The 57,671-nt window shown below is 58.6% G+C and carries 47 protein-coding genes and 2 pseudogenes (1 of these 49 running past the window's edge); 8 read left to right on the forward strand and 41 right to left on the reverse strand.

Annotation, left to right across the window (positions count from 1 at the left end; translation table 11 throughout):
* Window positions 1–367: 367 nt before the first annotated feature.
* The 3 genes and pseudogenes from F591_RS33560 to F591_RS0113805 all read right to left on the reverse strand — a co-directional run.
* Window positions 368–656, reverse strand: a pseudogene (locus tag F591_RS33560) (transposase); the annotation flags it as partial.
* 760 nt (window positions 657–1,416) lie between these two features.
* Window positions 1,417–2,292, reverse strand: a complete 876-nt coding sequence (locus F591_RS0113795) for a CgeB family protein (protein WP_019535200.1) — start codon at window positions 2,290–2,292, stop codon at window positions 1,417–1,419.
* Window positions 2,293–2,965: 673 nt separating this feature from the next.
* Window positions 2,966–5,638 (reverse strand): Tn3 family transposase, encoded by a 2,673-nt coding sequence (locus tag F591_RS0113805; RefSeq protein ID WP_245581046.1) that lies wholly within the window; start codon window positions 5,636–5,638, stop codon window positions 2,966–2,968.
* Between the two features lie 907 nt (window positions 5,639–6,545).
* Here F591_RS0113805 and ilvB point away from each other — a divergent pair.
* Complete coding sequence (gene ilvB, locus F591_RS0113810) at window positions 6,546–8,279, forward strand: biosynthetic-type acetolactate synthase large subunit (protein WP_019535202.1); 1,734 nt, start codon at window positions 6,546–6,548, stop codon at window positions 8,277–8,279.
* A gap of 237 nt (window positions 8,280–8,516) precedes the next feature.
* Here ilvB and F591_RS0113815 read toward each other — a convergent pair whose 3' ends face one another.
* The 3 genes from F591_RS0113815 to F591_RS29615 all read right to left on the reverse strand — a co-directional run bounded on the left by F591_RS0113815 (window position 8,517) and on the right by F591_RS29615 (window position 11,224).
* Window positions 8,517–9,551 (reverse strand): FecCD family ABC transporter permease, encoded by a 1,035-nt coding sequence (locus F591_RS0113815; protein WP_019535203.1) that lies wholly within the window; start codon window positions 9,549–9,551, stop codon window positions 8,517–8,519.
* Window positions 9,552–10,589 (reverse strand): FecCD family ABC transporter permease, encoded by a 1,038-nt coding sequence (locus F591_RS0113820; protein WP_156829570.1) that lies wholly within the window; start codon window positions 10,587–10,589, stop codon window positions 9,552–9,554. It abuts the gene before it with no gap.
* A gap of 293 nt (window positions 10,590–10,882) precedes the next feature.
* The gene (locus F591_RS29615; protein WP_156829564.1) at window positions 10,883–11,224 is read right to left on the reverse strand and encodes an ABC transporter substrate-binding protein; all 342 of its coding nucleotides are present in this window, start codon (window positions 11,222–11,224) and stop codon (window positions 10,883–10,885) included.
* 202 nt (window positions 11,225–11,426) lie between these two features.
* Between F591_RS29615 and F591_RS31450 the strand changes: the two genes are divergently transcribed.
* Window positions 11,427–11,588: a hypothetical protein gene (locus tag F591_RS31450; protein ID WP_019535206.1), complete on the forward strand. Its 162-nt coding sequence runs from the start codon at window positions 11,427–11,429 to the stop codon at window positions 11,586–11,588.
* 375 nt (window positions 11,589–11,963) lie between these two features.
* Here the strand turns inward: F591_RS31450 and F591_RS0113835 are convergent, their stop codons facing one another.
* The 10 genes from F591_RS0113835 to F591_RS0113885 all read right to left on the reverse strand — a co-directional run bounded on the left by F591_RS0113835 (window position 11,964) and on the right by F591_RS0113885 (window position 26,818).
* On the reverse strand, window positions 11,964–12,908 hold the full coding sequence (locus F591_RS0113835; RefSeq protein ID WP_019535207.1) for an ABC transporter substrate-binding protein: 945 nt from the start codon (window positions 12,906–12,908) through the stop codon (window positions 11,964–11,966).
* Between the two features lie 234 nt (window positions 12,909–13,142).
* Window positions 13,143–13,589 (reverse strand): flavodoxin, encoded by a 447-nt coding sequence (locus tag F591_RS0113845; RefSeq protein WP_019535208.1) that lies wholly within the window; start codon window positions 13,587–13,589, stop codon window positions 13,143–13,145.
* Between the two features lie 847 nt (window positions 13,590–14,436).
* Window positions 14,437–15,630, reverse strand: coding sequence for an MFS transporter (locus F591_RS0113850; protein ID WP_019535210.1), 1,194 nt, complete (start codon window positions 15,628–15,630; stop codon window positions 14,437–14,439).
* A gap of 204 nt (window positions 15,631–15,834) precedes the next feature.
* Window positions 15,835–16,818, reverse strand: coding sequence for a helix-turn-helix transcriptional regulator (locus F591_RS0113855; RefSeq protein WP_019535211.1), 984 nt, complete (start codon window positions 16,816–16,818; stop codon window positions 15,835–15,837).
* A 228-nt stretch (window positions 16,819–17,046) separates the two neighbouring features.
* Window positions 17,047–19,941 (reverse strand): glycoside hydrolase family 78 protein, encoded by a 2,895-nt coding sequence (locus F591_RS0113860; protein ID WP_019535212.1) that lies wholly within the window; start codon window positions 19,939–19,941, stop codon window positions 17,047–17,049.
* 104 nt (window positions 19,942–20,045) lie between these two features.
* Complete coding sequence (locus tag F591_RS0113865; RefSeq protein ID WP_019535213.1) at window positions 20,046–20,873, reverse strand: carbohydrate ABC transporter permease; 828 nt, start codon at window positions 20,871–20,873, stop codon at window positions 20,046–20,048.
* Window positions 20,870–21,736 carry a carbohydrate ABC transporter permease gene (locus tag F591_RS0113870; RefSeq protein ID WP_019535214.1) on the reverse strand — a complete coding sequence of 289 codons (867 nt, stop codon included), beginning with the start codon at window positions 21,734–21,736 and terminating at the stop codon, window positions 20,870–20,872. The genes F591_RS0113865 and F591_RS0113870 overlap by 4 nt, the downstream gene beginning before the upstream one ends.
* Window positions 21,737–21,912: 176 nt before the next feature.
* The gene (locus tag F591_RS0113875) at window positions 21,913–23,262 is read right to left on the reverse strand and encodes an ABC transporter substrate-binding protein (protein WP_019535215.1); all 1,350 of its coding nucleotides are present in this window, start codon (window positions 23,260–23,262) and stop codon (window positions 21,913–21,915) included.
* Between the two features lie 279 nt (window positions 23,263–23,541).
* The gene (locus F591_RS0113880; RefSeq protein ID WP_019535216.1) at window positions 23,542–25,311 is read right to left on the reverse strand and encodes a sensor histidine kinase; all 1,770 of its coding nucleotides are present in this window, start codon (window positions 25,309–25,311) and stop codon (window positions 23,542–23,544) included.
* 13 nt (window positions 25,312–25,324) lie between these two features.
* Entirely contained in the window at window positions 25,325–26,818 is a 1,494-nt protein-coding gene (locus F591_RS0113885) for a response regulator transcription factor (RefSeq protein WP_019535217.1), read from the reverse strand.
* A 480-nt stretch (window positions 26,819–27,298) separates the two neighbouring features.
* On the opposite strand from F591_RS0113885, the gene F591_RS30395 reads away from it, so the two are divergent.
* A complete protein-coding gene (locus F591_RS30395) occupies window positions 27,299–27,412 on the forward strand; it encodes a hypothetical protein (RefSeq protein ID WP_019535218.1) in 114 nt (37 codons plus the stop codon).
* A gap of 94 nt (window positions 27,413–27,506) precedes the next feature.
* On the opposite strand, the pseudogene F591_RS31455 reads toward F591_RS30395, so the two are convergent.
* From F591_RS31455 to F591_RS0113925, 6 genes and pseudogenes are all read right to left on the reverse strand, one after another.
* A pseudogene (locus F591_RS31455) lies at window positions 27,507–27,722 on the reverse strand (P-loop NTPase family protein); the annotation flags it as partial.
* Between the two features lie 384 nt (window positions 27,723–28,106).
* Window positions 28,107–29,099 carry a biotin synthase BioB gene (gene bioB, locus F591_RS0113905; RefSeq protein ID WP_019535221.1) on the reverse strand — a complete coding sequence of 331 codons (993 nt, stop codon included), beginning with the start codon at window positions 29,097–29,099 and terminating at the stop codon, window positions 28,107–28,109.
* Window positions 29,100–29,266: 167 nt separating this feature from the next.
* The gene (locus tag F591_RS0113910) at window positions 29,267–30,070 is read right to left on the reverse strand and encodes a formate/nitrite transporter family protein (RefSeq protein WP_019535222.1); all 804 of its coding nucleotides are present in this window, start codon (window positions 30,068–30,070) and stop codon (window positions 29,267–29,269) included.
* Window positions 30,071–30,147: 77 nt separating this feature from the next.
* Window positions 30,148–30,471 (reverse strand): nitrite reductase small subunit NirD, encoded by a 324-nt coding sequence (gene nirD, locus F591_RS0113915; RefSeq protein WP_019535223.1) that lies wholly within the window; start codon window positions 30,469–30,471, stop codon window positions 30,148–30,150.
* Between the two features lie 167 nt (window positions 30,472–30,638).
* Entirely contained in the window at window positions 30,639–33,068 is a 2,430-nt protein-coding gene (nirB, locus tag F591_RS0113920; RefSeq protein WP_019535224.1) for a nitrite reductase large subunit NirB, read from the reverse strand.
* Window positions 33,069–33,654: 586 nt separating this feature from the next.
* Complete coding sequence (locus tag F591_RS0113925) at window positions 33,655–34,317, reverse strand: RQC-minor-1 family DNA-binding protein (RefSeq protein WP_211217587.1); 663 nt, start codon at window positions 34,315–34,317, stop codon at window positions 33,655–33,657.
* A gap of 111 nt (window positions 34,318–34,428) precedes the next feature.
* On the opposite strand from F591_RS0113925, the gene F591_RS32015 reads away from it, so the two are divergent.
* The 3 genes from F591_RS32015 to F591_RS0113935 all read left to right on the forward strand — a co-directional run bounded on the left by F591_RS32015 (window position 34,429) and on the right by F591_RS0113935 (window position 36,739).
* Window positions 34,429–34,734, forward strand: a complete 306-nt coding sequence (locus F591_RS32015; protein ID WP_169445853.1) for a hypothetical protein — start codon at window positions 34,429–34,431, stop codon at window positions 34,732–34,734.
* 40 nt (window positions 34,735–34,774) lie between these two features.
* Window positions 34,775–35,605, forward strand: a complete 831-nt coding sequence (locus tag F591_RS0113930) for an SEC-C metal-binding domain-containing protein (protein WP_169445854.1) — start codon at window positions 34,775–34,777, stop codon at window positions 35,603–35,605.
* A gap of 126 nt (window positions 35,606–35,731) precedes the next feature.
* Window positions 35,732–36,739: an ABC transporter substrate-binding protein gene (locus tag F591_RS0113935; protein WP_019535228.1), complete on the forward strand. Its 1,008-nt coding sequence runs from the start codon at window positions 35,732–35,734 to the stop codon at window positions 36,737–36,739.
* Between the two features lie 434 nt (window positions 36,740–37,173).
* Here F591_RS0113935 and cntE read toward each other — a convergent pair whose 3' ends face one another.
* The 9 genes from cntE to F591_RS0113980 are packed head-to-tail and all read right to left on the reverse strand — an operon-like array spanning window position 37,174 to window position 46,426.
* On the reverse strand, window positions 37,174–38,361 hold the full coding sequence (cntE, locus tag F591_RS0113940; RefSeq protein ID WP_019535229.1) for a staphylopine family metallophore export MFS transporter CntE: 1,188 nt from the start codon (window positions 38,359–38,361) through the stop codon (window positions 37,174–37,176).
* A 50-nt stretch (window positions 38,362–38,411) separates the two neighbouring features.
* The gene (locus F591_RS0113945) at window positions 38,412–39,155 is read right to left on the reverse strand and encodes an ABC transporter ATP-binding protein (RefSeq protein WP_019535230.1); all 744 of its coding nucleotides are present in this window, start codon (window positions 39,153–39,155) and stop codon (window positions 38,412–38,414) included.
* On the reverse strand, window positions 39,142–39,972 hold the full coding sequence (cntD, locus tag F591_RS0113950) for a staphylopine uptake ABC transporter ATP-binding protein CntD (protein WP_019535231.1): 831 nt from the start codon (window positions 39,970–39,972) through the stop codon (window positions 39,142–39,144). Before cntD ends, F591_RS0113945 begins: the two co-directional genes overlap by 14 nt.
* 24 nt (window positions 39,973–39,996) lie before the next feature.
* Window positions 39,997–40,875, reverse strand: a complete 879-nt coding sequence (cntC, locus tag F591_RS0113955; protein WP_019535232.1) for a staphylopine uptake ABC transporter permease subunit CntC — start codon at window positions 40,873–40,875, stop codon at window positions 39,997–39,999.
* Complete coding sequence (opp1B, locus tag F591_RS0113960) at window positions 40,876–41,808, reverse strand: nickel/cobalt ABC transporter permease (RefSeq protein ID WP_019535233.1); 933 nt, start codon at window positions 41,806–41,808, stop codon at window positions 40,876–40,878. It abuts the gene before it with no gap.
* A gap of 24 nt (window positions 41,809–41,832) precedes the next feature.
* Window positions 41,833–43,437 (reverse strand): staphylopine-dependent metal ABC transporter substrate-binding lipoprotein, encoded by a 1,605-nt coding sequence (cntA, locus tag F591_RS0113965; RefSeq protein ID WP_026326609.1) that lies wholly within the window; start codon window positions 43,435–43,437, stop codon window positions 41,833–41,835.
* Window positions 43,434–44,747, reverse strand: a complete 1,314-nt coding sequence (locus F591_RS0113970; RefSeq protein WP_019535235.1) for an opine metallophore biosynthesis dehydrogenase — start codon at window positions 44,745–44,747, stop codon at window positions 43,434–43,436. Before F591_RS0113970 ends, cntA begins: the two co-directional genes overlap by 4 nt.
* Before the next feature lie 25 nt (window positions 44,748–44,772).
* Window positions 44,773–45,573 carry a class I SAM-dependent methyltransferase gene (locus tag F591_RS0113975; protein WP_040741729.1) on the reverse strand — a complete coding sequence of 267 codons (801 nt, stop codon included), beginning with the start codon at window positions 45,571–45,573 and terminating at the stop codon, window positions 44,773–44,775.
* 19 nt (window positions 45,574–45,592) lie between these two features.
* Window positions 45,593–46,426, reverse strand: a complete 834-nt coding sequence (locus F591_RS0113980; protein WP_026326611.1) for a histidine racemase CntK family protein — start codon at window positions 46,424–46,426, stop codon at window positions 45,593–45,595.
* A gap of 342 nt (window positions 46,427–46,768) precedes the next feature.
* Between F591_RS0113980 and F591_RS0113985 the strand changes: the two genes are divergently transcribed.
* Window positions 46,769–47,623, forward strand: a complete 855-nt coding sequence (locus F591_RS0113985) for a cytochrome c oxidase assembly protein (protein WP_019535238.1) — start codon at window positions 46,769–46,771, stop codon at window positions 47,621–47,623.
* Between the two features lie 52 nt (window positions 47,624–47,675).
* On the opposite strand, the gene F591_RS0113990 is transcribed toward F591_RS0113985, so the two are convergent.
* From F591_RS0113990 to F591_RS0114025, 8 genes are all read right to left on the reverse strand, one after another.
* On the reverse strand, window positions 47,676–48,329 hold the full coding sequence (locus tag F591_RS0113990) for a response regulator (RefSeq protein WP_019535239.1): 654 nt from the start codon (window positions 48,327–48,329) through the stop codon (window positions 47,676–47,678).
* Window positions 48,298–49,155 carry a sensor histidine kinase gene (locus F591_RS0113995; protein ID WP_019535240.1) on the reverse strand — a complete coding sequence of 286 codons (858 nt, stop codon included), beginning with the start codon at window positions 49,153–49,155 and terminating at the stop codon, window positions 48,298–48,300. Before F591_RS0113995 ends, F591_RS0113990 begins: the two co-directional genes overlap by 32 nt.
* Before the next feature lie 242 nt (window positions 49,156–49,397).
* Window positions 49,398–49,913, reverse strand: a complete 516-nt coding sequence (locus F591_RS0114000) for a redoxin domain-containing protein (RefSeq protein ID WP_019535242.1) — start codon at window positions 49,911–49,913, stop codon at window positions 49,398–49,400.
* Window positions 49,914–50,007: 94 nt separating this feature from the next.
* On the reverse strand, window positions 50,008–50,754 hold the full coding sequence (gene ccmA, locus F591_RS0114005) for a heme ABC exporter ATP-binding protein CcmA (RefSeq protein ID WP_019535243.1): 747 nt from the start codon (window positions 50,752–50,754) through the stop codon (window positions 50,008–50,010).
* Window positions 50,747–51,568 (reverse strand): ABC transporter permease, encoded by an 822-nt coding sequence (locus tag F591_RS0114010; protein ID WP_019535244.1) that lies wholly within the window; start codon window positions 51,566–51,568, stop codon window positions 50,747–50,749. The genes ccmA and F591_RS0114010 overlap by 8 nt, the downstream gene beginning before the upstream one ends.
* Window positions 51,565–52,131: a nitrous oxide reductase accessory protein NosL gene (locus F591_RS0114015; protein ID WP_019535245.1), complete on the reverse strand. Its 567-nt coding sequence runs from the start codon at window positions 52,129–52,131 to the stop codon at window positions 51,565–51,567. Before F591_RS0114015 ends, F591_RS0114010 begins: the two co-directional genes overlap by 4 nt.
* Window positions 52,128–53,459: a right-handed parallel beta-helix repeat-containing protein gene (locus F591_RS0114020; protein WP_019535246.1), complete on the reverse strand. Its 1,332-nt coding sequence runs from the start codon at window positions 53,457–53,459 to the stop codon at window positions 52,128–52,130. Before F591_RS0114020 ends, F591_RS0114015 begins: the two co-directional genes overlap by 4 nt.
* Window positions 53,456–53,830 carry a hypothetical protein gene (locus F591_RS0114025; protein ID WP_019535247.1) on the reverse strand — a complete coding sequence of 125 codons (375 nt, stop codon included), beginning with the start codon at window positions 53,828–53,830 and terminating at the stop codon, window positions 53,456–53,458. The genes F591_RS0114020 and F591_RS0114025 overlap by 4 nt, the downstream gene beginning before the upstream one ends.
* Before the next feature lie 219 nt (window positions 53,831–54,049).
* Between F591_RS0114025 and F591_RS0114030 the strand changes: the two genes are divergently transcribed.
* Window positions 54,050–54,682 (forward strand): SCO family protein, encoded by a 633-nt coding sequence (locus F591_RS0114030; protein ID WP_019535248.1) that lies wholly within the window; start codon window positions 54,050–54,052, stop codon window positions 54,680–54,682.
* A gap of 180 nt (window positions 54,683–54,862) precedes the next feature.
* Here F591_RS0114030 and cydC read toward each other — a convergent pair whose 3' ends face one another.
* Together cydC and cydD are read right to left on the reverse strand one after the other, a co-directional pair.
* Window positions 54,863–56,659, reverse strand: a complete 1,797-nt coding sequence (gene cydC / locus F591_RS0114035) for a thiol reductant ABC exporter subunit CydC (protein ID WP_019535249.1) — start codon at window positions 56,657–56,659, stop codon at window positions 54,863–54,865.
* A gap of 33 nt (window positions 56,660–56,692) precedes the next feature.
* Window positions 56,693–57,671: the 3' end of a thiol reductant ABC exporter subunit CydD gene (cydD, locus tag F591_RS0114040; RefSeq protein ID WP_019535250.1), read on the reverse strand. The gene runs 1,079 nt beyond the window's last position; only the last 979 of its 2,058 coding nucleotides appear in the window; its start codon lies beyond the right edge, outside the window; its stop codon occupies window positions 56,693–56,695.

Consider the following 57,671-nt stretch of genomic DNA (forward strand, 5'->3'; position numbering starts at 1 on the left):
CGAGTGGCGCAGTTAGAATGATGATAGCAAAATTTTACATGGAAATAAGGACTGCCTCTTCATTGGGGAGGGGGAAAGACCATCCGCCGCAAGCTTCCGTCTCCACCAGGCATGGGAAACTCCTACATTTTTACATCTTAAGTCGCCATTGCTTTAGCATCTTGCATTGATCTTATGCGCTTTCGAAATTCAGGTTTAAGTTATTCCCCAATCACGTAGTCACCGTTTAACGGGTGGTTTGATATCGAGGCTGTCCCAAAAGTAAACTCTGGAACACCTTCAGCAGCAAAATAGGATGACATACGGAATAAACCAAGGAGCTAAGCGGCCTATTCTCGCTTAGTTCCTTGGCTTTTGGCGTCCACCGCTTCTTGAGCAGATTGTGGGCAAGCGAAAGCCATCCGACCTCCAGACTTACTTTGGGTAAGCCTTGAAGCAGGAACCTTTTAAAGCTTCGGTTGTTCTTCATATCGCCAAACACAGGCTCCGGCTCGATCATGCGCCTTACGGCCAGGCCATACCCTTTTTCACTGCGGAGCTTTTCCCTGGCCTGTTTCTTTAGCCGCCAATACTTTCATGCTCACTTTGATCTCGCGATCACCTTGGGCTTTGGTACACTGCGGCTTTAGCGGGCAGTCCTCACAGCCGACGCATCGCGCAGAACCCCATTCATTTTCACATAATCAAGGTAATTCCGCTACCGCTTCCTACCAACTGATCATTTAAAAGCGGCGCAATGAGTCCTTAGCGAAATAACGCAATCTTCTCCCGTATTGCTTCATCCATTGGTTAGTAGCCTCCTTATGAATCGGAAGGCCAGCCGGCTAACCTTTGCCTCCATTATACTGACCCGTGCACGATGAGGCTAGGAAAAAGGTATGTGGAAACGTTAATCTGTTTTCGCGACCCGTGCGCCGTGGTACAATGAATGTGCCATAAAACGGTTGATTCGATGACCCCACCACCTTCTTACGAAGGTTGCTTTCCCCAAAGCTTGGATCATCCGAAGCAATTTTATGGCTTTTTCTTTTGGATCCTTCGGCAATACTTGATGGTCTCCTTCTTCCCGAAAAAATAACGTCCATTCGGTTTGCTTTCCGTGAGCGCATCTTCCATAGAACCGCCGCAACTGACGTGTACATAAGCAAGATTGAGTAAGCCAAAATGCGAGCAACTACCGATGACAAAGGAATCGCTCGTTGTCGGCGTCTATTTGAACGTTACAGAAAGTTTAACTTCGCTAAGCATTCAGGAAGTGCGACTTTCTGTACCAAGAAAAAGTACCTCTAAATCGCGGTCGCTCATCCTTGTATGGACTTCGATAGATGTTTTTTTATGATAAACATCATGCCTCTACATTTTCTGCACATTGGCATAGAATCGGACACTGCTGCTGAATGTATGCGGCCCATACCGCTAACTGATCGCTGCGATAATATTGGCGATTTCGCGGGCTCGATGGCGGTACGTATGGGCGCTGAGCAGATGCCGATAACCGGCAGCCGCGATGCGCTGGGCTTCATCCGGATGCTTCAAATAATAATCGGCCCGCTCCAGCATTTCATCGCGCGTTCGGAATATGGCCAGATGCATCCGATCCTCGAATAAATGCTCCATGCCCGGCGCATACTCCGACAAAACCAATGCCCCGCAGCCCATGCCTTCAAAAATGCGCGTGCCGATGCTGCTGCCCCCATTGGTGCTGACATTGATCACGAGCTTCGAGTTGCCGTACGTCGGAGCCGCCTGATGAAGCTCGGCGTTCGGCCGGAGCGCCAGCCGATGCTTGGCGCCGAAGCGGATTTTCAGCAAGCTTAGCGGTATAGTGCAGCTGTCGATGGTCGTATCCGAGCTTTTGATGAACGAAATATCCGTGCTGCGCCGGCTGAGCGGTTCGGTACAGTTAAACAGGTCTTCCGCCATCGCGAACGGAAAGAAGTGCACCGGAGCGGAGAAGCGGTGCGCCAAATGAAGCGAATGCGCCATCAGCACCATATCCGGCCGATAGGCCCGGTCGAGCAGCAGACTGATCTCCAGACGGTGCTCCCCATGAGTGATCCACAGCAGCTTCGGAATCTTCACGCGCTCGATGCCGTTCACTCTGACCGGCGGTCTTGCGGGATTGTCCACGAACAGAACCGCTGCGTACGGAGTCATATCCAGCCGTTCAAAATCGACGGCTTCCGGCTCGTGATCGATGTGCCAGCCGATCCTGCGCAATCCGTCCTCCAAGTATCGTCCTGGCGTATAGCACGTTTTTCCGTAGCACATCAGAAGCCTGTTCTTCCTCACGTTGCCGGGCCCTCCTGTGGTCGATTCTATGCTGGTTGAGATTTCTTTGCAATAACATCATTTCGTCCTGATTTCCGTCGTTCTGTCCGAAGTGCGATTGGCATAACGCATTGCCTGCGCCGAATCACCAGGCCATCGGGCCGGCACTTGCAGGTTTGATTGTTGTGCTCGTACGCCCGTTCCCGCGCCGGCCGGCTCTTGGTTATGTAGATATCTCCGATTTTACACGAAACCCCGGGTCAAGGAACATTGCAATTCATGGTCATGACCATGCATTAAATAGTTACGATACCGGTAATCGCACCCTCGCCGCAAATATCCTTCGCACTTCTCAGGCATTGACGCAGCATAGCTTTCTCGTTCTTCCCAATCATGCCAAAGCTGAACATCGCCATCCATTGTCGCCGACAGACTTAAGCGTGTGAGACTTCACAAAGTCTCGTCCCATTTTATAGATATGCTCGATTATACAAAAATGATAAGCTGATAGAATACAACATTTATAAATTATCGTACGTTAGATGAAAGCGCCTCTGCAATAAGCATGAGCATCTACGGCGCGATCTTAGCCAGATGGGGCCCGCGCTTGCTTGATTCCATGCCAAGACAAAAAAGACCGCCTCCGATCATCCAGCAAAATGACTCAGGAGGCGGCCTCTTGGGCGAGGTCCGGTTACAGGGCGATATGCCCCCCATACAAGGGGGATACGTGCTTCAACCATTCTTCGTCAACGCTCGCGCTTTCCTTCCATATGCGAATCGACCGCTCCAGCTGAACCGTATTCCATACGACAATGGCATTGACCAGCAGACTGTTCGCCTGCAGGAAACGGGCCTGGTCTTCCGCATGCTTTCCTTGCAGGCTCCCTCCGCCGCCGGGCGTCAAGAGGCGGATCAGCGCGTACAACTCCTTCCACCGCTGCGCATCCCGGGCCATTGCTTGATGCAGGGAACGGCTGCGGATGAACTCGGTATAAAACAGCGTTTTTTCGATCCGGCCGATTTCCCGCAGTGCTGCGTTCAAGCTGTCCCGGGACCGCACCTTCGCAAACATGCGGCTTGCCGATACCGTTCCCGAGCGTATCGCTTGCACAAGTTGCCGCAGCTCGGCGGCCGCTTCGCGGATGATCGCGACGTCGATATCCCCCGGCTTCACGAACGGCGATGTCGGTATCCGGCCGATTCGATACAGCCGTGTATTGTGAAACCGGCGCAAACGGGGGAACAAGCGGGTGCCGAGCAGCCGGGACAATCCGAACAGCCGGTCGGCGAAGCCGGAAGCATGACAGTAATGCAGGCTGTACGGTGTATCCGGACTCGCCGCTCCGTTCAGCAGCGGGCCGAGATCGCCAAACGGGGCTGCCTCGGTATGCACGATCAGGAATTGATCGTTCATCCAGCGATATTGATAGCAGCGCCCCGCCTTTTCTCCGCGCAAGGTTCGCGCCGTGCTACGGACGACCGGAACCGCCTGCACATCCGAGGAAATGCCGCCCGACTCGCTCCAATGAACGGCGAGAGGCAGGCCTCGCTGATATTCGATCAGCGCCTTGTTCGCCTGCTCGATCGTCTCCTCGTTTACGCGCCACTGCAGCGTGTTCATCAACTGCCGGTAGGACGCTGCCGAAGCCGCCCCGTCCCCGGCAGCGTTCTTCAGGCCGTTCGCCGTCCCGAGCGCGACGAGAACGGTCCAGAGCTTATGCTTTTCCGCTTCGTCAGGCTCGCGCAAGGTAGAAGAATGGACAAACCGGTCGGTGAAGCCGGTCCAGGCATCCACTTCCCGCAGCAGATCCATTAGACGAATGCCGGGAAGCCGCTTGTAAAGGGAATGGTTCAGCCTTGTCCACCTGCCGCTGCCCTCGCCTGCATCCCGGGGCAAGTAAGCCGCCGACATGCCGGTGCTGTGCGAAACGAGCGGCAGCTGTTCCGCCAACCTCCGCCGGCTGTCCGCCAAATATTCCTCCAGCCAACGCTCGTCCTGCGGCTCGGCCCGCCGTCCGCCGTCCCCGCCGCTCGGCAATAAATATTGTCCGAAAGGCCGGTGCGCCTCGCTGCCGGCAACCCACAGGTTGCCGGCTCGCAGCTGATTGCGAATCTCGACCATCACCGCCATCTCGAATACATAGCCGTACATTGCCCCGCGGTCGTCCGCCATCAGCAATCTTGCCCGCCTCGGAACCAAATTCAGCATATGTTCGGAGACAGCGATATGGCGTTTGCCGCTTCGGTTCATCTGACGCAATACTTCGATGGCTTCAAGCAGAGGGGAGCTTGCGTCATTGCCGCGAAAATCGAACAATTCCAGCATGACGGGGGTATACTTCCGGAAGCGGAAATACCGTTTCTTGAACGGCGTGCGGAGCGAAGGAGGAAGCGCCGCAGCGCCGTCAGGCACAGATGCGTCGCCGTGCTGGCGGCGACAGGCGGCCATGTCCGAAATAAACCGGGTAATCAGGCAATCATGAATGTATACGGCGCGGTCCACAAGCATCGCAGCTAACGTTTGAAGATGCAGCCCGAGCAGTCCATACTTCTTGTCCGGCCTCAACCGCTTATACAAGTGAGGCTCGTATGCAGCGGAAATGCGAATCAATTTGCGCAGCCTTGCGGGGGCAATCGCCCCGGCATCCACCCGCAGCTCCATCTGCCGCAAATAGCCGAGCCGTTCCGCGACCTTCAGAAACCCTTCGGGCGAATGAAGATCGGTCCGGTCCCTGACCCAGGCCAACGTTCTCGAGGATTCCTGCCCCTCCAGCATGGCGTCCATGCGCCGTCTCTGCTCCTCCGTAATCGAGGCGTCCAGAATGGAATACATTTTTTTGTCCGCCCGGTGCATGGCTTCCCATACAACCCGTTCGATGGTGGATATGGCCGGCAAAATAATTTTGTTCTCCCGCAGCCAGCGTACGGCAATATCCATCAGCTCCACAGCATTGTCGTTCTCCCACGCCTCGGCATACAGCAGCCGCACCAGGGATTTGTACCGCTGAGCCGAAAAATTATCGTAGCCGAATGTTCGGCGGATTTCCTCCAGATGCTCCCTTCGGGTCGGTTCCCGCTTGGCATATTGAGCCATGACATCCGGCGAAACATGGATTTGATCCGCAATATAAGTTAATGTAGATGGCGGAATCGACTCGTAGTGCGGGAGCGGCCAGCCGGGATATTGAACCAGCGCCAGCTGCACGGCAAAGCCCAGCCGATTGTGGTCACGGCGCCGCATCAGAATGCAGTCCCGCTGCGCTTGGGTAAACGTAAAATACTGCTGCGCGCTCTGTTCGCCGGCTTCCGGAATTCGCTTGAAGCGTCTCCGCTGTTCTTCCGTCAATACTTCCTTGGCATTCACCAAAACCCCACTCTCCTGTCCGCAGTCAACCTCATTCTCCTTCAGCCATGCATCCGAGCCGATCAGTCCGTCAGGTTCGCTGCTTACGTCGACGCTTGTCCCGACATAACAACCATCGCTGTCCGCATCAAGATCAGCCTCACGATCGATACGACACCTGCATTTCATTTGCTCATGCATATATAAACGGTTACCTGTGATGAATTTTACAGCCCGCAATATCGCTTTATTGTATCCTGAGTATGCGATCGCGTGATTCTGCTGTTCAAGCAGCTATCCCGAGAACGTTGCCCGGCACGAGCCGCTTCCGGGAAAAATCCGATGGCGCTCCCGCGATAGGTTGTAACACTAATTTACAGAAATGTAAATGTTAAGCTATTCATTTTTTCATTTTAAAACTTAGCTCCATTGAAGTCCAGTAAAAATTTTTTAACGCAGCGGTCAATGGAAAGATCGCCGGTCATCGGCGCTAAAGCTTCCATCGACTCCAAAATCATGGAAAAGCCGATGGCCCCATGCAATGATCTATGATCATCAATGACATGAACGGCAATGAAGAGAAGAAAATGATGGAGGCTCTTATGTCCAGAGAGCGAAGGAATTGGCTGAGACCTTTGCCGTAATCCTCCGCCAGATGTCGTCTCGGAGCTTTTGGACTGAAAGTCGGCGGCAAGGCCGCTTTTTGACAAGTAGGCTCAAGCGGAGTGGCGCCCGTTACCCGCGCTGCAGGTAAGGCTTCCCTTACCTCATGAGGCCGATCATCGCGAGGTGTTCGGCGAATTAGGGTGGTACCGCGAATGTTCCCCTTTCGTCCCTTTAGGCATGGCAAATCGATGCTGCCTGAAGGGGGAAGGGGTTTATTTTATTTTGAGGAGGATGTATTGCCATGAAACCATCACCTGTGTCGATGTCGCCCCTGTCGAAGTCCCCGTCGCAACCGCATGCGCAAGAAGAGCGGATCACCGGATCGGAGGTTCTGCTGCGTTGCCTGCTGCAGGAAGGTACGGAATGCGTGTTCGGATACCCCGGAGGCAGCGTGCTGTACATTTACGATGCGATGGCCGGCAATCCGGATTTCAAGCACATCCTGACCCGGCACGAACAAGGGGCGATTCACGCAGCGGACGGCTACGCCCGCTCGACGGGCAAAGTCGGCGTCTGCCTCGCCACCTCCGGCCCCGGAGCGACCAATCTGGTCACCGGCATCGCGACGGCCTATATGGACTCCGTTCCCCTGGTGGTCATTACCGGCAACGTGCCGACCGCCGTCATGGGGACGGATGCTTTTCAGGAAGCGGATATCGTCAGCATCACGATGCCGATTACCAAGCACAATTACTTGGTGCGCGACGTCCATGAGCTGCCGCGCATCATCCGCGAAGCCTTCTATCTGGCCCGCACAGGCAGGAAAGGGCCGGTGTTGATCGACATTCCGAAAGACATCTCGAATCAAACGATGCTGTACCGCCCCGCTGGCGGCCCTATTGAGGTGCGGGGATACGATGCCGCGCCGGCTCCCGATCCGGCGTCGATCGACCGGCTGCTTGAGGCGATCGCCGAGGCGGAGAGGCCTGTCATTATCGCCGGCGGCGGGGTCGTGTATGCCGACGCCTCCGAGGAGCTCGTCACCTTCGTCAACAGGACCCGCATTCCGGTGACGACGACCTTGCTCGGCTTGGGCGGCTTCCCCAGCGGGCACGAGCTGTGGTTAGGCATGCCGGGCCATCATGGCTTGTATGCGGCCAATATGGCTATTCAGCAGGCGGATCTGCTCATCTCGATCGGCTCGCGGTTCGATGACCGGGTTACGATGAAGCTGGACGGCTTTGCCCCGAATGCGAGACAGGTCGCCCACATCGATATCGACCCAGCCGAAATCAACAAAAATATACGGACAGACATCGCCTGCATCGGCGATATCAAGGAGGTTCTGGGATATGCGAACGCGCGGGCCGTCCCTTCCCGCTCAAGCCGCTGGCTTCAGACTATCAAGGAATACCAGGCGCGGTATCCGCTGCGGTACAAAGATTCCGACACAGAGTTGAAGCCGCAGTATGTTCTGGAGATGATCCACGAAACGACGCAGGGCAACGCCATCATTACGACAGACGTAGGCCAGCACCAAATGTGGGCGGCGCAATTTTACCCATTTCAACACCCCCGTTCGCTCATCACCTCCGGCGGCTTCGGAACGATGGGCTTCGGTCTCCCCTCCGCCATCGGCGCGCAGGTCGGCAATCCGGACCGCCTCGTCATTTCGGTCAACGGCGACGGGGGGATGCAGATGTGCGCCCAGGAGCTGGCCGTCTGCGCCGTTCAGCAGATTCCGATCAAAATCGTCGTCATCAACAACGAGGTGCTCGGCATGGTCAGACAGCATCAAGAGTTGATGTACAACCGGCGGTACAGCCAGATCGATCTGGCGGGCAGCCCTGACTTCGTCAAGCTGGCCGAAGCGTACGGCGTCCCCGGATTCCGGGCCCGCACCAAGCAGGAAGCAAGGCGGGTCTGGCAGCAAGCCCTCGACATTCCCGGGCCGGTGCTGGTGGATTTCATAGTGCCCAAAGACGAAAATGTATATCCGATGGTGCTCGGCGGGAAGACGCTGGATCAGATGGTTTTGGGGGATCTTGAGGTTTAGACGGTTAACCGGCAAAATCAAAGGCCGATGACGAACGAATCGTTCGTCATCGACCTTAACCTTCGGCGACTGAGCATTGGCTGACCATCCTTACAGCATTGACGGCAGACCGGACGGAAGAGGACTAACGGACGTATACGCTTTTCTTTGCCTGAAAAGATGCTGGTTTGATTTTATCGAGGACAAGAGAGCGGGACCGGCGGCCTGCCGCAAGCGGCCAAAACACGCCGCTGGCCGTTACGCTCTGGATCTCGACAGCAAATACAGAAAATACGGAGCGCCGATGATCGCCACGACGATGCCGGTCGGAATTTCCGACGGCTGCAATATCCAGCGGCCGATCGTATCGGCCGTGATCACGAGCAGCGCGCCGAGCACGGCCGAGCAGGGCAGCAGCAGCTGGTGCTTCGCCCCAACCAGGCGCCGCGCCAGATGCGGACCGATCAGCCCGACGAAACCGATGCCTCCGCTGACGGAGACGCTGGATGCGGCCAGGCCGACGGCTGCCGCCAGCAGCTTGAACTGCTCCCTGGAGACCGCGGTGCCAAGCCCGATCGCCATCGGCTCGCCAAGCTGAAGCACGTTCATGACCTGCGCCTTATAGAAGACGTAAGGCAGCAGCACGACAATCCACGGCAGCAGCGCGAGCACGAATTTCCAGTTCGCTCCCCAGATGCTGCCGGCCAGCCAGGTCGCCACAAACTGATATTTCTCCGGAGACAGCCGCAGCGTCAGCACGATCATCGCCGCGCTGATGGCAGCCGCGACGCCGACCCCTGTCAGCAGCAATCTCGTCGGAGACAAGCCTTGGTGGCGCTTGTAGGCAAGCGAATAAATAAGCGCAGCGGTCAAGCCCGAGCCGACAAGCGCCAGCACCGGCAGCAGAAAGACCGGCGCCGCCATCGTCGTCGGGAAGTAAGCCACGAACAGCATCACCATGATCCCGGCGCCGGCATTGATCCCGAGGATGCCGGGGTCCGCCAGCGCATTGCGCGAGATGCCCTGCATAATGCAGCCGGACACGGCAAGCCCTGCGCCGATCAGCAGCGAGATGACGATCCGCGGCAGGCGGAATTCGAACAGGATCAGCTCCTGCTTCTCCGTCCCCATGCCAAACAGCGTGCGCAGCACATCCCACGGCGACAGGCGGATATGCCCCGTGTTCATGCTGATCAGAAAAACAAGAACGACAAGAAGGCCGATGACAGAGATGACGACAATGCCCCGTTTCCTTCTTCGTTGCTCCGAAAATGAAATCGTTGCAGCGTCCATCTACAGCTCCCGCCTTTCTTTACGCGCCAAATACAGGAAGAAGGGAACGCCGATCAATGCGATCAGCGCCCCGAGCGGCGTTTCGTAAGGCGGCCGCACCATCCTTGCCGCCAGATCGGCGTACACGACGAGCAGACTGCCGAGCACCGCGGAGCACGGGATAATCCAGCGGTAATCGACCCCGACCAATTTGCGCGCCAAGTGCGGAATAATGAGTCCGACAAAACCGACTGCGCCGACGACCGAAACCGCCGATCCGGCCAAAACCAGCACAATGACTGCCCCCGCCAGCTTGACCAGATTCGTCCGCTGTCCGAGCCCGCGGGCGACCTCTTCGCCCAGGCTCAGCATCGTAATTGAACGGGACAGGGCAATAGCCCCGGCAATCGCGGCGGCTACCCAGGGCAGCATGATTTTTAGCTGATACCATTTGGTGCCCGCCACCCCGCCGGCATACCAGAACGCCAAGTCCTGACCGACTTGAAAATACAGCGCGATCCCTTCGCTCAGCGCGCTGAACAGGGCGCTGAGCGCCGCGCCGGCCAATACGAGGCGCACCGGCGTCAGTCCGCCTTGGGCGAGCGAGCCGATTCCGTATACGAGCCCCGCGCCGACGCCCGCCCCGATGAAGGAAAACATAATCAAGTGCATGAAGGGCAGCCCGGGATAAAGAGCGAAGCAAATCGCCAGCGCCAGTCCCGCCCCGGCGTTGAGTCCGAGCAAGCCGGAATCCGCCAGCGGATTGCGCGTCATCCCCTGCATGATCGCCCCCGCCACGGCGAAGGAGGCGCCGACCATCGCCCCTCCGAGCACTCGCGGCAGCCTGAGCTCCTGAATAATTTGATGCTGCGTCACATCGGGGTTAAAGTGGAAGATCGCCTCCCACACGACGGGAAAGCTGATATCGGCAGCCCCGAAAGAAACCGACAGCCCGACGCTCAGCGCCAGAGCGGCCAGCCCGAAGGTTAGAATGAAGGTTGCCGCCCACGGCCGGCTTCTGACCGCGGCCGCCGCTGCCGGCAGCGGCTCCCTCGGCATCGGCTCCCTTTGCAGCGGCATCCTTTTATGTTGGATCACTTTCGTCTCTTGAGTCATAAGCTCCACCTTTGCTTGCATTCCGTACTCGCACACGCTGCATCGTGAGCGTTATTTCGATAATAGACGCCTATGACCAGCGATTCCTGTCGTCATCGGTCGTCACCTGCGGTGTTGAAAATTCGCCGAAGGGTTTCGTCAAATTTTCAAGATAGACGCCTATGACCAGCGATTCCTTCGTCATCGGTCGCCACCTGCGGTACCTGAAATTTCAGCGTGCGGATATCGCAAAATTTTCAAGAAAGAATTCCGTAAGCATGTTCAATGGATGCTCGAGCGCGATGATGTCCTGAAAATAGCTGAAACTGCTTAAGCCGCTGCTGCGCCTCGGCTTCTTGGTTAAGCAGCTTGCCGATTTCCAGCAGCCGCTCCTTGTAATCGTATTTTCCGTACGGGATCAGGATGGTCGGAGCGATTTTGGACAAGTTGTCGTAAGCATCCTCCTGATAAGTCAGAATGAGATCGGGATTAAGGCTCGTGATTCGCTCCAGCGACACGGCATCGTCCGCGCTGATGCTCTCCACCCCGTGCAGAAACTCCTTGTAATAAGGAGCATCGAAAATCATCGAATTGGGCACGCCGACAGGCTTCACTTCACGCCGGCAGCGATGACATCCCCCGCATAATCCCGCACCGCGACAGCGACTCTTGCAGGATTGCCGGGAATCTCAACGTCCCGCTTCTCGCTCGAGTAAATCCTGGTAATGTGGCTAGCTTCCTTCCCGCTGTCCGCTTGCTTCTCCTGATCGGAGAAGCATTCGTTGCGTTAGGCGGATTCGCTTGGCAAGCGCCGGGCAGCACGGCGACGACCAGCAGGAAGCAACCGGCGAGCGCAAAACGCTTCCTTCGGTGCAACGTTCCAACCCCCATCTCGCACTGAAAAAGTTTATGATAATGATTCTCATTTTCGAGGTTTATTATGGCATTAATTGCGCCGCTTGACAAGGGTTAAATTGATTTTGTTTGAATTGTGACAAAATAAAGCGCGGCTGCGGCTGGACGCTCGAGGGGGCAAGCAAGGGGAGAGCAAGCGGGGCGAAGGCGTGTGGCGGATTAATCCACAGCCAAACAGCCCGGCCGAGCAGCAGCAAGCAATGCCGGAATTCCAGCGCACAGCGCTTCCGATCATTCGTGGCCATCGGCTTAACGAACGTCAGCCCCTTCTTTGCAAGCATGCGGACGAGCCGAAAAAGGCCAATGAACGACTGTTCACGAAGATGGTGCTACCAGACGCTAAATTAACGGCAAGCGCAAGACCGCAGCCCTTAACGACTGCGGTCTTCTTATCGCCGCCTGATGGCGCGGCATTCTGCGCTTTCATTGCAGCACGCTGCCCAGCACGTCGTCGATTATCCGGCCGCTCGCGATCGGCCCCGAATACAACCAGCTGGAGCTGCGGTCAAAGGCGTACACCTGATTGTTCTTGACGGCCGGAATGCCGGCCCAGACCGGGTCCTGCAACAGCTGCTCCTTGGACACGCCCTTGCTGTTGACGACGAACAAATAATCCGCGTCCATCTCGGCCAGCTTCTCCAGCGAAAGCTGAATCCAGTTGTTGTCGCTTGACCGGGAAGCTTCGCGCACCGCATCCGGCGGAGTCAGCCCCAGGTCCTTATACAGCACATCGCCGCTGGACAGCTTCTCGTTGACGACGTAGACGCTGCTGGCGGTTACCCACAGCGCTGCCGCCTTCTTGCCCTGGGCCGCCTGCTTCAGCTTCTCCCGCGCCTCGGTCGCCTTCGCTTCATAAGCTGCCAATACGTTTTTCGCTTCCTCGCTTTTGCCGAGCACTTCGCCGACCTTCAGCAGCACTTGCCGCCAGTCGTTATTTTTTTCCGTGCCTACCGTGTAGGTCGGGGCGATTTTGGCATATTGATCGTACTTATCTCCGGCGACCATGTCCGCGCTGCCCATAATGATCAGATCCGGGCTGAAGCTCATGACCGCTTCGTACGGCAGATCGGACGGAATCGGCGGGATGCCGGCGAGCTCACCCTGCAAATAGGCCTGCACCGATTGGCCGCCAACCGACCATTGGGCGACAGGCCTCACGCCAAGCGCGACCAGATGGTCTTCCAGGTAAGAGGCGATAATGCGCTGCGGCTGGGCGGGAACCTTCACTTCGTGGCCGAGTGCATCGGTTAAGACTCGCTCCGGGGCGGTTTTTTCGGTGTCGGTTGTCGTCCCGCTGCACGCATTCAGCATCATCGCGGCGCAGAACAGGATGCTGAGCACGACGGGGCGCTTGAGACGTTTGAACATGATTGACGACCTCCACGGCAAGTTGATAATGATTCTCATCTCACATTACTATACCAACCCGCTCCTTGGCTTGCAAGAAATAATATGGAGGCTCAGCTGAGACGAAAAAAAGGCGCATGAGCCATTTTCTCAACGCCGCAGAAAGCCAGACGTTTTTCTCATCCGCCATTTATTCAAACAAGCTTTTCCATATGTAAAATGCAAAGCGGTTCCCTGCAGGACGTTCGCGTGCCTCTACTCCTTCAGTAGCCGGACAAACTGCTTGCCGAACTGCCGGCACGCTTCCTTATCCTCCTCGGACGGGGACAATTCGACCTTCAGCCCCGGCAGCACGACTTCTGCTCCGAGCTCGGTCAGCTTCTCGATCAAGGTGTCTACCGCTGCCCCGTAAGAAGAATATGCGGAGTCGCAGGAGCCGAAAACAGCCGCCTTTTTACCGTCCAGCTGCAGCGATTCCATATCGTCGTAAAAATCGAGAAACTCGTCGGGCAGCTCACCGTCTCCCCATGTATAAGCGCCGAGCAGAATGCCGTCATATTGTTCCAGTATGCTCCCGTCCGCGTCCAGAACCGATTTCATGACGAGCTCCCCGCCTTCCTCCTGCACCCCTTCCGCAATCGCTTCGGCCATCTCCTCCGTGTTCCCCGTCATGCTGGCGTATACCATTACGATGCTTGCCATTCCTGCACTCTCCCTCGAACTTGAATTCATGCAAGGCTGCACTCCCGCGAACGGGATCTTTTGTATGATTTATGACCATGATCTGAAGCCATGCGCGCGCACATTTATTAGAATAATTGATAATGATTATCATTGTCAATATTGTTTTAGCCTTTTTCGGGCTAATCTGCACTTTGCTGCGAGCGGAGAAGCAAGCTTAGCCGGCGGCCGCCGAACTTCACGTCGGGCTCGAAGTCCGCGTCAGCGTGCCAACTCCGCGTCGGGATCGAGGTCCGCATTACCGAGCTAACTCCGTGTCGGGGTCGAAGTCCGCATTACCGAGACTCCGCGTTACCGTGCGAACCCCGTGTTGACGTTTCGGGCATCACGTAAGCGTGCGAAGTCTGCGTTAATGCTGCCCCTCCCGCGGGCACACCCAGGCACATGAGGCGGTCCGCTCCCCCGATCATCAGGTTGTGCGCCCCTCCCCAAGCACATGAGACGATGAATTCTGCAAAAAATGCAACATTTTCCGCATCCTTCGCACTTGTGGAAGAGGCGAACTCTCTTGATTCTTTTGCGGAATCCGAATCCGTTTCGTACCCGGCACGATGCTTTTGGCGCCTGTTCGATTCCCCGCCGGGAGCCCGCGGGAACGGCTCCGGCTCGAATTGGAGCCCGTAGGATCGGCGCGAAAATGCCAAGCGGGTCAGGAGCACGGGAACAGCCGTAGCACGGAGCCAGCCTGACGCGCGGAACCTAGCCTGGGGCACGGGCACCAGACTGACGCGCGGAACCTAGCCGTGGCACGGCACCAGCCCTATTTCGCGCTGGATGCCTATTGCAAGCGATAAGGCCGCTTCCTTTTTCACTGCGTTTCGGTGATGCTGTTCTGCCGGCGAAGCGTTACAGCCAGCAGCGTCCCGGACAAGGCGAGCATCAAGACGGCAGCGAGGCCGTACGGCAGATGGACGTCGATGCGGTACAAGCCGGTGCTCAGCAATGGAGCCACGACAGCAGCGAGGCCTTGCACCATGCCGACGAGGCCGGCGATACCGCCTTGCTGGTCTGACGATACGGCCAGCGAAGCGCCGGTCATAAAACCGGTCATCATCAGCCCTGAGCCGATGCCGAAGAACAAGTAGGCCGCATAGAAGACAGTCAGCTTGGCAAAAAGCAGCATGAGCGCAAAGCTCCATACAAGCAGCAGCGCCCCCCACAGCATCGTCCGCCGGGGATCGCGCTGCGGCCGCTTCATCAACAGTCCCTGCGTGGCAATCATCGCAATGCCGCAGATCATGAGCCCGAAGGATACGAAGCGGGCGGTCTCCTTCGTTGTCAGCGACAGCAGGTCCTGAAAGTAAAAGCCGCCGACGACCTGCAGAGAGACGATGCACAGCATAACCGCCATGCCCGACAGCAGGTAGATTCGCAAGCCATGCTGCAGCGGATGGATGCGGGGCGAACGGACGATTGCGGCAGCCTTGCGGTTCGGCACGGCAAGCAGCACCGCCGCAATGGCGATGAGAGGCAGCAGCGCGCCGGCATACAGCGGCCAGATCAAGCCGATCAGCGCCAATACTCCCGCGATGGCGGGCCCGAGCACCAGCCCGAGCCCGTTGGCGGCGCCGATCAGCGCCATGCCCGCCGACCGGTCGCGCTCATCCGTAACGTCGGCCATATAAGCTTGCGCGGAGGAAGGCACCGCCGGAATAAACACGCCGATCAGCGTTCTGGCCGCAAGAAGCAGCGCCAGGAGAAGGCCGCCGCTCAACACGTCTTGAAGCCCCGCATACGCTACGCCAGTGAAAAATACATAGCTGACAAACATCCCGACGAACCCGGCGACGATGACCGGCCTTCTGCCGTACCGGTCGCTCCACCGGCCCCATAGCGGCGACATGACCGCCATCGCGACCGAGCCCAGCGAGATAATCAACCCCGAGTGGATTTCGCTTAGCCCCAGCTCCCGCACGAGCGGAGGCATCACGGGCGCGATAATCATCAGCCCGACCATGGCGATGAACACGCTAAAAAACAAACCAAAACGAATCGTTCCCATTAATGTCTGCACCTCCGGCATTTCCGGCGGCGAGCGGCGCTTTCGGATACCGGTACAGGGCCGGCTTTCCGGTTCTTCACGATTATGATTATCATTCTCAATCATGGATAAACAGCACCGCTTGACGCCTTTCATGCTTCCATTGTACAGAACGGGATGCGAGCCTGCCGCTCCCGGACGGATCGTCTTTGACGGCCGGCGGATTTATCGATGCGTGAGCAGCGGCCCTCTGTCTCCCCGCAGGCATTCACTCGGATTGTATCCGAACGTCTGGCGGTATGCGGACGCAAAATGGCTTAAATTCCGGTATCCGACACTGACGGCCGCTTGACTGACATTGACTTCGCCCTCCTCCAGCAAACGGCGGGCTTCGCTCATCCGCAAATGGCGGATATAGCCGAAGACGGTCGTGCCGAACAGCTCTTTGAAGCCCCGCTTCAGCTTGAAATCGTTGAGGCCGACCGACCGGGCTAATGCCAGCAGGCTGGGGGGCTTCCGAAAGCTGTCATGGAGCAGCTCGCGGGCGCGGTGCAGGCAGCGAATATCGTCCGATGACAGCTTGAGGCGGGCGCGCCCGGCAGCTTCGCCTGTTCCCGCTTGAGCGAGATGGCTGGCGAGCAGCTCGTAGCATTTGCCCTCGAGATACAACGGGCGCAGCGGACCGGTATACGGGCAGTCCCTCAGCTGCTCGAACAGCTTGGCGACCTGCGGTTGAGCGGCCAGCTGGCGAGCGTACATTCCGCCGCCGGACAAGCGCCGCAACTCCTCGCCCAGCGTCTCGTAACGGCGCAGATCGATGCGAACCTCCATATGGGACAGCGGAGCGGCCGAACTCAGCTCCGCATCCACGCGGCACTTCTCCAGGTACAAAAGCGTCGATACGCCAGGGGCCATTTCGCAGCGTGCCGCGCCGTCTCCCGACCACGTTCCGTAACCGGATATCGTGTAGGAGATTTCCAGATGAGGGTACTCCGTCTGGATTCGCATCGCCAGCGGCTTGGTCAGGACGCCCTCGTACCGGCTGATCTCGAGCCCGCTGCGCAGGCAGGCGCGCGTCGCTTCGGCGGAACCGCAGGGGAGCGGCAGCGCATATGAACGCTCGCTTTTGGCCTGATCCTCCGCAAGCGGCCGGATGTGCGGATGATCGTACATAGAGTCCAGATTATGCGTAGTCAATCGAAAATTCACCCGATGTCCCCCCTTTCGTATCTACTCCGAATAATAACAGGCTTGCAAGCCTGTTTCCATACCTCCCTGTCAGCCGCGTCGAACAATTCCGCTCATGCGGCGGTTGGCCGCCACCATGCGGTTGGCCGCCGCCATGCGGCTAACCGCCCGCTGAGAGTCGCGCGCGGGACGGATCCTCGCCGCCATACCAAAAGGAACCGGGCGACACGCCACCCGGTTCCATCCTTGTCAATTCAGCGCGGCCAGCTCCTCGAGGAGCCGCTCGATCGTTTCGCCGGATACGCGCAGCATAGCGTTCTCGCGAAGCTGCTGCAGCGTAAGAGGCCTGGCGATGCTTAGCAGCGCCCCGCCGAGCAGGTGCGGTGCATGGCGTCGGACCGCCTCGGCCGCCTGCTCATCCATCAGCAGCTCGCTCAGCCGCGTCTTCTCGCTGTACGTTGCGCGGAACAGCCCTGCAGCCTCGTACGCAAAGCGGTATGTTCCGGAGCCGACGGCGACGCGCAGCCCTTCCGGCACCGGTTCCACGGCCAGAATGCCGTCCGCCTCCCGCAGCGGAACGCCGCTTTCGGTGACGCGATCTGCCGTCGCGCCGCGCAGGATCACCTCGGCCGTCGCGTTCGCGGGAACGGTCGCGGCGACTTCCAGCCGGGAGTCGGCGACCCGCCAGGCCGACTCGATTCGGCCGTACATGGAGCGATACGCCGCGCGGGCGTGCGTCAGCAGCGTGGAGCCGAACAGCGGGGCGATCCGGATGCGCTTGTATGCGGGCGCGGAAGGGTCCATATCAAGGCCGGCGACCTTGCGGTACATCCAGTCCCCGATCGCGCCGTACGCGTAATGGTTGAACGAGTTCATGTCGTCGCTCCAGAACGAGCCGTCCGGCTTGATACTGTCCCAATGCTCCCAGATCGTCGTCGCGCCCTTCGAGACGGAATACAGCCAGCCGGGATAGCTTTCCTGCAGCAGCAGGCGCACGGCCGTCGTATGATAGCCGCTGTTCGACAAGGCGAAGCACAGATGCGGCGTACCGACGAAGCCTGTCGTCAGATGATAGTCGTTCTCGACGATCATGCTGTTCAGATCCTCCGCCACCCGCGCCTTCACTTCATCTCCGACGAGATCGAAGGCGAGCGCCAGCACATGCGCCGTCTGGGTCGGCGAAGCGATGCGCCCGTTCTTCGTGACGAATTCGTCGCGGAACGCCTGCACGATCCGCCGGTGCAGCTCGCCGTACCGCTCGGCATCTTCGCCTTGGCCGAGCACGCGAGCCGCATCGCGCACAATGCGCGTGGAATGCGCATAGTAAGCCGTCGCGATCAGCGCGGTCGGCGTCGCCCCGACATAGCTGTTCTCCTTGGCGTCGAGCGCCAGCCAGTCGCCGAAGTGGAAGCCGGTGTCCCACATCTCCTCCCGCTCCCCCTGGGCGCGGATATATTCGACCCAGCGCTTCATGCTCTCGTACTGCTCGGCGAGAAGGCGCAAATCGCCGTAATATTGATACACGGTCCACGGGCAGATGACCGCGGCGTCGCCCCAGGCCGCCGAGTTCGCGCCGCCGACGATGTCGGGCACGACGAACGGCACGCCGCCGTCCTCGTGCTGCTCGGCCTTCAGGTCGCGCAGCCATTTCGTGAAGAACGGCGCGCCGTGGTAGTTGAACAGCGCTGTGGCGATGAACACCTGCGCGTCGCCGGTCCAGCCGAGCCGCTCGTCGCGCTGCGGACAGTCGGTCGGCACGTCGAGGAAGTTGCCGCGCTGCCCCCAGCGGATGTTGCGCTGCAGCTGGTTCACCCGTTCGTCGGAGCATTCGAATTCGCCGGTCGGGGGCATGTCGGAATGCATCACTTCGCCCTGGAATGCGTCCAGCGGCAAGCCGTTCTCCTGCCCCGGGAAGCCTGTGACCTTCACGTAGCGGAAGCCCATGAACGTGAAGTGCGGCGCGTACGATTCCTCGCCCTCGCCCTTGGCGATGTATGTCACCGTCTGCCTGGCCGGGCGCAGATTGCCGAAGTAGATGTTGCCGTCCTTGTCAAGCACCTCCGCATGGCGCAGCTCGATGCGCGTGCCCGCAGGCGCGCGGACGGTCATCCGCACGCGGCCGACCATATTTTGCCCCATATCGAGCACATGGTCTCCGGCCGGCGTCACGAAAGCCGCGATCGGGCGGATAGTCTCCGTCACTTTCACCGGCCAGTTCTCCTGGGGAACCAGATGATCGTAGGGAAAACCGACCTCCTGCACGTCTGCCCATGCCCCGTCATCGAACCCCCCTCCGCTCCAGCCCTTCTGCTCGAGCCGGGCGTCGTACGACTCGCCGTGATAAATGTTCGCGTACTGCACCGGACTGAGCGCCGCCTTCCAGAGGCGGTCAGTGGCAATGATCTCCTCGCTCCCGTCCTCGTAGCGGACATACAGCTCGGCGAGCGCCGCCCTGCATTCGCCGTACATGTAGTTGCGTCCTTCGAAGCCGAGCCCGCCGCGGTACCAGCCGTCGCCGAGCAGGATGCCGATGCCGTTGCTGCCCTCCCGCAGCAGCCCGGTCACATCATACGTCTGATACTGCAAGCGGCGGCGATAGCTGGTCCAGCCGGGAGCGAGCAGGTCGCCCGATACTTTCGCACCGTTCAGATACAGCTCGTATACGCCTGCCGCCGTCGCGTAGACGCGCGCGAAGGCGATGCCCGGGCGAAGGCTGAAGCTGCGCCGCAGCAGGAACGCCGGCTCGGCGTCCGCCGGAATCGCCCTTTGGTCCGGCGTGATCCACTTGGCGCGCCAGGCGGACGCGCCGCAGATCCCAAGCTCGAGCGTGCCTTCCTCGCTCCAGCCCGACGCGTTGCCCGCCTCATCCCAGGCCATGACGCGGTAGCGGTAAGGCGTCCGCGCCGCCAGCTTCGGACCGCCGTATTCCACATGGACGGACCGGTCCGATTCAACCCGTCCGCTGTCCCAGAGCGGTTCCCCGAAGCCTTCGGGCGCGGCGACCTGAATGCGGTAGGCCGCCTGGCGGACGCCTCTGCGCTGACCGGCATCGAGCACCCAGCTGAAGCGCGGAACGGCCGTTTCGACGCCGATCAGCCGGGTGCGGTATTCGCAACAAATCGATTGGATATTCAGCTCGGACATGTCTCCCATTTCCCCTTTGCTCAAAGTCGGATGCTTGTTGCTCAATTTGTATGCTTGCAACTAATCCGCAGGTGCTGCGAACAAACATGCGGATGCCGCTGGCCTCATCCCTTGACAGAGCCTGCCGTCATACCGGCCACGATGCGCCGGTTAAAGAACAGGAACAGAATAAGCGGCGGAATCGTAATCAGCAAAATGTTCATAAACAGCAGATTATACTGCGTTACGTACTGGCTCTGGAAATTGTACAGCGTCAGCTGGACCGTCGCGTTCTTCGAGCCCGGGAGGAAATACAGCGGATTCGTAAAATCGTTGAAAATCGAGACCGACGACAGCACGATAATCGTCGCCGTCACCGGCTGCAGCAGCGGCAAAATAATGCGAAAAAACAGGCGAAAGCCGCCGCAGCCGTCGATCACCGCCGCCTCGTCGATCTCGCGCGGCAGCGCCGCCATAAAGCCTCGATACAGCAGCACCGAGAACGGAAAGCCCAGCGCCACCTCCACCAGAATGAGCCCGAAGAGCGTCTTGAACAGCCCCAGACCGTCCAGCACCCAGATCGTCGGCACAATGGCCGGCGGAATTATCAGACCCGCGAGAATCAAAAAGTTAAGCAGCGGCGTTGCCCGGCTGGTGCGCCGCTGCAGCACGAAGCCGGCCATGGCGCACAGCAGAACGAGCAGCGCGATGGACGCCACGGTCAGCACAGTGCTGTTGAAAAAGGCGCGCAGCAGCATGTAATCCCTCGCCACCACTACCGTTTTGATATTTTCCCAAAATTGCGGCGCCGTCGGCCAGCTCAGGTTCAGCATAGCCGCTTCCTTCTCATCCTTGCCCGCATTGACAATGATGAAATAGAACGGAATCCAGAAGGCGACGATCGTAAGCGCGATGCCGAGCAATTCGATAACGAACTGTCTGACGCTTCTCACAGGTCCACCTCCTTGCGGTTGAGATACGTATAGAGCGGAAAGGCAAGGGCGGTGACGACGAGAAACAGAATGACGTTGCCCGCCGTGGCGAGGCCGTAGAAGCCGCCTTGATACTGCTTGTAAATAATCGATGCAATGAGGTCGGTTGTAAATCCCGGCCCGCCCTTCGTCATCGCCCAGATCAGGTCGAACGAGCGAAGGCCGCCGATAAAGGACAGAATAATGACGGAGTTCATGGCAGGCCGGCTGAGCGGCACGATGATGTTCCAAAATTTGTTCCAGCTGCTGCCCCCGTCGATCTGCAACGCTTCATAATATTCGTGCGGGATCGACATAATGCCTGCGATATAGATGACGGTGGCGATGCCGACGCCCTTCCAGACGTCGACCAGGGCGACCGACATCAGCGCCAGCTTCGGATTGCCGAGCCAGTCGGGGCCTTCGATGCCGACGGCGGCCAGCGCCGTATTGATGATGCCCTGCGTCGGGTGCATCATCATGCTGAAGGTAATGCCGACGGCGATCGTGCTGACCAGCGTAGGAAAAAAGATCACCGAGCGCAAATAATCGCGGGTGCGCAGCTTCGTGGTCAGCAGCACGCCGAGCAGCAGGCCGAGAACGACCTTGAGCGAGCATGTGACGACGGCGTAAATAAGCGTATTCTTGAAGCCGATGCTGAGCGATTGCTCGCGAAAAAACATCACGAAGTTTTCCAGACCGATGAACTCCCACTCCGACAAGTTCCAGCGCGTCAGGCTGAAGAAGAACGACATGACGGTCGGGAGGATGAAAATGATGAAATAGATGACGGCCGCAGGCACCAGAAACCAGTGCGAATACGTCCGTTTCATGACGCTGTTCATGCGCTTCTCTCCTAAGCTTCCGGAGCCCGGGCCAGCCCAGCGGTCCGCGCTATCGGGCTGGGCTCCTGATGTATGGGCGGCGGGGCGGGGATGCCAGTGGAGCGGCGCCCACCCCGAGATTCACCGCGATGACGGCAGCAGCAGTGGACGGCTTGATGCCGGGCAGACGGCCGGGCTTACCAGCCGCTCAGTCCCAGCTGCTTCGCCTGCTTCTCGACGTCCCTGTCGTACGCTTCCGCGCCTTCCTTCGCCTTCTTGATGCCTGTGCCGACTTCAACGGTAATCTGCTCGAGGCTCGGGCCTTTGACAGGAGAGACGAATTCCAGCGCGGGCGCCGTCTTGCCGCTGTCGAAATACGGCAGCATATCCTTGACGAGCGCCGGCACGTCGTCCGGCATCGACGCCCCTTTGATCAGATAAGGGCCTGTCGGCATCGACACCGATGCGGACGCCTTGACGCCCTCGACGGAGGCGACAAAAGCCAGAAACTGCTTGGCTTCCTCGATATGCTTGCTTTCCTTATAGATGTAACCGCCTCCGGGCATCCAGATCGTCAGGCCGTTCTGCTCCGCAGCGTCCCCCGGCTGGGCGAAGAAGCCGATGTCGTCCATCTGGTCGGGGAAATTTTGGAGCAGCGTCGGCGTCGCGGACGACAGCATCGGATAGTGCGCCCCGCTGCCCTCGGCCAGCATCTTCAGACCGGCGTCGTAGGTCGTCGCCAGAAGATCCTTATTCAACAGGCCTCGGTCGTTAAGCTCCTGCAGCTTCTCGAACGCGCGGAGCATCGCCGGCGTATTCGCGTTCGTCGCCTTATGGGCCGTGAAATCGTCGGCGAACGACGGCACCTGCGCCTGCACGTTGTAGAAGTCGGCCAGCACGACGACCTGGGACGTCCACGTATCCTTGTAGGTGCCGATGATCGGCGTTATGCCGACCGCCTTGATTTTTTCGCTGTTCGCCATTAATTCCGCCCATGTCGTCGGCACCTTCAGGCCGAGATCGGCGTAGATCTTTTTGTTGTAGAACCAGCCTCCGGCCGTCGTCGAGCCAATCGGCACGCCGTAGATTTTGCCGTTATAGGTCACCGTCGGCTTGAATGAGTCGAGCACATCGGCCTGGAACGGCTCGTTCGTCAAATCGAGCAAATTTTTTTCCGGAGACAGCGCCTGCATGAGCGAGCCGGAATTGTAGAAGAAGACGTCTGTCATATCTCCCGTCGCCAGCCGCGTTTTGACGATATTATCCCCTTCGGAGCCGCCCGGGCGGGTCTCCAGCTCGATTGTAATGTTCGGGTTGACCTGCTTGAACGCCTCGATGTAGGCATTGGCGGAATTCACGGTTTCCTGCGCATTGTCCACGAGAAGCGAAATGGTCACCTTCTTGCCTTGTCCTTGAGCCCCGCCGGAGCCTTCGCTTGCTCCCGCATCGCCGTCGCTGCAGGCGGCAAGCGGAAGGGCGAGCAGCAGCGTGCACAGCGAGACGGCGAACGGCTTGATCGCCGCCGTCTTCATGCCCTTTGTTTTCATGGTCAACTCCCCCTTGGTGCGTGTTCCGTCCGTAAAGACGGTTTTCTTTTCGTTCAATGATTATTGTATAGTCCGAAGACCCGAACTGTAAGCGCTTCATTATTTGGGTGAACGTCCGATTTTTTTAGATCAGCACCTATGACTCGCGATTCCTTCCGTCATCGGTCGCCACCTGCGGGATTGAAAATTCAGCGTGTGGTTGCCGCTGCATTTTCAAGATTTGGCACCTATGACTTGTGATTCCTTCCGTCATCGGTTGACACCTGCGGGATTGAAAATTCAGCGTGTGGTTGCCGCTGCATTTTCAAGATGGGGATACGGCTTGAACCGCAGCGTCACGCTCGTCCCTTCGCCCGGCCTGCTCCTTACCTTAAGAGAGCTGTCCTCCCCATAATACAGCTTGAGCCGTTCCCGCACGTTGCGCAGCCCGTACCCCTGCTCCGTCCGGGCCGGATCGTCCATGCCGACGCCGTCGTCCTCCACCGTAAAAATAAGATAGGAGCCGTCCCTTGCGCCGGTGAGCCGGATCGTCCCGCTTCCGAGCTTCGGCTCGAGCCCGTGGTAGATGGCGTTCTCGACGAGCGGCTGCAGCAGCAGCTTCAAAATATCCATGGCCAAAATCGACTCCTCGACCTGCTCCACATACCGGAACCGATGATGAAAGCGGATGTTCTGGATGCGCAAATAATGCTCGATATGCTTCAGCTCGTTGTATACCGGAATCGTCTCCCGGCCTTTGTTCAGGCTCAGCTTGAAGCTCTCCGACAGCGACTCCGCCATCTGGGCGATCGGTTCGCTTCGGTGCAGCACCGCCATCCAGTAGATCGAATCGAGCGTATTGTACAAAAAATGCGGCTTGATCTGCGATTGCAGCGCGCGCAGCTCAGCCTCCCTTTCCTTGAGCTTGGACCTCATGAGCTTCGCATTCAGCTCGTCGTTCTCGCAGGCGACCCTGCGGAATGTCTCGGCGATCACGCCGACCTCGTCCTTGTCGAAGCTGCCACCCAAATCTTTTATGCCCATCGTCCAGTCCAGCATCATTTTCTTCAAGCGCAGGAGCGGCCTGGTGACGGTCCCGGAGATCAAATAGGACAGCGCGAGCGCAATGACCGCGAATCCCGCGGCGATCGCCATGGTGGCCCAGCGAATGTTTTGCGACTGCTTAAGCAGCTCCTTTGCCCGCACCAGATGAAGGAACGTCCAGCCTGTCGTCTGATTGTACACCGGATTGATCAGGTAGCCCTCGTTCTGAAGGCGGCCGATCGCTTCCTGAACGCTTCCGCTGCCGTCTGCTGCCGCTGCGGTCGCCGATTCGCCGTACACCGCCTGGACAGACCCGTGACTGTCGTCGATGACCATATACGAGCCGTAATCGTCGGCTGTGCCGAACACTTGGCCGAAGATCGCCTTCGAGACGTTCACGATCAGGATGCCGATCGGCTGCCCTTCCGTATCTCCGGAATGTCTGAACAGCTTGACGGTCGAGAACGCCTCGTCCGTTTCCCCGAACAGATCCTTCGGATAATACACGACTTTGCCCTTGCTCGCGTATGCGCTCCGGTACCAATCGGCGCTAACCATGCGGCCCATTTTGCCCGGCCCTTCATAGACTCCCGCATCGTCCGAGCGGCCCGAGCAGTAGGCATTCAATTGCAGATCAAGCAGACAGATCGATTTGACGTAACGGGTATCGGAATAGGTGGCGCTGATCAGCCGCTGCAGCCGCGTAGATAACCGGACGCCTCCGCTGTCCGGCTGAATCATCGGGTCGCTGCCCCTGCTCAGCTGCTCGCGAATCGCTTCATTGACGACGATCGAATAATGCAGGTTATTGATGCTGCGCAGCAGCAGGTCGGCCATGTCGCTGGAGGTTCGCAGCCGCTCCCGGTTCGTCTTTTCGTTCAGATCCATCAGCGCGTTGTTCGCAACATTGAAGGAAATATAGCCGACCAGCATGATCGAGGGGATGGACAGCGCAATCATCGCAGCCAGGAAACGGTGGCGGATTTTGCCAAAACGAAACCGCTTTCCAATCTTCGCACTCAGCATCGTTGCATCATCCTTATTTTCCGGTCCGATGGGCGTCCCGATATTGTCCTGGCGTCGTGCCGACCGTTTTTTTGAACAGCTCCGTAAAATGCCGGTAATTTTGATAACCGACCCGCTCGCTCACCTCGTTCACGCGCATGCCGCTGCGCAGCATCGCTTTGGCGCGCTCCATTCGCAGACCGGTTAGATGCTTGATATAGGAGATGCCCATCTGCTCCTTGAACAGCAGGCTGAAGTAAGCGGGATTGAGGCCGACGTGCTCGGCCAGCTCCTGCAGCGAGACGTCCTGCCCGTACCGCTCGTCCAGATAGCGGAGCGCTTTCTCGATGGCGGCATGCCTGCATGCGCGCCTCACCCCTGCCGCCCAGGTTAGCGCGGCCTCCAGCTTGTCGCGCAGCCAGCGGAACATCTCTTCCCGGGCGCGCATCTCATGCAGCTCGCGATGGTCCACTGCGCCGAGCTCGCGCAGATCGCACCCCGTTTCTTTGGCGACCTCGAGGCCGAGATAGGCGAGCTTCAATAGCTCCTGCTCCACCCGTTCAGGGGGCAGCTTTTGCTCCATCGTCCAGGCCGCGAAATCGTCCAATGCGCGGGACAATCCTTGCCGATCGCCCGTCCTTAAGGAGACGATCGCCGCCTCCTCGTGCCGCGTCAAACCCGGAGGAAGCTGTTCGTCCCTGCCTTCGACATCCTCGATCCGCGTCCAGCCGCTTTCCTCCAGAAATTGGCCGTACCGCAGCGCCCGCAGCGCTTCCCGGTAACTGCGCGAGGCGCCGCCAAGCGATGCGTACGTCCGGCCTGACCCGAACGCGGACCGGGCCGAGCCGGACGCTTCGATCAGCGCATCATGCAGCGCCTCGGGCGGCAGCTCCCGATGAAGCGCGACCGCCAGCCGTTCATTCCCGTTCGTCACGCCGATGATGCGGTAAGAAGGATGTTCGGGCAGGGCCGGACGTTCCTCTGAAAACGCGAGCACGGTGACGCCCGCCACGTTCGCCCAGTCCTCGCCGTATACGTCCTTCCATTTGCCTTCCGCCCGTTCTCCGGCCAGAAGCAGGTCAAGCGTCGCTTTCTCCAGCAGATCGCTTCGGCTCGCTTCTAATTTTTTCTTCATCTCGCCGAATGCCTGCTCCTTGCCGATCCGGTTCATTGTCCTGCGCAGCGCCGCTTCGATCTTGGATACGGTCACCGGCTTCTCCAAATAGTCGATGACGCCGAGTCCGATGGCACGGCGCACGTACTCGAATTCGTTGAAGCCGCTGAATACGATGAACATCGTCTCCGGCGACTCGGCCGCCGCCGTCTCGATCAGCTGCAGCCCGTCCATCCCGGGCATCCGGATGTCCGTCAGCACAATATCCGGTTTACACGCCCGCAGCAGCTGCAGTGCCGACACGCCGTCCTCCGCCGTGCCGGCCAGCTCAACCCCATACCGACTCCAATCGATCATCTGCCGAAGACCTTGGAGCACGATATATTCGTCGTCAAATATAACCGCTTTCAACATGATCGTCTCCCCCCTGCTCGCAGCGTTGCCTACATTATAACGTTGATCGAAGCGATCGGATATGTCCTGTAAAGGCGCGCTGTCCCGTAGGTATGGGACTCGCTTCCGGCGGGCGAATTCCTGGCCGGCCCCGGACCTGCGCTAACCGTATGCATGAAGCCCGCCCTTCTACCAGCATAATCAAGGAGCGGCGGCGCGCCTATGGCGGATATTTTTGGGACGATGTCCGGATTTTTTGGAATGTGGCGGCCTGGGAACCGGCCCCCTGCATTCAACGGGAACCGGCTTCCTATAGCCGCGGCAGCGCCCCCTCCTCCTGGAGCTATTGCGCCGCATACGGCTCGGGCGAGCGTCTCATGTCAATCGCGGGCAGGCGGCTTTTTTCGAATAACCCGATATCCATCCGTGTCATTCGTCCAATCCAAATCACTGCGCGCTCATATATTGTTTTTGTAGTCAATGCAAAGGAGGTGGCAAACGATGAGCGCATACGGTGGTGGCTTCAATTGCGGAGGCTTCGGCTTTACGAGCGTCGGCGTGATCCTCGTCCTCTTTATCCTGTTGGTTATCGTTTTGAGAGGTTTTGTTATCTGATTCACGGCATGGCCGTGCTTCAGGCGCATTCTCCCCTGCGATCAACACGCCGAGAGAAAGACGTCCCTTGCCCAGGGACGTCTTTCTTTGGCATTTACGCCGGCTCCAGTCTGACGATGCGATCAGCCCAATCCTTGTAGAAGCTCGCCTCGTGGGAGACGAGCAGCACGCTCCCCGCAAATTGCGCCAGCGCATCCCGCAACGCGCTTTTCGCCGCAGCATCCAAATGATTCGTCGGTTCGTCCAAAATCAGCACATTGCAAGGGGCCAGCAGCAGCCGGCACAATTTCACCTTCGACTGCTCGCCACCGTAAAATTCAATTTGGGCAGCAAGGGCGCGCGGTATCCGACCTCCAGGTCGCAAACCGAAAGAGCCGCTTGCGCCGATAGCGGCAATTCGCGAAAACGAATCGGCGGCGATTTTGCCTATCCGGCTTGCGAACGCTTTTTCAAAAAGACGATTCAGACGATGAATCCGGGAAGCTTCACGCTCCCCGATTAAGCTCCGTACAACCCTTCATCGGATGCAGCTGTACGGAGCGGACTTTTCGCACGAGTTTCACATACAGAATATAAAGCACGTTCAACCACCTTCCTTATTCTGATGAAACAGTAACAAAAACCCTTTATAGGGGTCAACATCGGGAGGGGCCAAGTGATTGTCCCGTCCATGAAACAACCGGATTTTCCCGGCTTAAAGCGCGCACGTTTCGATCTCGAATCCCAAATCTTCAATCATCTGATGGTCGCTTGCCGCTTCCTGTCCCGGCGTCGTCAAATAATCGCCGACGAATATCGAATTGGCCGCATAGAGCGACAACGGCTGCAGCGAGCGAAGGCTCCCTTCGCGTCCGCCGGATAGGCGAATTTCTTTGCTCGGACAGATGAAGCGGAAGAGGGCGAGCACTTTGAGCGCCTTCAGCGCCGGCGTCCGAGACGAATTCCCCAGCGGCGTTCCCGGAATGGGGATGAGGAAGTTGACCGGCACCGAGTCCGCATCGAGCTCGCGCAAAGCATAAGCCACCTCTACTATGTCCCGATCGGTCTCTCCCATTCCGATAATGACGCCGGAGCAGGGCGACATGCCGGACGCTTTGATGGTCTTCACCGTCTCTACCCGCTGATCGTATGTATGCGTCGTTGTAATCGAAGAATAGTTCTCCCTGCTCGTATTCAGGTTGTGATTGTATCGATGAACGCCGGCTTCGGCCAGCTTCTCCGCTTGCCCGTCCCTCAGAATGCCGAGGCAGGCGCAAATCTTGAGCGGCATCGTCTCGCGAATTTCCCGGACGGCTTCGATCACCTGGTCGAGCTCCTTGTCCGTCGGTCCCGTGCCGGCCGCGACGATGCAGTATGTGCCGGCCTTGCGCTCCATCGCTTCGCGCGCGCCCGCCAGCAGCGTCTCCTTGTCGAGTAGGGAATACTTCTTGACCGGCGCCGTCGAGACGATCGATTGCGAGCAGTAGCCGCAATCTTCGGGACATAGGCCGCTCTTGGCATTGATGATCATATTGAGCTTTACTTTCTTGCCGTAGTAGTGCTTCCGTACCTCGAAGGCGGCGTGCAGCATCGGCAGCACCTCGTCATCGGGCGCCGCCAGCACGCCAAGCGCTTCTTCCTGCGTCAGCCGCTCCCCGTTCAACGCCTTTTGCGCCAGTTTCATCCAATCGGTTACGTGTTGTCCCATCGCTTTAACCTCTCCCCTCGCATCAATTGTCAACCCATAATATTTATTTATGGTTAACAATTAAACACGATTATTCTAGCAGACGCGATATTGTCTGTAAAGGTTACCGGGGAACATCGTCCGAAATGTTGCACAAAGTGCAACATTGAGCCGCAAGTCCGGTATACTCATTGGGATAAATGGGATGAGCCGGGCCGCCGCCGGACAGGCGAAATAAACCAGTAAGCCATGCCGACGAAGACCGCGCCGCCGACGATGTTGCCCAAAGTAACGGGGATCATATTATGCAGCCAGCCTGCCAGCGTGATCGTCTCCGGATGGCCCGGAAGCAGCCAGGACAGCGACAGCAGCGTCATATTGGCGACGCTGTGCTCGTAGCCGCTGGCGATAAACGCGTACAGGCACCACCAGATCAGCACGAGCTTGGCGATGTCCTCCTTGGTCCGCGAGGCCGTCCAGATGGCGAGGCAGACGAGCCAATTGCACAAGATGCCGCGGAAAAACAGCTCGGCGGCCGGAGCGGACATTTTTTTGGCGGATACGACGAACAGCAGATGGTCGGGCGCCGCTCCCTTGAACAAGCCGCTGCCCGTGACAAGCAGCGAGAGCAGGACGGCGCCGAGCAGATTGCCGGCGAACACAAGCCCCCAGTTCATCAGCGTTTCCTTGACCGTAGTGCGGCCGGCGAGCGTGCTCATCGTAAAAAACATATTGTTGCCGGTGAACAGCTCCGACCCTGCGAATATGACGAGCGTGAGGGCAATCCCGAACGACATGCCCATGACCATCGATTGCAGCGGCGACCCCGCAGCCATGAGCGGCGCGCCGACGCTGAAGATGAGAATGATCCCAAAGCCTACGTATGCGCCCGCCAGCATGGCCGCTGCCACATATCGCGGCAGGCTTGCGTTCATTTTCTCCTTTTTCTTGACGGCGGTTTCGATGATTCCTTCCACGTTCGGTGTATACATACCCGTTCCCCCTATCTCCTCGTTGCTGCTCATCAGGCCGGCGAGCCGGGGGGCCGGAATGCCCTGCCCCCGTTCCGCTAGATGGCGACCAGAACCGTTCCGTTGTCCAGCTTCACGGGATATGTGCTCACTTGTCCGGTGTCCGGGGCTTGCACAAGCCCTGTCTCCAGATCGATTTTCCAGTCGTACAGCGGGTCGAACAAAATATGCCCGGATACGATGCCTTCCGCGAGCGGACCGCCTTTCGGATGCGGATGGCGATTCTCGACAGCATAAATTTGCCCGTCGGAAGTGCGGAATACGGCAAGCTCCCGCCCTTCGACCTGCACCACCCTGCCGAGCTGCGGCGGAAAATCTTCGAGCCGCCCGACGGCGCAGTAAGTTCCGGATATCGTCTTCATGAAAGTCGCTCCTTTCGAGATGGGTTGGCACACCAGCCGGCGATGGGGCGGGTGCGCCATTTTCCAGGCACGCCCTGGCGGGCGCGCCGCTGCTGCGTGCTTGCGCGGGGCAGTCAGGTGCATTTGTTCCGGTTCGGATTCGCCGATTTGCACGCTGCGCCGCTCGCTTACGTGCGAGCCGATACCTCAAGCTTGCCGAACAAGCGGTCGCGGCTCTCGTCGTCGTTCAGCAGCTTTTTCCAGGGGTCCTCGACATACTGCAGCGCGAATTCGATCCGCTCCACGAGCCGCCGGCGCTCTTCCACGTCGTCCACGACCGCGGCTTTGATCGCATCCAGCCCGAGCCGTTCCACCCATTCGGAAGTCCGCTCCAAATAATTGCCGGTCTCCCGGTAATATTGGATGACCGCGCCGCATATTTCGATCAGCTCGTCATCCGTCTTGACCTTGCACAGCAGGTCCGCCAGTCTCGCCTTGACGCCGCCGTTGCCGCCGATGTAAATCTCCCAGCCTCCGTCGTTGCCGACGATTCCGATGTCTTTCGTGCAAGATTCGGCGCAGTTGCGCGGACAGCCGTTGACGGCCATTTTGAGCTTGGCGGGCAGATCGAGCCGCTCGAACTTGCGCTCCAGCAAGGCGCCCATGGCCATGGAGTCCTGCGTGCCGAAGCGGCAAAATGTCGAGCCGACGCATGTCTTGACGGTGCGCAGCGATTTGGCGTACGCATAGCCTGCCGGCATGTCCAGCTCTCCCCATACGCTCGGCAGGTCTTCCTTGGCTACCCCGATCAGATCGAGCCGCTGGCCGCCGGTTACTTTGACCGCCTTGACGTTATATTTGACCGCGACGTCGGCGATCCGCTTGAGCTGCTCCGGCGTCGTGACGCCGCCGTACATGCGCGGCACGACCGTGTATGTGCCGTCCTTCTGAATATTGGCGGCGAGCCGCTCGTTCACGAAGCGCGACTCCTGCTCGTCCTCATACGTATCCGGGTACAGCATGCGGAGATAGTAGTTGATCGCCGGGCGGCACTTCGAGCAGCCTTCCGGCCGGGCCCAGCCCAGCACGTTCATGACCTCCTTGGTCGATTGCAGGCCTTTGCGGCGAATTTCTGCGACGATCTCGTCCCGGCCCAGCGTCGTACAGCGGCATATGCCCCGCTTCGCCCCGGCGGTGAAGCCATCGCCAAGCACATGGCGCAAAATTTGCTCCACGACCGGCTTGCAGCCGCCGCACGAGCGCGTCGCTCCGGTGCACGCCCTGATCTCATCGACGCTCGTCAGCCCTTGATCGGCAATCGCGCTGACGATCGCGCCCTTGGTCACGCCGTTGCAGCCGCACACAATTTCGTCGTCGGGCATCGCTTCGATCGCTGCGGTCTTGGCATGCCCGCCGCAGCCGGCGCCTGTGAGCGACGCATACAGCTCGTCGGTCATCGCAGCGCCATTGCGGACGAGCCGCTGCAGTTCGGCGGCATCCGCGACGTCCCCGAACAGGACGGCGCCGACGATGCGGTTATCCTCGAGCAAAATTTTCTTGTACGTCCGCTTCCAGTCGTCTTTGCGGACGATCACCGCATGCTCCGGCCCTTCCATGAATTGCCCCGCGGAGAACACATCGACGCCCGATATTTTGAGCTTGGTCGCCACGACGGAGCCTTCATACGGCTGCGTTTGCACGCCGCTGATATGCCTTGCCAGCACGGCCCCCTGCTCGAACAGCGGCGCGACGAGTCCGTAGCAGACGCCGCGGTGCTCGGCGCATTCGCCGACCGCGTATACATCGGCCAGCGAGGTCCGCATGTAGTCGTCGACGAGGATGCCGCGGTTCACGGCGATGCCGCTGCCCACAGCCACCGCCGTATTCGGCCTGATTCCGGCGGCCATGACGACGAGCTCGGCGGCGAGCTCGGACCCGTCCGCCAGGCGCAGCCCCCGCACGCGCTCGTCCCCGTACAGCTCGGTCGTCTGCGCTTCCAGCCGGAAGCGGATGCCCTGGCGCTCCAGCTCCGCCTTCAGCATTGCGGCCGCCGGACCGTCCAGCTGGCGCTCCATCAGACGGTCCATCAGGTGGACGACCGTCACCTCCATGCCCAGCTGCGCGAGACCTTTGGCCGCTTCCAGCCCGAGCAGCCCGCCGCCGATCACCGCCGCCCGGCGATATTGCCCAGCGGCCTCGATCATCCGGCTGCAATCGGCGATATCCCGGAAGCCCACGACCCCCTGCTTGTCGATGCCGGGAATCGGCAGCATAATCGGGCTCGAGCCCGTCGCTATAATGACCTTGTCGTACGGCACGCGCGTCCCGTCTTCGGCGACCACCTCGCGGGCGGCGGCATCGATGCGCGCAACCGCCTTTCCGGCGTGCAGGACGATTCCATTATCAGCGTACCACCCCCAGTCGTTCAGCACGATGTCGTCCAGTGTTTTGCTGCCGTCCAGCACGTAGGACAGCATAATGCGGTTATAATTGGGGTGCGGCTCCGCGCCGAACACCGTAATGTCGAAGTGCGAGGACAGCTTCATAATCTGTTCGACCGTGCCGATCCCCGCCATGCCGTTGCCGATGACAACGAGCCTCTCTTTGTTCACACTCATCTTCTAGCGCCTCCTTCATGGTGGTGCAGTTGATAGGTTCAGTTTAGCGTTGGAAAGGCAGAAAGTATGTGATTATTTTCACATACTTTCGCATACTTTGCCGAGATTTGCGTGAACAATTCGTGACTTCTCCCCTTCGTACTGCACGATCACCAGCGGATGCTCAAACCAAATGCCCGGCAATGCTCAAAACGGTATGTCTGGGACGGGCACCGGTGCCGTGATGTTCTGCAGCGATTTCCTATGACCAACTACAAAATATCCGCGCGGCTGGAACCTCAGCCCCTGAGTCGAAACAGCTGAATGCTAACGCCGACGACAGATGCTATTTTTATGATTTCAACGCTTTTAAAAAAGTAAAGAAACTGAGAAACGCTATTTTGCCAGAAAGCCCGATTTTGTTCGCAAAAAATATGAAATAAGGTTCCTTATAAGCGTTACAATCCCAAATCGATCGTTTCGATCGGTTTAAGCTTTGTCACAAGCGTTAGCGCGGAGTTTCGACCGGTTTTGCCCCCTTGGCATTTCGATCGGTTTAAGCTTTGTGACATGCGTCCCTCCCTCGGCATAACGCTCTGTTAAGCGATCAGCACGGCATACTAGCGGCTGAGCATTTAAGCCGTTCGCTTTTTCGTTCCTCGATCAACGGTCTATCTGCCAGTTCCACGACCGGAGCGCCTTCCAGAATGAAGCGTTCGCCCGCACCGTTGTTCAAGTGGGCGATCACTTCGCGGATCGCTTGCCGCACTTTCTTGTAATCGACAAGCTCCCACTGCTGCAGCAAAGGAATGTACCTGGCGTCCCCCGAATTCGCAACCTTCTGAAGAAACAGCAGAATCATACCCTGATTGCGATCCTTGAGATAAGTCATATCCGTAACGGGAACCCCGGCCTCTACCCATGCCCTCCACTGCGCCAGCAGCAGGTCCGCCATCTGCTCCCGCTGGATTTCCCATCCCCGCTCCGTAAACACCAGCACCGGCATGTCCCCGTCCCGGCTGATTGCCAGATAATCGTGTTTAATCATCCAATCCACGCGCTCGGTAATGTTCGCCATCGTCAGCGGCCTGTAGTATCCGTACTCTGCACTGTCATCCAGTCCCAACGCCAACAGTTTTTTGTCGCGGGAGCCTTTCAATATTTTGACCAGCATCGTTCTTCCCGCGCGCCCGACAATGTTGTCGGCGGCATGAAGAATGCTGCGCACTTCCTCCTCCTTCAACGCAAGCTTGGCAGATGCCTCGTTCATTTCCATCCCACTTCCCATACGTATCATCTATCAATCTCTACTATTCAATCGCCTGTTAGCTATTATAGACTATACTATAGCTAGTTTATTAATGATAAGGAGAATTTTTCGATGCTGACTCCAGAGCTAATAAAACCGTATATCGTTCACCCTGAAGCCGCCGTGAGCCGCGCAGCCCTCGTTTATTTCGCAGAGAGCAATCTGTACGAGAACGATCCGACGCTTATGCCGCTTGTCCTTGAGAAGCTTCAACAAAGCAATAAGGAGGATCACCTTTCTTTATTTGGCGTACCGCTTCCCGCAATCCGCCGAAACAATCGAACAGATCATGGAGCTTTTGAAAAATCCGCGTCTGGATTCAAACACGGGGTTTCATCTCGCACAGATCCTGCTCCACAGCGACCTGTCTCTGCTTGAACCTTATAGGAGCGAGCTGGAGCAGCAGCAGTTATTCACGTTGAAGCACCAGCAGCGTATTGACATCCGCAGTATGCCGAACGATCAACTCTTCCAGGAGTTCGAGCGATATCTTAAAGAGTCGTACGGAAAATATTACAACGAAATCGACACGTTTTACGGCGATCAATTGGTCCGAGAGCTTGGCAGGCGCGCCTGCTTGGATGAAGCTTATATTTTGCACGAGTTGGATTCGTATAATCCCGATAACGATTTCGGCTACGATTACATCTATTATTCGCAGCTGGCCGGCGAGATGCGGCTGGAATCGGCCATCCCTTTCCTATGCGGCTTCCTCGGTTCGGATGATGACCTGCTCCCCGCCAAGGCGGCGGACGCATTGGTGCGTATCGGCACAGAAGCCGTCGTATCTGCGGTGTCCGAGCAATATGTGCGGAATCGTTCGCATGAGTACTTCGGTCTGTACGCTTCCGACATATTCGGCAAAATCAAATTGCCTTCTTCCGAAGCCGCTTTGCTTGCGCTGCTGCCGGAGGAGGACGATCTCACGAATGCTACAAACTTGGCAAACGGCCTCTGCGAGATCGGTTCCATCCAAGGCATTCCGTTGGTTCGGCAGCTGGTGGAATCCGGTTACGATGCCATGCACATGGATCTGAAAGAGTCGCTTTACGCCCACTGCATCATCGCGGGGCAACAGCTGCCTGAATTGGAATCGTGGAAGAGCGACCTGGAAGAGAAGCGGCAGAAGCGGCGAACAGTGCCACTCACCCTCGCTCCGCTGGTCCATTCTGACAAAATCGGCCGCAACGATCCTTGCCCGTGCGGCAGCGGCAAGAAATACAAGAAATGCTGCGGGAGCAATGCGTAATCCCATCCCCGCCATTCCCGGATGGCGGGGGACTCTTCGTTTACGGCGCAAAGGTTGTCTAATTGTCCATCTCTGTATATAATGACAATGATAATCATTATCGATTTAGATGGAGGATTAAGCACCATGAAGGCTATCAACCACCGCTTTCTCATTGTGGCGACGATGCTGCTGATGACTGTCATGTTGGCTGCTTGCGGCGCCCACAACGGGAACCAGACGACAGATACGGCGAACAAGGCGGCCGGCAACAACGGCAATGCGGAAGAACAGGCGCAGACGAGAATATATAAAGATTTTAATGGCGAGGAAGTGGAAATTCCGATCCATCCGCAGCGGATCGTCTCCATCACGCATTTGGGCGATTTGACGGCCCTCGGCGTGAAGCCGATTGGCGCCGGCTCGGTCGCTTTGGAAAATTCCGTTCCTTTGAAGAAGGAGCTGGAGGGCGTCGAGAATGTCGGGGACGTATCCGTCGAGAAGGTGCTGGAGCTTGCGCCCGACCTGATTATCGTTCCTACGTACCTGCCGGCGGAGACGGTTCTTCAGCTGAAAAAAATCGCTCCTGTCGTCACGCTCGCTACTGCTGGCTGGGAAGGCATCGATCCGCTGGACGAGGTGAGAACGGTCGGCGAATTGCTGGGCCGCGAGCAGCAGGCGGATGAATTCATTACCCGCTACAAGCGAAAAGTGGAAGAGGCTAAGGCGAAGCTGAGCGAGATCATCGGTCCGGACGAAACGATCGGCACGTACTCCATCTGGGCGAAAAACTTCTGGGTATGGCCGAAAACGCGGGACGCCGGCTATAACCTGTACGAAATGTTAGGGCTGAAGCCGCAGGCGAAGATCGAGCAAGAGGTATTCCCGGCGGGCAAAGGCGCGGATATTTCGCTTGAGGTGCTGCCTGATTACGCGGCGGACCATATGTTCGTCACCGTTTATGAGCCGGAGGGCGGATCCGAACGCGCGCAGGAGGTCATGGGCGGATCGATATGGAAGAGCATTCCGGCAGTGAAAAACAACCGCGTCTACATGCTGAACTACAAGGAATTCTGGATGGTGGACGGATTAAACCTGGAGAAGCAGCTGGATATTCTCGTTGACACGATCGTGAGCCAGCACCAGAAACAATAGCAGCGGGAATGCTGATGATGCGGATTTCGCTGTCATGGGCAAAATCCGCCTCTTCTTTGATCCGGGTATATGAGGACTCCGACTCTGTAGGCGTGTCAGCCAATGTTGTATTTTATACAACAAAAACGGGAGAATGAACCGCATGTGCAGGTCAATGTTGCAAAAAATGTACCATTTCGGGCGATTTCCCTCGATTTGAAGCCGATCGACCCCAAATTGTTGCACGAACTGCAACATTCCCCTCTCTTTTGGCGAAGAACGGGGAAAATGTTGCACTTTCTGCAGCATCCATCGCCCAACATCCACGAGGCGAGGGTAAAACCGGATAGGCAGGGTCACATTCCGCTTCTCCGTCATCCGGCTGACCCGCCTGCAGGGCGCGATCCGCGCCCGTACGATTATCGCAGCCGGAGTCGCCAGCCTCCCATTTTCCACTATTTGGATCGAATAAAAATCTGACGCCGCTCATAAGCGAATATAACCAGCAATCCCCCGAGTATCGCGCAAACCATGTACATGAACGAGTAAGAGAAGGCGTCGGCGACCGGTCCCATCATCACGCCGCCCAGCGAAACGCCCAAATCGGCCATGGCAATAAACAGACCGATCAGCACATTGCGGTTCGCCTGCGGCAGGACGAACGTCAAGTACGTAGTCAACGTCGGGTAAAGCAGCGCCTGCGCGATTCCCATGAGCACCGCGCCCGTATAGAACAAAGCGGCTCCGCCGGCGCCGGCCAGGCTGGTGCACTGCGCCGCCGCTGCGAGCATGGCCATCGTTCCCATGACGAAAGCCGAATGCCACTTGCCGTCCGAGGGAATCCTTTTCCGCCAAAGCCAGCGGGCCGCGACCAGGGCTCCAGCCTGCAGCATCAAATAAATCGCGGCATTGCCGTCCTTCATCTGCGCCGCATACAGCGGAATAAAGGCCGTCACCGCCCCGAAGACGACGGAGGCGGCCAGCATCAGGACGCTGCATTTGAACAAATGCGGATTTTTGACGAGCTGGCCCAGCGACTGCAGCATGGCTGCGCCCTGCCCCGGCTGGGCGGCCGCCGGCTTCTCCGCCCTCTCGCCCCTGGTGGCGCGAAAGCCTACGACACCGGTAAGAATGGCGAGCGCCGTCATCGCCGCCGCAAACAGGCTCATATCGCCCGCCTGCCAGATGCCCAGCGCAAGCAGCGGGCCGATCATTCCCGGCATGGAGGCGCACAGGGAATACAATGAAATCCCTTGGGACCGGTCCTTGTCCGGAAGCGCATCAATAATGCCGAGCTGCAGCGCCATGGAGAAAAAGGCGGTGCACACGCCCTGCAGCATCCGGGCGACGAAATAGCCCCCTAACCCGGTAAACGTGTACAGGATCAAGGCCAGTCCGTTGACGAGCAGAATGGCGCGCAGCACTTGCGCAGCCCCGTATTTTTGAATGATATGTCCCGCCCACGGCCTGAGCAGCATCGTCGTAAACAGATACGCCCCCATAACGAGCCCGATCGCCGTATTGGTAGCGCCCAGCGCATCGCCCTTAAGCGGAATGATCACATTCAAAATCGCATTAGCGCTAAAATACAGCAATGTCAGCAAATATAACCGCAGAAAAGGCCAAGACAAGGCTCCTTTCATTGTCGCTCGCTCCCTCCCCTTCTCCTCGTCTGCGCTTATCGTCCTTGCGGTTATAGCACAACCATCTCCAGCAATTTCCTGGCATACGCGGATTGCACATCCTTCAATTGTTCCACCGCGACGATCTCTTCGATCTGACCGCTGCGAAGGATCATCACTCTGTCGCAAATGTAAGCGGCGGCCCGGATATCGTGCGTGATGAAGATGTAGCTCATGCCGTACAGTTGGCGCAAGCTTCTCAGCAGCTCCAGCACCTGCAGCTGCACCGAGCCGTCCAGCGAGCTGACGGCCTCATCCAACACGATGAGCTTCGGCTCCGTGGCAACGGCTCTGGCAATGCACACCCGCTGGACTTCTCCCCCCGACAGCTCGTGCGGGTATTTGCCGCGGTAGGACAGGTCCAATCCGACCTGATGCAGCAGCAGATCGATGGCGCTGTGCCGCTCCCGCCGAGACAGCCCTCGCAGCTTCAAAGGCTCCAGCAAAGCTTGCTCCACCGTGTAAAAAGGGTTGATCGACGCGGTGTAGTCCTGAAACACGGCGCTGATTTTTCCCCTTCTCGCCCTGCGCTCATCGACCCTTCGGCCATCGAACGTAATCGTTCCCCGATCCGGCTTCTCAATCCCTAACAGCAGCCGGCCCAAGGTGGATTTGCCGCTGCCGCTTTCGCCGATGATGCCAAGGCATTCCCCCGGCCCGCAGGCGAAGCTGATGCTGCGCAGCACGCGCTGCCTCTCCCTGGAAAACATCCCGGCTTTCTTATACGACTTCTCCACGCGATCAACGCTCAGCAACGCCCCCGCCAACTCCTTCCATCATTCGTTGAAAATGCCGGTCCAGCGCCAGCTTCGAGGATACCAGGTAGCGGGTATACGCATGGCGGGCATCCGAGAAAATCGCTTCGGCCGCCCCTCTTTCCACGATCACTCCCGCTTTCATGACGATAACCTCATCGGCCATTGTCCTCACTATGCCCAGGTCGTGGGAAACCAAAATCATCGCGCAGCCCAGCCTGTCCCGCAATTGCGCCAGCTGCTCCACGACCTCGAACTGCGAGATCGTATCGAGCGCCGTCGTCGGTTCATCGGCGATGATCATGTCCGGTTCCAGCACGATGGCCAGCGCAATCATGATCCGCTGCAGCATGCCGCCCGACAGCTGATGCGGATATTGATTCAGAATCGCGGCCGGGTCCTTCAGCATGACGCTTCTCATCGCCATGACCATGCTCGCATCGCTTTCGCTGCGGCTCCAGCCGTAATGCTGCTTCAGCGTCTCCCGGAGATGGACGCCGATGACGCGCGAAGGATCGAAGGCGCGCATGCCGTGCTGCAAAATCATGCACATCCGCTTGCCGCGCAGCTTCCTCATGTCTTGTTCGGAAAGCTCGCTCACGTCGACTCCGTCAAACCGAATGCTTCCGGATTGGCGGATGGACGCTTTGTTCAATCTCATGACCGCCCTGCAGGTAACGGACTTCCCGCTCCCGCTTTCTCCGACAATCGCCAAACAGCTTCCCTGCCTTACCTGAAAAGAACTGCCGGGCACGATCACATGCCCCGTATCGCTGTCCCAAATGCGCAGATCGGACACTTCCAATATGTTCGTCAATGGATGAAGCCACCTCTTTTCCCGTTAACGCGTCAACGCTTCGGCAGAAGCAGCCGCCCCCGGCTGGCTGACACGGCGGCTCTTCAATTTAGGGTCTAAAGCGACTTGAAGCGCATCAGACAAGAAATTCATGCTGGATACGACGATCACGATCGCAAGTCCCGGCGCCAGCATGAGCTCCGGCCGGGAAAACATGACCGCCCTCGCTTCGCTCAGCATCATGCCCCATTCCGCATGAGGGGCCTGAATGCCCAGGCCGAGGAACGAAAAGCCCGATACTTGCAAAATCATCGTGCCGAACGAGCTGCTGGAAATGACCGCAATATCCGGAAGAGCAACCGGGACGATATGCTTCGCCATGATGCGGATGTGGCTAAGGCCGAGCGCTTTGGAGAACTTGACATAATCCGACTCGGCATATTGCAGCACGGAAGCCCGGATGACGCGGGCAAACCAGGCCCATTTCATCAATACGAAGGCAATCAAAATATTTTCCAGACCTGCTCCCAGCATGCCGATGACCGCCAGCGACATGACGTATCCCGGAAACGAGAGCATCACGTCGCATACCCTCATCACGACCGCATCCGTCTTCCCTCTGAAATAGCCGGCAGCGAAGCCGAGCAGCGCGCCGATGCATACCGACGCCGCCAGCGCCGCGAACACATACAGCACGCTCGGACGGATTCCGTAGATGAGCCTGGACAAGATGCAGCGCCCCAAGTGATCGTTGCCGAGCAAGTATTCCCACGATGCGGGCGCAAAATGCAGCTCCATATGAACCTCCTCCGGATCGTGCGGCGCCAGGAAGGGAGCGAAGATGCCGGCGATAACGATCGCGCCGATCACGGTCAAGGAAAGGGCGGCCAGCTTGTCTTTCCACAGTTGTTGGATAAGTTTCATCTAGAGCTCCTTTTGCAATTTGGGGTTAATCGCCGCCTGGATTATGTCGGACGCAGTATTAAGCAGCACGAAGGCTGCGGCCAAAACGAGCACGTAAGCCTGAATGACCGGAAAATCCCGGCCCAGAATGGAATTTACCGTCAGCGTGCCGAGTCCGGGCCAGGCAAAGACGTTCTCCACGACGACCGTGCTTCCCAAAATGATCGGGAGGGCCATGCAGAACACCGACACGGCCACCTGCAGCGAGTTTCTGATCATGCGCGCGGTAATTCGCCTCTCCGGCAAGCCGCACGCCCTGCCGTACAGCACGTAATCTTCGTGCAGCTGGCTTAGCATGGAGCTTCTGACGATGCGAAAGTAAATGCCCGCATAACTGATCGTCATAACGGCAACCGGCAAAACATAGCTGGCATGCGATTCCATTCCGCTCGTCGGCAGCCAGTCGAGCTTGACGGAGAAGCACCAGATAAGAAGGGCGGCCAGCCCGTAGGACGGCACGGAGGTCAGGAAGAAGGAGATTCCCCTGACCGATCTGTCCAATAGCTTCCCCTGCCGCAGCGCGCAGATGACGCCGAGCGCAATGGATAGCACGATAATGGCCGTCATCGATGCCAGCGTCAGCTTTAACGTATGCAGAAAAGCCGGCCCCAGCAGCGACCATACCGGCTTGCCCGTAACGTACGACTTGCCGAAATCAAGCTGCAGGCACGCCCCGAGCCAAGCGAAATAGCGGATCAGCAACGGCCGGTCCATTCCGAGCTCCGCTCTCGTTGCCGCCAGCAGCTCGGCGGTGATTTGCGGCACGCCTTGCGCCTGCAATACCGCTTCGGCCGGATCGAGCGGCGAAAGATGACTCAAAGCGAATGCGAAAAACGAAATGACGAGCAGCAAAGGAAGCGATAACAGCGATCGCCTGACGATGTATCGGCCCATGCCCATCTCCTTCTTCTTGTCGGTTTATTGAAAGTACATGCGCTCGAACGGCAGCTCGTATTGCGTTTGCTTGAAGGAGATACCCTGCAAGCCGGCCGGCGCCACGACGGTGATATGGCCGTTCGTCAGCGGAATAAATACGGCTTCATTGTGAACGATCGTTAATATGTCCGCGTATAACGATTGCCGCTCGGCCTCATCCGCGGATACCATCACTTGGCCGATTTTCCCGTGCAGCTCGTCTGCCTGAGAAATGCCGCTTGTCGTATGATAATAGGACGATTCGGACGTAAAAGCGGCGATCGTGCTCTGCGGATCGTACGCAAGACCCCAGGTTTGGTTGAACAGCAAATCGTAGTCGCCCGTCGCCCGTCTGCTCGCGATCGAAGACGATTCTTCGCCGACAAGCTCCAGCTGAATGCCGATTTTTTTCGCCGTGTTCTGGAGCAATTCGGCCTGCGTCTTTTGCGAAGCGGCATTGACGTCGTAATACAGCTTCATCGCGAGCGGTTTGCCGCCCTTCATTCGCACGCCGTCCTTCTCGCGAACCCAGCCCGCCTCGTCCAGAAGCTTGTTCGCCGCTTCCAAATCGTAAGCGCGCGGCTTAAGCTTTACATCGGCGTAAGGGATGTTGGCCGAGAACAGCGTGTTCGCCGGCGTTTCCGTGCCGTGAAAAATTTGCTTGCTGATCGTATCCCGGTCGATTATGTGCCAGATCGCTTCGCGAACGGCCGTTTCGTGAACGGGGCTTGCTGTTTTGCTGCTGTTGGCCACGATCATTTTCGTGTTCATCGGCCCGCTGCGGACAATCTGGTAATTGCCGGAGGCGGCCAGCTGCTCCATCGCTTCGATGTCGATGCTGTCCGCTCCCCGGTCATCCGTAAACACCAGGTCGACCTCGCCTTTTTGCAGCGCCAATAAGGTCGTTTCCCCTGCCGGGAGCACCTTCGCGGTAATTTTCTTGATTTTGGGCGCGCCGCCCCAGTAATGTTCATTCGCCTCGAACACGGCATACTGGTCGGTTTTATGCTCGGCGAGCTTGTAAGGGCCTGTGCCGTTATAGCCGCTGATGCCGTCTTTGGTGTGGCCGCCCACGAAACTTTTCGGCGAGACGAACACGTAAGGCCGGGTCATCGACAATTCGACCAACGTCGGATAATAAGGCTCCGACAGCACCAATCGGACCGCATGCTCGCCGACAACGTCGCAGCTTACGATCATCGTCGACAGCTTGATCCAGGAATGCTTGCCGGCATTGCTTTGCACGGCGTCGATGTTTTTCTTCACCGCTTCCGCGTTAAACGGCTCTCCGTCATGGAAAGTAACGCCTTGTCTCAGATGGAAGGTGTAGACTTTCCCGTCGTCGGAAATGTCCCACGATTCGGCCAGCAGCGGCTTGATGCCGTCCGGCGTATTTTCCACCAGCGACTCGTACACCATCCCCTGAGCCGGCATGGAGCCTAAATACAGATGGGGATTCATATCGCTGATGTCCTTCGTTACGGCGAACACAAGCGCTTCGGCTTGATTCGCTGCGTTGGGGCTTGCGGCGTTATCGCTGTTGCAGCCTACCAGCAGCGTGATGGCCATCAGAAAAACAGCTAACTGCAGCATCGCTTTTCGGGTCATTCCCATCTCCTCCTGCCCCTTGCATGAAATTCACTGCATACCAGCCTCACGTCTTCGGCAAAGCTTTGCACGGCAAAGGCATCCGACAGCGACTCGCCCTCAAGCGCCCGGGCGGCTTCTGCAAGCTTGCGCTCGTAAGCGGCAATAAACCGGTCGATCGTCGGGCAGTCCGAACCGACGTGCCTGGCAATGCCCTGGATAATTTTGATCCGGTAGTAGTCTTCCTTGGGCATGCGCGGAATGTCCCAGTCGCCTTCCTTGTTCACGAAGATCGGCCGAATGGGCACCGCCGAGAAGTCGAAATATTTGCCCTCCCGATCCGGTTCGGAAAAAGGGTCGATCAGCAGCGATGCATAGCGGATATACAATAAATATTGCTGGCGAATCGTCTCCAGCCGTTCGAAATGATCGATATCGTGGCGCGATATGCTCTCCGCTCTGACCGGATAGTTGTCATCGATCATGAACTTGAGCAAGTTGACGCCCCGGATATTCAGCTTGCCGATCGTCTCCGTGATTTCTTTCCAGGCAGCCAGCATATCGCGGATCAAATATTGCGTAATAGGTCCTTCGGGATACAGTTTGTACACGTATTTTTTGACCGCTGTCCTGCCGAAGACGGCTTCCAGCGTAAAATCGTTCATAAAGAGAGGCGGATGGACGTATAAAGAGATGTTTCTCGTTTCCGCTTCGAGCGGAGACGGCATCGCTTCCATGGCGATCCCCAATGACTCGTACAGCTCGCAAAACCGTTCAACGCTGCGGGAAGGAAGATGGGTTGAGCCGATATATACCTTCTTCTTCACCCCCGCCGTGATGACTTCATTCGACGGCCGATCGCGCATCCAGCGCGTATCGCCAAGGTATGTAGAGAAGCTGATCACTTCCGCGTCCGGCTGAATCCCGCTCATATATTGGCGGACCAGGCTGCCGGAGCCCAAGGTCGGGGAAATGAGCGCAATGCAGCGCACATGCCTTAATATCCGATCGCTGATTTGCTGCAAAACGCCGAGATAGGCGTCGGTGGTCACGGCCAGCACAACCGTATCCCATTCCCCCGCGATGGCGCCGTATCCGCGAAATACATGATCGATCCTGCACTCTCCCGCCAATGGCCGGTGCTGTTCATTTTGAATTCGCGCGCGCATTTGACCGCGATTTTGCTGCAATGCGGCAAAGAACGATTCGGAACGAACCGACTCCCGCCCGACGATTCCTACGCAGCAATTCCATCGTTTCTTCAGCAAGACTGCCAGCTGAACGGACACAGGACCGGTTCCGGCCAGCAGCACTCGTCTGCAATCGCTCATACGGGCCTCCTTTTCCATGTATAGGCTATGCTTTTTGGTACAGGGCGATATCAAACACATGATCCGGGCGCAATATCGTGTCAACCAGCTTCCATTTTCGCGCGTCCACCTGCTGACTGGGATAATTGAATAGCGACTTCAACCGATCGCCATATCGCACCGCCGCAACGACCCGCCCGTTCGTTAACGGATGCAGCCGGTCCAGCAGCTCGTACTTTTGCGCGATGGTCGAGCTGAAGATAATATGAGTCAGGTCGCCGGCGTCCGCAAGCTGTTCGACCGACGCGCGCTCCAGCCGGATGCGCAAGCCACTTCCCAGCAGCTCCGCTACTTTCCGGCCAAGCCTGACCGCTTCCGCATCGATGTCGATACCGATCACTTCCGCATCCGTTCGCCTTGCGATCATTAATGGCGTCATCGGAAAGGAGCCTGCGCCAACCATCAACACCTTGGAGCCCGAGCTGATCTGAAAGCTGCCGAATTCCGTTTCGATGCACGATTCGATATTTTGAAAATATTCGGTCCGCGCGGCATTCCCGTTCAGAAGCTTGAGTGCGCGGTACTTCTCCATGATCGACACGCAGCGAGCCGACGTCCTTCGCAGTTCCTCCGCAAGCCGGGCAAGCTCGGGGCCCGCTTCCTGCTCCAGCTGCTCCCAAGCTGCGCGATTCGCTTCATCCGTAATGAAAGCGGAGTAGGCATCGATGACCGTCACAAGCTCCGCGCTGCGGTCGGTCGTGCCGTCGAACCGGCTGGCCATCATCGCAAATTGCTGCAAATACTCCGTCATGAGCTGCCGAAGCTGTGCCGTACGATTCAATTCCATCACCTGCTCCCATGTCATTTCACACCTCGATATAAGCTTTGCCCTGTGCGACAATGTCGACCGTCCCTTCAATCTTCACACCGGTCACTCCGCCGTGGTCATAATCGGCAGTGACATGGATCGTCCCGCCGGGCTGCCGGATAGGCGCGGATATCGCCCCTTTGCTTTGCCAAGCCAGGTAGGCGCCAAGCGAGGCCGTCCCCGAGCCGCAGCCCTTCTCCCAAACCATGCTGCCGAGCGGCGGCACATAAATGAGCGGGGCCAATTCGTTAGCATCGGGCTTGAACAATAACACGCCGATCAGGCTGGCGCCGAACGTGACGCCGAGCAGCTTGGCCAAGCTTTGCGCCCTTTGCCTCTGAAACGCGTCGAATTGCTCCACTTCGATGACAAGATGAAAAAAATCGCTATACCTCACTATGGCGATAGGCAAATCGTCGTCCTCATACGTGACGGTCTGCTGCTCGATTTTGACCGGGGTCGGCATGGCGACCTGGCAGCGATACGCTTCCTCGATTTTCTTCACCTGACATAACACCAACTGCTCGGTCCCGGAAGCTTCCAGGGCGATTTCCAGCGAATCGCTGCGGTTCATTCCTTGCTCAGAGGCCAGCAAAACGGCCAAAGCCATGCAAGCATTGCCGCAAAACTCGCCTCCCGCCATGTGCAGATGAGCGGCCGCTTCCGGCTTCGCCGCCTGCTCGATGAAGCCTACCTGCTCGGCATGCACGCTGTCGTAGGACATCATCTTCGCCGCAATGCGCGCATACTCGTCGGCCGCAAGCCTTGTCTTCACAAGAATGGTCATATTTTGCGCAGGACTTAATTTGACAAAATCGATTTCGCGTTTCATCTCGGGCATCCCTCTGCGAATAGGAATGGGTGAAGCGGAGGCCTCCTCGTTTTACTTATAAGTAAAAATTACGATTAATCAAATGGAATTATATCCTTGCCTGGCGTTAGCTGTCAATCGCAATTTTTCATTCCGCAAAAAAATATTGCCCCGCCGTTTCCAGAGCTCTGATCACTTCCGGCCATACATTCACAACTCTGTCACATCATCGGCTTGAATTCGCCCACACTGACTCGAAAGAGCCATAGCAAGCTACGGGCGGCTAAAGGTAAGATATAAGGAACGAGGCAGAAGAGACAGAAGAGACAAAGATGCAGATCAGGAGAAGGAGTACGAGCAAGAATGGATTTCGGAGAACTGCTGAACGCTTACGGATTTCGGACGATGTTCAATCCGGAGTTCTTGATGGCGGTAAGCATCGCCGTCCTTTTCTATTTACATTTCGCGAGGGATCGCCTCGACAGAACCGGGGTTTTCGCTTTGCTTACCGGTTCGCTTTGTTTTTATTTGACGCTGGGCGGGCCGCTCAACCTGCTCGGGCAGCTGTGGTTCAGCTTCCATATGATTCAACAAGCCGTGCTGTATCTTCTGGTGCCGCCGCTGCTGTATAGAGGAGTGCCTGGCGACTTTCTCAGGAAAATAACGCAAATCCCTTACCTCTCGAAAGCCGTTGCCCTGTTCACGACGCCTTTGTTTGCCGCCGTGCTGTTCAATCTGGCTTTTTCGTTCTACCATATGCCGGTGATTTTCGATGCGGCGATGTCCGATTACGCGCTCCATCACTTGCTTCATTCGGTGTTGTTTATTTTCTCGCTGTGCATGTGGTGGTCTGTCTTCAGTCCGGAAGGGGCGACGAACAGCCTGAGCGAGCTTAAAAAAATGGGCTACATGTTTCTGAACGGCATCCTGCTCACGCCGGCATGCGCGCTCATTATTTTTTCCGATCAAGTCAATTACAGCGCCTTTACCGGAGCCTCCAAACTGCTCTGCCTCCCCTTCTACTCGGTCGTTGTGGACCTTCCCGAGAACGGAATCAAGTGGCTGACGCCGCTTCAGGATCAGCAGCTTGGCGGGGTCGTCATGAAAATACTCCAGGAGATCATTTACAGCTGCATTTTGGCCTCGACCTTCTTCCGGTGGTACCGTAAAGAACGCGATGCCGAAGAAGAGCTGGAGCCCGCGCTTACGAAGCAATAGGCAAAGCCCGCCGGATGCCGCAGCGATCAAAGCGGGTCTTGCCTCCCTGTCGTTATCGTTTGCCCATCCAGCCTTGTTCGTAGGCGTATCGCGCAAGCTGCACCCGGTTGTCCAGCTGCAGCTTCTGAAGAATGTTTTTCAGATGATTTTTCACCGTATGCTCGGATATGTCCAGCGCGTTTGATATTTCCTTATTGCTCAGCCCTTTGGCGACCAGGCCCAAAATCTCGCGTTCCCGGCCCGTCAAAGGGCTATGCTGCGGTCCGCCCGCGCCCGCGCCCAGCGGCGAAAACTCCTTGAGGATGCGGTAAGCGAGCTCGCGCGTCATCGGGGCCTCGTCGTCGGCAATGGCCTTCAAATATTCGTGCCACGCTTCCGGCTTCAAATTTTTCAGCAGATAGCCTTGCGCCCCTTTTTTCAGCGCATCGAACAAATGGGCGATATCGTCCGAGACGGTGACCATGACGACCTTGAGATACGGAAATTTTTCCTTCAGCCGCCGGGTCGCCTCCAGCCCGCCCATGCCCGGCATCTGAATGTCCATCAGCACGAGATCCGGCATCCACTGCTCGCTGAGCGCGAGCGCCTCTTCCCCGCTTTTCCCTTCCGCGACGACGATAAAAGCCGGATCGCTTTCCACGATCATACGCATCCCTTCTCTGGCCATCTCGCTATCATCCACGATCAGCACCCGCAATGCGTTCATCCTCGTTTGCCTCCTTTCGGATCGTTACTGCCGTGCCGCGATCGCCGCTATCGATATCGAGCCGCCACGCCATCGTTTTGGCGCGGTCCCGCATCATTTTTAGCCCGTACCGGTTATTTCCCGCCGCCTCCTCCAGCCGGAAGCCTCGCCCGTCATCGGCGATGCGGCAAACCCAGCCTGTTTCCGTCAGCGATGCCTGAATCCGCACATTCGCGGCATCGGCGTGCTTGTGAATGTTAAGCAGCGCTTCCCGCACGATCGCGAGCAGCTCCACCTTCTCCCTGGCCGACAGCTCCGACTCCGGGATCGCCCAATCCATGTGAAATTGCAAGGCCGTCTCATGGCGCAGCTCGTCGATCAAGCTTTCCACGCCCCGCAGCCACGGGCTCGTGCCCGCATCGGCCGCATGGCGCAGATTGGCGATCGCCTGCCGGACATAATCGTTGGTGCGACGGACGCTCTCCTTCAATTTGCGCAAGGAGAGCTCCCCGGACGGCTGCTTTTGCTCCAGCTGCATCAGCTGCGCGTTCAGGAAGAACAGCGACTGCGCGATGCCGTCGTGCAGCTCCCGGGCGATTTTCTCCCGCTCCTCAAGCACGGCCTGCACCGCCTTGGCCCGATTCAGCTCCTCCTGATTATGCTCCATCATGGCGAACAATTTCGTCAGGAAGAGCAGGGAAACGAGCAGCACGATGACGGGCGCCAGCCAATTCCCCAGCTCCATCGAAATATAAGGGAGCAGAAATTCGTGGCGAACGTATTCCCAGACGCCGATCGTCAGCGTCGGAATCGTTAAAATCAGCCATTTGATCTGTTTATAGGTCACCCGCAAGTCCTCCTCTCCGGGCGAAGCTCGGGCAGCCTGTTGCCGCGACTACGGGGAAGAATGGAAACCTGCGAAAATGCCAATTCGATTCCATAGCGTGCTCCAGACCGGCTTCAGCTTGTCAGCCGTGCAGGCTGATTCGGGCCCATAGCCGCTCTCCTGCGCCTTGTCCCAGGTCGTTTCGGTCAAACAACAACAGGAGAACGGCCGCCCCCGCTCCGCCCGGCAGCCATCGCCTGCGCCTAATCATGCTTGATCCGCTCCATCATTTGCAAAATATCCGCCATCTCCGTCAGCGCCCCCTCGTGCCTCTCCAGCAGCGTGCCTTCCTCATCGATCAGCACCGTAAGCGGCAGTCCGGCGGCGCGATACCGCTCCTTGATCTTCAGCTTGCTGTCCAATACGATCGGGAACGACAGCTCGTACCTTTCGGCGAATTTCTGCGCCGTTTCTTGACTATCGCCGACATTGACTGCCAGCAGCTCCACTCCGCTAAGCTTATAGGCTTCATTGAGCAGCGGCAGCTCGTTGACGCACGGATTGCACCAGGACGCCCAAAAATTGAGCAGCACGCCTTTTCCTTTGTAATCGGCCAGCCGCACCTCGTTTCCCTGCAAATCCGTGAGCGTAAACGACGGAGCTGCCTCCCCCACCACGGCGTACTTTCGGGACTCCGCCCAAAAAGATGCCGCAGCATACACAGCCCCTGCGATGACAACAAGCAATAACGCGTATTGCAGCAATCTGCGGCTCGTCATCGGCCGAACCAACTCCTTGCTTATAAATTAGACACCTTCGCCGTCGCTTGTCACCTGCGGTACCGAACAATCGCCGCCGCGCTTTAGCGAATATTCAGGAGTCGAACGATTCGGGCGGTTCGCCCGGAATTCCGAACAGCTCGCCGAACGCCTGCTGCAAGCCCGCTGCGCCGAATCGGCGGCGAATGTCGGCCTTCTTCCCGTCCAGCACGACGCCGCCGTCCCGCAGAAACACGATCCGGTCCGAGAGCGCTTCGGCGATCTGCAGCTGGTGCGTCGAGAACAGGACCGTCTGACCGGCAGCGGCGGCCTGGCGGACCAGCTTCACGAAGCTTTCCATCCAGTAAGGGTCGAGGCCGTTGGTCGGTTCGTCCATGACGATAAGCGGCGGCTTCGCCAGCAGCGCTTGCGCAAACAATACGCGCTGCCGCATGCCCTTCGAGAAGGAGGCGACCGGCTTGCTGCCGGTGTCGGCAAGGCCGACCTGCGCCAGCGCATCGCGGGCCCGCTCCTTGCCGAGCCCGCGCAGCCTGGCCCAGAACAGCATCGTCTCCAGCGCCGTCAGTCCCGGACTGAAGCGGTAGTCGTCCGGCATATACCCGATTTGCCGGGCGTAACGCCGTCTGTCGTCCTCCCAGCGCAGGCCGTTCACGGCAATCGTCCCGCTGGTCGGGCGCAGGATGCCTGCCAGCATGCGCAGGAGCGTGCTTTTGCCCGCGCCGTTGCCGCCGCACAGGGCGACCACCTCGCCTTGCCCGACATGCAGATGAACCTCGCCGATCACGGTTTTTCCTTGGAACGCCTTGTGAACCGCATCGAAGCGAACGAGATGATCAGCCACGTCCTCTCCCCCTTTCCCACAGGCCGTATGCGACGGCCAGAGCAGCGCCGATCCAGGCGATCATCGTGCCCACAAAAACCGGCGTCCCCCAGGGAGAACGAATCCACACCATCCAGTCGTAATATTCCGGGCCGAGCGTCGATCCTCCCCCCAGCTTGACGACGGTAAACAACCGGGTCAATTCGGCCGGATTGAGAAAGGTCAGCGCGGTGACCGCCGGTTTGATCCACGCATACGGCATCATGCCGAGCGCGGCGATGAGGACGGACGGCCAGGCAATGACGGTGAAAAACCATACTCCCACCGCGATCGTGAGCGCCTGCCAACGGCTGACGGCGAGCGTGCCGACCAGCATCGCCGCGCCGAGAAAAAACAGGGACAAGAAGGCCGAGAAGACAAGCAGCTGCCGGTAAGTCGAACCGTCAAACCCGCCGCCGAGCAGCCAGCCTGCCGCGCCCGCCAAGCCGAAGCCGAAGGCGACGATGGCGAGCAGCACGACGGACAGCCCGATATATTTGCCGGCCAGAAACGCCCATGTGCCGAGCGGATAGGTCGACAGCAGCTCCCAGTTGCCTTCCTCCTTCTCGCCGGTCAACGAGAAGGAGCCGAGCATCAGCGCCATCAGGGGAAGCAAATACATCGCCAGATTCAGCATCGTGCCGCTGGTGCCGGAATATCCCTTCACATAGCCCTGCGCGTTAATCAGCAGCAGACTGAACATAAATAGAGCAAAAAGGGCCATAAACGAATAGGCCCATGGATTGCGAAATCCGATCTTCATCTCTCTTACGGCGACGTATCCCCATTCCTTCACGAGCCGTGACCCCCGGCCGGTTGCGGCGGCTGCTCATTTTCGGAGGAAGGCCCTGCCGGCGAGTGGCCATGCTTGCCCTCGCCTCCCATATTCATCATATCGCGATGGACTTCCCACGAGTGATTAGCCAGCTCCTCCGCCGTCATCAGCTTGCCTTTTCCCTGTTCAGCGATAAAAGCCTTGGCGTCCGCTTCCTTTTCAAACGAGACGATCCCGTAAGCCATCGGCGTTTTGAAAGAAGCATCGTATACGTAATAGGCTTTCTCGTAACGAAGCCATTGCTTGCTGTTGTAGTCGCGGACGAAAGCCGCGCCGATCGTCTCGGTGCCGTTCTCCTGCTTCCACTTGTTCATGCAGCCGATGTCGTCGAACTTGAGCGACTGCCCGTCTTTGGTAATGATCTGGGTCGCATATTGATCGTCCTTCACTGCCATCTTGCAAATTGCGCATACATCGGTCGCCTCGTTGATCGCCTGCGGCTCGTATTGTTTTCCGCCGCAGGCGGCAAGCAGCAGCCACAGGCCTGCCAGCACGGCGATTACGCTTATTGTTCTTTGGCTCATATGCTTCGTCTCCTCATGCTAAAAATGAATAAAACCGTACCTGCAAGCAAGGCGAACCCTGCCAAGCCGGTTCCGCTGCCGCCTGCAGGGCGCTGCTCCGCCTGCGGGGCGCTGTCCGGCAGTGCCATCAGCGGCGCCGTATCGGCGGCCCACTGGTCCCGCCCCGCCTGATAGAGCCCTTCGAGGAACACCATGCCTGGCGATTGAAAGAACAGCTGGAACGCCGGCCGCTTCTGGGTCAGCCCCTGAAAAAACGGATTGATCGCATACGAGATATCGCTGTAGCCGTCTCCATCCGCATCGATGCCCCGGAAGCTGTCCCAATAGTTGCCCGTTAGCGCGTTGTTTTCGCTGCCGCGCGCCTGCGCATCGGCCACGTTGCCCAGAAACTGATTGCCGGCAACCGTATTTTCGCTCGACTCCAGCAGCTGCAGGCCGATAAAATTGTAGCTGACCCGGTTGTTTTCCAGACGGTTGGCAGTCGATTGCTCCACGTACAGGCCGACCCGGTTGCCGTCCACCGTATTGTCCGCTACGACCGTCTCGTGCGCGTCGTACAGCAAAATCCCTTGTGAATTCACATTTTCGCTTTGCTTTGTGAACGTGTTGCCGGTCACGGTCACCTGCCTTGCGGTCATTACCATCGCGCCGGTTACATTCAAGTTCCCTTCATTGCGCTCGATGACCGTTCCCTTGGTGTACATGCAGTGGACTCCGTAGCGGGAGCGCTCGATCACGTTGCCGGCAACGAACGCCTCGTCGCTGTTTTCCATGTATATGCCGTCATGCACATCGCGAATCGTATTGCCTGCAAGGCGCCAGCGATGCGCGTTGTACAGATCGATGCCGTTGCCCTTGTCGGCCATCCGCACGCCGTCCGCGGCCCATTCGATCGTCGTGCGCGTCACCGCGCCTTCATCCGCATCCCGCGCCGCGATCCCGTCCGCGCCCGTGCGGATGCGCAAGCTGTCCAGCACGGCCCGATGCCCTGTAACGAGCACGGTCGGCTCCTCTTTGACCGCCTCGTCGACGATGCTCAGACCGGCAACCGTCGCGCCGTCGGCTTCGATCGACACAGCCGGACCTATGCCGACGTGGCGCAGCACGGCCGCGCCTTCCTGCTCCGAGCGGAGCGTCAGCGGCTTGTCGATCGTGATCGGTCCCTCGTACGTGCCGGGCTTCAGCACGATCGTTTCTCCCGGTTCCGCCTTATCCAGAAGCGCCTGCAGGCTGGCCAAGTCTTGTTCCGCCCGCCCCTGCCCGGCAGGCAGCGATGCGGCCAGCGCCAACAGCGCCCAGAGGCACCATCTGAAGGCTGCGGCCCTCATCGCACCTCGACCGCTTTCTTCTTGGTCAGATGGATGTCATCCGCGTACAGATGAATATACACGGTGTAGCTCCCTTGCTCCGGGAAGGTAAAGGAGCCGCTGAATACGCCGTCGCCCTGATAAGCCGCGTCCACCAGCTTCGGCTTGCCGTTCACCCGGATATCGAAGGTGACGGATGCTTTGTCCGATACGTTCAACCCCGTGAACGTCGCCTGCAATTCCGCCGGGCTTCCGGCAGCCACGGTCTCCGGCTTGGTCGCGAGCGTCGCTTCCACCGCTTCCAGATCGACCGGTTGCCCGCTGGAGCACGACGTCAGCAGCATAACCGCCAGCGCGAGCGCCGCGGCGAGTCCCGCGATGTTAGGCTTCATTCGTTCACCACCTCTGCAGCTTCTCTTCCGACACCCTACATTGTAGCAATACGAATCGCGCTGTCCTATAACTCAACCGGGCTATTTCAGGCGCTCAACATCGACAGCTTTGTGTCAGCATGCAGGCGAAAGTGGCCCTAAGGAGTCATAGCAAGTCGTCTGACTTTCCGGTAAAATGAGATTCGCTATGAGCTTGAAGTTAACGAGGGGAGATGAAGCATGACCGATGCCCGAAAATCTGCAGTGAGCCTCTATTTGATATTGGCTCTGATTTTATGCGCCGCTGCCGCCGGTTATTGGCTGTATGATGCTTTTTTCCGGCCGAATACGCTTCCGGTCAAGATGGATTCTCCCGGATTCGCGTTATCCGACCTGAACGGGGAGACGGTCACAGAGGCGCGGTTCGCCGGGAAAGTGCGGCTGGCCTCCTTCATCTACACCCGCTGTCCGGATATTTGTCCGGCGACGACCGCCAATATGGTCGCGCTGCAGCGGGAGCTTCAGAAGCAGGGCTTGTTCGGGAAAGACGTCGAATTCGTGTCGATCACCTTCGATCCGGCGAATGATACTCCGGAGGTGCTGCGGCAGTATGCCGAGCGAATGGGCATCGATCCGAGCGGCTGGACGCTGCTGCGGGGAGAAGAAGAGGAAGTCAAAGCCCTCGCTGCCAAGTACAATCTGTCTGTCGTTCGCATCGACGACGGCTTGTTCGCCCACTCCGTCACGTCGCTGCTCCTTATCGACGGCCAGCAGCGCGTGCGCAATATTTACCGGATGGGCGAGGACATGGAAAATGAGCAAATTTTGGCCGATATCAAGACATTGCTGAAAGAGCGGCAGCGGGATGCGTAAATCCGGCTGCCGTCTCCGTTAGACGCTTCAGCCAGCAATATCTCTGTTAAACACACTGCGGCCAACAATATGGCTGTATTCCATCGGCAGCACTGCGGCATCATGAGCGGCATGCAAGGCAGCAAGGCCGATCTGAGCCGGCTCGTCCGATGCACCTTTTTTCCCCGATGCTCCCTTCCGCTACAAATGATCCAGCTCATACAGCCTGCGATAGCGCTCATACCGGCTCATCAGCTCTTCATGCGTTCCGCGCATAACGACCGTCCCCCGCTCCAGAAACACGATTTCATCCATCGCCTCGATGCCAGTGAGCCGATGGGTAAACCAGACCACGGTACGCTCCTCCAATACCGCGAACAACGTTCGGATCAGATCCAGCTCCGCCCGCCGGTCCAGCCCGGTTGTCGGCTCGTCGAGCAGTACGACCGGCCTTGAGGCAAGCAGGATGCGGGCCAGCGCAATGCGCTGCCGCTCGCCTCCGGAAAATCGGCTGCCCGCTTCCTCCATCGGCGTGTCCAAGCCTGCGGGAAGCGCATCGACCAGCTGCTCCAGCCCGACGCGCCGGAGCGCCTGGCGTATTTCTTCGTCGGAAGCGTCGCTTCGCCCCAGGCGAACGTTGTTGGCAACGGTCGTATGAAACAAATGCGGCTTCTGGTCCAGGACGGAGAAGCAGCCCGCCAGTTCCGCCTGCATGTCCTGCATATCCTGCGCGTTCTGCATGCCCTTCGCGGCCTGTGCAAACTGCGCGGACAGCGAACGAACCGTCACCCGTCCCTCCGCCGGGGCGCGCTGCCCGCACAGCAGCTGCAGCAGCGTGGACTTCCCCGCTCCGCTGCGCCCCAGCACGGCCACCTTGCTCCCCTGCGGCAAGCTGAGCGATACATCCCGCAACGCCCAACCGGATGCCGATGCGTAGCGGTAGCCGATGCGCTTCGCCTCAATATGAACCGGTCCTAAGACGGGGAACGGCTCCACCTGCTTGCTGGCTTCCTCCGCCCGCACAGCCTGGCTGTCAGCCTCGACCTGCGCAAGCCGCTGCAGGGAGACCCGATAGTCCGGCAGGCGGACGACCGCATCGTTCACCTTGGCGAGCGTCTCCATCAGCGGAAACACGGCCAGCACGCATGCGGCGGCATATATATGCTCCATCCGCCCGGCTTCCAGCTCGCCCGAAACCCACAGCGCCGTCAGCAATACCGCGCCGGCCGCCGCGCAGCGGGAAAGCCATTGTCTGCGCCATTCCATGCGGCGAAGCGCCTTTTCCCGGATGCCGGCGGCAGCCTGTCGCTGGCGAAACGAGGCGATCGCCTGCGCCGTTCGGCCGCTCAGCGTCCAGTCGGTCATGCCGAACCAGGCGTCGGCCAGCTCGCTGTAGAGCAGCGCGCGGTGCGGCTGGCTGGCCCGCCGCGCCGTATCGGCGCGCCACAGGGCAAGCAGCGGCACAGCCAGCAGCCATACGCCGCCATAGGCTGCGAGCCACAGCGCCGCCAGCCCGGCGGAATCGGCCAGCAGGAAGCAGACGCCGCCATAGACGGCCAGACCGGAAAGCGCCGGGAACGCCACGCGGAGGTACACATTTTGCAGCTGCTCGATATCGTCCGCCAGCAGTCCCAGCAGCTGCCCTGTCCGGTAGCGGCTTTTCAAATCCACGGCCTGACGCTCCAGCAGGCGGTAGAGCTTCACCCGCATGGCGGATAACGCGCGGAGCGCGGCATGATGCCCTGCCAGCCGCTCCGCATACTGCAGCGCCGCTTTGCCGAAGCCAAAGGCGCGGACGAGCACGATCGGGACATAGACCATGAGGACATTGTCCGGACGTAAGGCCGAGCGGGAGATCAGCTCGCCTGACGTGTACATCAGCGCTGCGGCGCAGCCTGCGGCCAATGAGCCGAGCACGACCGTAAGCAGCATCGTTTGCCAAAAGCGTCGTCCCCCGATAAGCAGCCAGCTTATCCGCTTGTCCGTCTGCTCCTTCATGACTTGCGCCACCCCCTGCTGCCGTTCCCCGGCTTACTTGCCTTCCCGATTGCCATTCACCTGCATGCCGGCGTTCCCGCTGCCGGTCTCCTGCACGTCGGCATTCCCGCTGCCAGTCACCTGCATGCCGGCATTCCCGCTGCCAGTCACCTGCATGCCGGCATTCCCGCTGCCAGTCACCTGCATGCCGGCATTCCCGCTGCCAGTCACCTGCATGCCGGCATTCCCGCTGCCAGTCACCTGCATGCCGGCATTCCCGCTGCCAGTCACCTGCATGCCGGCGTTCCCGCTGCCGGTCTCCTGCACGCTGGCATTCCCGCTGCCAGTCACCCACACGTCGGCATTCCCGCTGCCAGTCACCTGCATGCCGGCATTCCCGCTGCCGGTCTCCAGCATGCGCGCATATACGCCGCCGCGCCGCCGCAGCTCCTCATGCGTGCCGCGCTCGACGAGCCGCCCCTGCTCCACGACCCATACCTCCTGCATCTCTTTCATCCAATGCAGGCGATGCGTCGCCATAATGACCCGCTTGCCGGCCAGTGCTTGCAGCAATGTTTGCTTTAATTCCCATTCGGTTTCCACATCCAGATGGGCCGTCGGCTCGTCCAGCAGGACGATCGGCCGGCCGCTGACGAGCGCTCTGGCCAGCGCGACGCGCTGGGCCTCGCCCCCGCTTAACGCCCTGCCGCCCTCTCCGATCCGCTCCTCCAGGCCGCGGGGCAGCTCCCGCACCAGATCGCCCAGTCCCGCTGCCTGAACCGCCCGCTCCACTTGCTCAGCGGAAGCCCCCGGTTCATAGAAGCGGATATTGTCGGCGAGCGATAAGCTGAACAGATGCGGGTGCTGCGGAATGTAGGCGATCTGGCTGCGCCAGCGCGCCCAGCCGGCGCCGCGAAGCGGCTTGCCGTCCAGCCGGATTTCGCCGGCGCTCGCTTCGATCAGGCCGCCGATGAGCCCGAGCAGCGTCGTTTTGCCTGCTCCGCTGGCGCCTGCGATGCCGATCCAGCGATGC

This window comes from Paenibacillus ginsengihumi DSM 21568 (genome assembly GCF_000380965.1).
Lineage (GTDB): Bacteria > Bacillota > Bacilli > Paenibacillales > NBRC-103111 > Paenibacillus_G > Paenibacillus_G ginsengihumi.

Bases quoted from the DNA above. Each gene is read 5' to 3' on its own strand.
- ilvB (WP_019535202.1), top strand. From the start codon at position 6,546: ATGTCGCCCCTGTCGAAGTCCCCGTCGCAACCGCATGCGCAAGAAGAG.
- F591_RS0113815 (WP_019535203.1), bottom strand. From the start codon at position 9,551: ATGGACGCTGCAACGATTTCATTTTCGGAGCAACGAAGAAGGAAACGG.
- F591_RS0113820 (WP_156829570.1), bottom strand. From the start codon at position 10,589: ATGCCGAGGGAGCCGCTGCCGGCAGCGGCGGCCGCGGTCAGAAGCCGG.
- F591_RS0113835 (WP_019535207.1), bottom strand. From the start codon at position 12,908: ATGTTCAAACGTCTCAAGCGCCCCGTCGTGCTCAGCATCCTGTTCTGC.
- F591_RS0113845 (WP_019535208.1), bottom strand. From the start codon at position 13,589: ATGGCAAGCATCGTAATGGTATACGCCAGCATGACGGGGAACACGGAG.
- F591_RS0113850 (WP_019535210.1), bottom strand. From the start codon at position 15,630: ATGGGAACGATTCGTTTTGGTTTGTTTTTTAGCGTGTTCATCGCCATG.
- F591_RS0113860 (WP_019535212.1), bottom strand. From the start codon at position 19,941: ATGTCCGAGCTGAATATCCAATCGATTTGTTGCGAATACCGCACCCGG.
- F591_RS0113870 (WP_019535214.1), bottom strand. From the start codon at position 21,736: ATGAACAGCGTCATGAAACGGACGTATTCGCACTGGTTTCTGGTGCCT.
- F591_RS0113875 (WP_019535215.1), bottom strand. From the start codon at position 23,262: ATGAAAACAAAGGGCATGAAGACGGCGGCGATCAAGCCGTTCGCCGTC.
- F591_RS0113880 (WP_019535216.1), bottom strand. From the start codon at position 25,311: ATGCTGAGTGCGAAGATTGGAAAGCGGTTTCGTTTTGGCAAAATCCGC.
- F591_RS0113885 (WP_019535217.1), bottom strand. From the start codon at position 26,818: ATGTTGAAAGCGGTTATATTTGACGACGAATATATCGTGCTCCAAGGT.
- F591_RS30395 (WP_019535218.1), top strand. From the start codon at position 27,299: ATGAGCGCATACGGTGGTGGCTTCAATTGCGGAGGCTTCGGCTTTACG.
- bioB (WP_019535221.1), bottom strand. From the start codon at position 29,099: ATGGGACAACACGTAACCGATTGGATGAAACTGGCGCAAAAGGCGTTG.
- F591_RS0113910 (WP_019535222.1), bottom strand. From the start codon at position 30,070: ATGTATACACCGAACGTGGAAGGAATCATCGAAACCGCCGTCAAGAAA.
- nirD (WP_019535223.1), bottom strand. From the start codon at position 30,471: ATGAAGACGATATCCGGAACTTACTGCGCCGTCGGGCGGCTCGAAGAT.
- nirB (WP_019535224.1), bottom strand. From the start codon at position 33,068: ATGAGTGTGAACAAAGAGAGGCTCGTTGTCATCGGCAACGGCATGGCG.
- F591_RS0113925 (WP_211217587.1), bottom strand. From the start codon at position 34,317: ATGAACGAGGCATCTGCCAAGCTTGCGTTGAAGGAGGAGGAAGTGCGC.
- F591_RS32015 (WP_169445853.1), top strand. From the start codon at position 34,429: ATGCTGACTCCAGAGCTAATAAAACCGTATATCGTTCACCCTGAAGCC.
- F591_RS0113935 (WP_019535228.1), top strand. From the start codon at position 35,732: ATGAAGGCTATCAACCACCGCTTTCTCATTGTGGCGACGATGCTGCTG.
- cntE (WP_019535229.1), bottom strand. From the start codon at position 38,361: ATGAAAGGAGCCTTGTCTTGGCCTTTTCTGCGGTTATATTTGCTGACA.
- cntC (WP_019535232.1), bottom strand. From the start codon at position 40,875: ATGAAACTTATCCAACAACTGTGGAAAGACAAGCTGGCCGCCCTTTCC.
- opp1B (WP_019535233.1), bottom strand. From the start codon at position 41,808: ATGGGCCGATACATCGTCAGGCGATCGCTGTTATCGCTTCCTTTGCTG.
- cntA (WP_026326609.1), bottom strand. From the start codon at position 43,437: ATGACCCGAAAAGCGATGCTGCAGTTAGCTGTTTTTCTGATGGCCATC.
- F591_RS0113970 (WP_019535235.1), bottom strand. From the start codon at position 44,747: ATGAGCGATTGCAGACGAGTGCTGCTGGCCGGAACCGGTCCTGTGTCC.
- F591_RS0113975 (WP_040741729.1), bottom strand. From the start codon at position 45,573: ATGGAATTGAATCGTACGGCACAGCTTCGGCAGCTCATGACGGAGTAT.
- F591_RS0113980 (WP_026326611.1), bottom strand. From the start codon at position 46,426: ATGAAACGCGAAATCGATTTTGTCAAATTAAGTCCTGCGCAAAATATG.
- F591_RS0113985 (WP_019535238.1), top strand. From the start codon at position 46,769: ATGGATTTCGGAGAACTGCTGAACGCTTACGGATTTCGGACGATGTTC.
- F591_RS0113990 (WP_019535239.1), bottom strand. From the start codon at position 48,329: ATGAACGCATTGCGGGTGCTGATCGTGGATGATAGCGAGATGGCCAGA.
- F591_RS0114000 (WP_019535242.1), bottom strand. From the start codon at position 49,913: ATGACGAGCCGCAGATTGCTGCAATACGCGTTATTGCTTGTTGTCATC.
- F591_RS0114015 (WP_019535245.1), bottom strand. From the start codon at position 52,131: ATGAGCCAAAGAACAATAAGCGTAATCGCCGTGCTGGCAGGCCTGTGG.
- F591_RS0114020 (WP_019535246.1), bottom strand. From the start codon at position 53,459: ATGAGGGCCGCAGCCTTCAGATGGTGCCTCTGGGCGCTGTTGGCGCTG.
- F591_RS0114025 (WP_019535247.1), bottom strand. From the start codon at position 53,830: ATGAAGCCTAACATCGCGGGACTCGCCGCGGCGCTCGCGCTGGCGGTT.
- F591_RS0114030 (WP_019535248.1), top strand. From the start codon at position 54,050: ATGACCGATGCCCGAAAATCTGCAGTGAGCCTCTATTTGATATTGGCT.
- cydC (WP_019535249.1), bottom strand. From the start codon at position 56,659: ATGAAGGAGCAGACGGACAAGCGGATAAGCTGGCTGCTTATCGGGGGA.